General features: G+C 56.8%; 53 protein-coding genes and 3 pseudogenes (2 of these 56 only partly in view). 31 read left to right on the forward strand and 25 right to left on the reverse strand.

Annotated elements, in window-relative coordinates; all coding sequences use genetic code 11:
* The 4 genes from G9X68_RS22640 to G9X68_RS22655 form a co-directional block, all read left to right on the forward strand.
* Positions 1-170: the final stretch of a glycosyltransferase gene (locus tag G9X68_RS22640; protein WP_171604362.1), read on the forward strand. It extends 907 nt beyond the left edge of the window; the window shows 170 of its 1077 coding nt (coding positions 908-1077); its start codon lies beyond the left edge, outside the window; the stop codon is at positions 168-170.
* The gene (locus G9X68_RS22645) at positions 163-1917 is read left to right on the forward strand and encodes an ABC transporter ATP-binding protein (protein WP_171604309.1); all 1755 of its coding nucleotides are present in this window, start codon (positions 163-165) and stop codon (positions 1915-1917) included. Before G9X68_RS22640 ends, G9X68_RS22645 begins: the two co-directional genes overlap by 8 nt.
* Entirely contained in the window at positions 1914-3038 is a 1125-nt protein-coding gene (locus G9X68_RS22650) for a glycosyltransferase (protein WP_171604310.1), read from the forward strand. The genes G9X68_RS22645 and G9X68_RS22650 overlap by 4 nt, the downstream gene beginning before the upstream one ends.
* Before the next feature lie 1292 nt (positions 3039-4330).
* A complete protein-coding gene (locus tag G9X68_RS22655) occupies positions 4331-4537 on the forward strand; it encodes a hypothetical protein (protein WP_003542083.1) in 207 nt (68 codons plus the stop codon).
* A 522-nt stretch (positions 4538-5059) separates the two neighbouring features.
* On the opposite strand, the gene G9X68_RS22660 is transcribed toward G9X68_RS22655, so the two are convergent.
* From G9X68_RS22660 to G9X68_RS22690, 7 genes and pseudogenes are all read right to left on the reverse strand, one after another.
* Positions 5060-5308 carry a hypothetical protein gene (locus G9X68_RS22660; RefSeq protein WP_171604311.1) on the reverse strand — a complete coding sequence of 83 codons (249 nt, stop codon included), beginning with the start codon at positions 5306-5308 and terminating at the stop codon, positions 5060-5062.
* A 103-nt stretch (positions 5309-5411) separates the two neighbouring features.
* Positions 5412-6119 (reverse strand): TfuA-like protein, encoded by a 708-nt coding sequence (locus G9X68_RS22665; protein ID WP_171604312.1) that lies wholly within the window; start codon positions 6117-6119, stop codon positions 5412-5414.
* Positions 6116-7324, reverse strand: a complete 1209-nt coding sequence (locus G9X68_RS22670; RefSeq protein ID WP_171604313.1) for a YcaO-like family protein — start codon at positions 7322-7324, stop codon at positions 6116-6118. The genes G9X68_RS22665 and G9X68_RS22670 overlap by 4 nt, the downstream gene beginning before the upstream one ends.
* 42 nt (positions 7325-7366) lie before the next feature.
* Complete coding sequence (locus G9X68_RS22675; RefSeq protein WP_171604314.1) at positions 7367-7579, reverse strand: hypothetical protein; 213 nt, start codon at positions 7577-7579, stop codon at positions 7367-7369.
* Positions 7580-7599: 20 nt separating this feature from the next.
* Entirely contained in the window at positions 7600-9447 is a 1848-nt protein-coding gene (locus G9X68_RS22680; RefSeq protein WP_171604315.1) for a peptide antibiotic resistance protein, read from the reverse strand.
* Between the two features lie 9 nt (positions 9448-9456).
* On the reverse strand, positions 9457-9882 hold the full coding sequence (locus G9X68_RS22685; RefSeq protein ID WP_171604316.1) for a helix-turn-helix domain-containing protein: 426 nt from the start codon (positions 9880-9882) through the stop codon (positions 9457-9459).
* Positions 9883-10051: 169 nt separating this feature from the next.
* Positions 10052-10288: pseudogene (locus G9X68_RS22690) on the reverse strand (class I SAM-dependent methyltransferase); the annotation flags it as partial.
* A 308-nt stretch (positions 10289-10596) separates the two neighbouring features.
* Between G9X68_RS22690 and G9X68_RS22695 the strand changes: the two are divergent.
* Complete coding sequence (locus G9X68_RS22695; protein ID WP_171604364.1) at positions 10597-11487, forward strand: DUF6030 family protein; 891 nt, start codon at positions 10597-10599, stop codon at positions 11485-11487.
* 30 nt (positions 11488-11517) lie between these two features.
* Here G9X68_RS22695 and G9X68_RS22700 read toward each other — a convergent pair whose 3' ends face one another.
* Positions 11518-11958 (reverse strand): hypothetical protein, encoded by a 441-nt coding sequence (locus G9X68_RS22700; RefSeq protein WP_171604317.1) that lies wholly within the window; start codon positions 11956-11958, stop codon positions 11518-11520.
* 141 nt (positions 11959-12099) lie between these two features.
* Between G9X68_RS22700 and G9X68_RS22705 the strand changes: the two genes are divergently transcribed.
* From G9X68_RS22705 to G9X68_RS22775, 15 genes are all read left to right on the forward strand, one after another.
* Positions 12100-13173: an endo-1,4-beta-xylanase gene (locus G9X68_RS22705; RefSeq protein WP_171604318.1), complete on the forward strand. Its 1074-nt coding sequence runs from the start codon at positions 12100-12102 to the stop codon at positions 13171-13173.
* A 31-nt stretch (positions 13174-13204) separates the two neighbouring features.
* Positions 13205-14356, forward strand: a complete 1152-nt coding sequence (locus G9X68_RS22710) for a glycosyltransferase (protein ID WP_171604319.1) — start codon at positions 13205-13207, stop codon at positions 14354-14356.
* Entirely contained in the window at positions 14356-14871 is a 516-nt protein-coding gene (locus G9X68_RS22715; RefSeq protein WP_171604320.1) for an acyltransferase, read from the forward strand. The genes G9X68_RS22710 and G9X68_RS22715 overlap by 1 nt, the downstream gene beginning before the upstream one ends.
* Positions 14868-15797, forward strand: coding sequence for a glycosyltransferase family 2 protein (locus tag G9X68_RS22720; RefSeq protein WP_171604321.1), 930 nt, complete (start codon positions 14868-14870; stop codon positions 15795-15797). Before G9X68_RS22715 ends, G9X68_RS22720 begins: the two co-directional genes overlap by 4 nt.
* Positions 15798-15864: 67 nt before the next feature.
* Positions 15865-16794: a glycosyltransferase family 2 protein gene (locus tag G9X68_RS22725; RefSeq protein WP_171604322.1), complete on the forward strand. Its 930-nt coding sequence runs from the start codon at positions 15865-15867 to the stop codon at positions 16792-16794.
* A gap of 6 nt (positions 16795-16800) precedes the next feature.
* Complete coding sequence (locus tag G9X68_RS22730) at positions 16801-17691, forward strand: polysaccharide pyruvyl transferase family protein (RefSeq protein WP_171604323.1); 891 nt, start codon at positions 16801-16803, stop codon at positions 17689-17691.
* A 170-nt stretch (positions 17692-17861) separates the two neighbouring features.
* The gene (locus tag G9X68_RS22735) at positions 17862-19364 is read left to right on the forward strand and encodes a lipopolysaccharide biosynthesis protein (protein WP_171604324.1); all 1503 of its coding nucleotides are present in this window, start codon (positions 17862-17864) and stop codon (positions 19362-19364) included.
* A gap of 27 nt (positions 19365-19391) precedes the next feature.
* Entirely contained in the window at positions 19392-20396 is a 1005-nt protein-coding gene (locus G9X68_RS22740) for a polysaccharide pyruvyl transferase family protein (protein ID WP_171604325.1), read from the forward strand.
* A 39-nt stretch (positions 20397-20435) separates the two neighbouring features.
* Positions 20436-21257: a galactosyl transferase gene (locus G9X68_RS22745; protein WP_171604326.1), complete on the forward strand. Its 822-nt coding sequence runs from the start codon at positions 20436-20438 to the stop codon at positions 21255-21257.
* A gap of 105 nt (positions 21258-21362) precedes the next feature.
* Positions 21363-22247 (forward strand): glycosyltransferase family 2 protein, encoded by an 885-nt coding sequence (locus tag G9X68_RS22750; protein ID WP_171604365.1) that lies wholly within the window; start codon positions 21363-21365, stop codon positions 22245-22247.
* Complete coding sequence (locus tag G9X68_RS22755) at positions 22244-23224, forward strand: glycosyltransferase family A protein (RefSeq protein ID WP_171604327.1); 981 nt, start codon at positions 22244-22246, stop codon at positions 23222-23224. The genes G9X68_RS22750 and G9X68_RS22755 overlap by 4 nt, the downstream gene beginning before the upstream one ends.
* 24 nt (positions 23225-23248) lie before the next feature.
* A complete protein-coding gene (locus G9X68_RS22760) occupies positions 23249-24646 on the forward strand; it encodes an O-antigen ligase family protein (RefSeq protein ID WP_171604366.1) in 1398 nt (465 codons plus the stop codon).
* 3 nt (positions 24647-24649) lie between these two features.
* A complete protein-coding gene (locus tag G9X68_RS22765; RefSeq protein WP_171604328.1) occupies positions 24650-25690 on the forward strand; it encodes an acyltransferase family protein in 1041 nt (346 codons plus the stop codon).
* Positions 25691-25845: 155 nt separating this feature from the next.
* The gene (locus G9X68_RS22770; RefSeq protein WP_171604329.1) at positions 25846-26304 is read left to right on the forward strand and encodes a glucuronosyltransferase; all 459 of its coding nucleotides are present in this window, start codon (positions 25846-25848) and stop codon (positions 26302-26304) included.
* Entirely contained in the window at positions 26301-26777 is a 477-nt protein-coding gene (locus G9X68_RS22775; RefSeq protein ID WP_168309368.1) for a glycosyltransferase, read from the forward strand. The genes G9X68_RS22770 and G9X68_RS22775 overlap by 4 nt, the downstream gene beginning before the upstream one ends.
* A gap of 43 nt (positions 26778-26820) precedes the next feature.
* Here G9X68_RS22775 and G9X68_RS22780 read toward each other — a convergent pair whose 3' ends face one another.
* The 4 genes from G9X68_RS22780 to G9X68_RS22795 form a co-directional block, all read right to left on the reverse strand.
* Positions 26821-27516, reverse strand: coding sequence for an SGNH/GDSL hydrolase family protein (locus tag G9X68_RS22780; RefSeq protein WP_171604367.1), 696 nt, complete (start codon positions 27514-27516; stop codon positions 26821-26823).
* Positions 27517-27663: 147 nt separating this feature from the next.
* A complete protein-coding gene (locus G9X68_RS22785; RefSeq protein ID WP_171604330.1) occupies positions 27664-28971 on the reverse strand; it encodes an HlyD family type I secretion periplasmic adaptor subunit in 1308 nt (435 codons plus the stop codon).
* 15 nt (positions 28972-28986) lie between these two features.
* Positions 28987-30753: a type I secretion system permease/ATPase gene (locus G9X68_RS22790; protein WP_171604331.1), complete on the reverse strand. Its 1767-nt coding sequence runs from the start codon at positions 30751-30753 to the stop codon at positions 28987-28989.
* Positions 30754-31231: 478 nt separating this feature from the next.
* Positions 31232-32857 (reverse strand): right-handed parallel beta-helix repeat-containing protein, encoded by a 1626-nt coding sequence (locus G9X68_RS22795; RefSeq protein ID WP_171604332.1) that lies wholly within the window; start codon positions 32855-32857, stop codon positions 31232-31234.
* Positions 32858-33545: 688 nt separating this feature from the next.
* Between G9X68_RS22795 and rapA2 the strand changes: the two genes are divergently transcribed.
* Positions 33546-34250 (forward strand): calcium-binding lectin RapA2, encoded by a 705-nt coding sequence (rapA2, locus tag G9X68_RS22800; protein ID WP_171604333.1) that lies wholly within the window; start codon positions 33546-33548, stop codon positions 34248-34250.
* 205 nt (positions 34251-34455) lie between these two features.
* Here the strand turns inward: rapA2 and G9X68_RS22805 are convergent, their stop codons facing one another.
* The 5 genes from G9X68_RS22805 to G9X68_RS22825 form a co-directional block, all read right to left on the reverse strand.
* Positions 34456-35181, reverse strand: coding sequence for a hypothetical protein (locus tag G9X68_RS22805; protein ID WP_171604334.1), 726 nt, complete (start codon positions 35179-35181; stop codon positions 34456-34458).
* The gene (locus tag G9X68_RS22810) at positions 35181-37457 is read right to left on the reverse strand and encodes a polysaccharide biosynthesis tyrosine autokinase (RefSeq protein ID WP_171604335.1); all 2277 of its coding nucleotides are present in this window, start codon (positions 37455-37457) and stop codon (positions 35181-35183) included. The genes G9X68_RS22805 and G9X68_RS22810 overlap by 1 nt, the downstream gene beginning before the upstream one ends.
* Before the next feature lie 51 nt (positions 37458-37508).
* Complete coding sequence (locus G9X68_RS22815; protein WP_171604336.1) at positions 37509-38222, reverse strand: sugar transporter; 714 nt, start codon at positions 38220-38222, stop codon at positions 37509-37511.
* A gap of 76 nt (positions 38223-38298) precedes the next feature.
* Positions 38299-39510: a polysaccharide biosynthesis/export family protein gene (locus tag G9X68_RS22820; RefSeq protein ID WP_171604337.1), complete on the reverse strand. Its 1212-nt coding sequence runs from the start codon at positions 39508-39510 to the stop codon at positions 38299-38301.
* Between the two features lie 289 nt (positions 39511-39799).
* A complete protein-coding gene (locus G9X68_RS22825; RefSeq protein WP_171604338.1) occupies positions 39800-41224 on the reverse strand; it encodes an O-antigen ligase family protein in 1425 nt (474 codons plus the stop codon).
* 310 nt (positions 41225-41534) lie between these two features.
* Here G9X68_RS22825 and G9X68_RS22830 point away from each other — a divergent pair, with 310 nt between their 5' ends.
* Complete coding sequence (locus tag G9X68_RS22830; protein ID WP_171604339.1) at positions 41535-42137, forward strand: transglutaminase-like cysteine peptidase; 603 nt, start codon at positions 41535-41537, stop codon at positions 42135-42137.
* Positions 42138-42403: 266 nt separating this feature from the next.
* Positions 42404-43732, forward strand: coding sequence for a UDP-glucose dehydrogenase family protein (locus G9X68_RS22835; RefSeq protein ID WP_171604340.1), 1329 nt, complete (start codon positions 42404-42406; stop codon positions 43730-43732).
* A 220-nt stretch (positions 43733-43952) separates the two neighbouring features.
* Here the strand turns inward: G9X68_RS22835 and G9X68_RS22840 are convergent, their stop codons facing one another.
* Both G9X68_RS22840 and G9X68_RS32430 read right to left on the reverse strand, forming a co-directional pair.
* Positions 43953-44744 carry a metallophosphoesterase gene (locus G9X68_RS22840; RefSeq protein WP_171604341.1) on the reverse strand — a complete coding sequence of 264 codons (792 nt, stop codon included), beginning with the start codon at positions 44742-44744 and terminating at the stop codon, positions 43953-43955.
* Between the two features lie 159 nt (positions 44745-44903).
* Positions 44904-45011: pseudogene (locus tag G9X68_RS32430) on the reverse strand (TolC family protein); the annotation flags it as partial.
* Between the two features lie 295 nt (positions 45012-45306).
* On the opposite strand from G9X68_RS32430, the gene G9X68_RS22845 reads away from it, so the two are divergent.
* Positions 45307-45549: a KTSC domain-containing protein gene (locus tag G9X68_RS22845; protein ID WP_003542164.1), complete on the forward strand. Its 243-nt coding sequence runs from the start codon at positions 45307-45309 to the stop codon at positions 45547-45549.
* A gap of 104 nt (positions 45550-45653) precedes the next feature.
* Here the strand turns inward: G9X68_RS22845 and G9X68_RS22850 are convergent, their stop codons facing one another.
* From G9X68_RS22850 to ung, 3 genes are all read right to left on the reverse strand, one after another.
* Positions 45654-46259, reverse strand: a complete 606-nt coding sequence (locus G9X68_RS22850) for an alpha/beta hydrolase (protein ID WP_171604342.1) — start codon at positions 46257-46259, stop codon at positions 45654-45656.
* 11 nt (positions 46260-46270) lie between these two features.
* The gene (locus G9X68_RS22855) at positions 46271-47203 is read right to left on the reverse strand and encodes a VOC family protein (protein WP_171604343.1); all 933 of its coding nucleotides are present in this window, start codon (positions 47201-47203) and stop codon (positions 46271-46273) included.
* 135 nt (positions 47204-47338) lie between these two features.
* Positions 47339-48040: a uracil-DNA glycosylase gene (gene ung, locus G9X68_RS22860; protein WP_171604344.1), complete on the reverse strand. Its 702-nt coding sequence runs from the start codon at positions 48038-48040 to the stop codon at positions 47339-47341.
* A 237-nt stretch (positions 48041-48277) separates the two neighbouring features.
* On the opposite strand from ung, the pseudogene G9X68_RS22865 reads away from it, so the two are divergent.
* The 3 genes and pseudogenes from G9X68_RS22865 to G9X68_RS22875 form a co-directional block, all read left to right on the forward strand.
* A pseudogene (locus tag G9X68_RS22865) lies at positions 48278-49699 on the forward strand (phosphomannomutase); the annotation flags it as partial.
* Between the two features lie 42 nt (positions 49700-49741).
* Entirely contained in the window at positions 49742-51169 is a 1428-nt protein-coding gene (locus G9X68_RS22870) for a mannose-1-phosphate guanylyltransferase/mannose-6-phosphate isomerase (RefSeq protein ID WP_171604368.1), read from the forward strand.
* A gap of 119 nt (positions 51170-51288) precedes the next feature.
* A complete protein-coding gene (locus G9X68_RS22875; RefSeq protein WP_171604369.1) occupies positions 51289-51594 on the forward strand; it encodes a hypothetical protein in 306 nt (101 codons plus the stop codon).
* A gap of 37 nt (positions 51595-51631) precedes the next feature.
* On the opposite strand, the gene G9X68_RS22880 is transcribed toward G9X68_RS22875, so the two are convergent.
* Positions 51632-52588, reverse strand: a complete 957-nt coding sequence (locus G9X68_RS22880) for an endonuclease/exonuclease/phosphatase family protein (RefSeq protein ID WP_171604370.1) — start codon at positions 52586-52588, stop codon at positions 51632-51634.
* A 282-nt stretch (positions 52589-52870) separates the two neighbouring features.
* Here G9X68_RS22880 and G9X68_RS22885 point away from each other — a divergent pair, with 282 nt between their 5' ends.
* Positions 52871-53887, forward strand: coding sequence for an NAD-dependent epimerase/dehydratase family protein (locus tag G9X68_RS22885; protein WP_171604345.1), 1017 nt, complete (start codon positions 52871-52873; stop codon positions 53885-53887).
* A gap of 32 nt (positions 53888-53919) precedes the next feature.
* Here G9X68_RS22885 and G9X68_RS22890 read toward each other — a convergent pair whose 3' ends face one another.
* Both G9X68_RS22890 and G9X68_RS22895 read right to left on the reverse strand, forming a co-directional pair.
* Positions 53920-54228 carry a hypothetical protein gene (locus G9X68_RS22890; RefSeq protein ID WP_206679825.1) on the reverse strand — a complete coding sequence of 103 codons (309 nt, stop codon included), beginning with the start codon at positions 54226-54228 and terminating at the stop codon, positions 53920-53922.
* A gap of 265 nt (positions 54229-54493) precedes the next feature.
* Positions 54494-54646: a hypothetical protein gene (locus G9X68_RS22895; RefSeq protein WP_009988813.1), complete on the reverse strand. Its 153-nt coding sequence runs from the start codon at positions 54644-54646 to the stop codon at positions 54494-54496.
* A gap of 439 nt (positions 54647-55085) precedes the next feature.
* Between G9X68_RS22895 and G9X68_RS22900 the strand changes: the two genes are divergently transcribed.
* The 3 genes in view from G9X68_RS22900 to G9X68_RS22910 are tightly spaced (each overlapping or abutting the next) and all read left to right on the forward strand, a layout consistent with a single transcriptional unit that may run on beyond the window.
* A complete protein-coding gene (locus tag G9X68_RS22900) occupies positions 55086-55787 on the forward strand; it encodes a CerR family C-terminal domain-containing protein (RefSeq protein ID WP_171604347.1) in 702 nt (233 codons plus the stop codon).
* A complete protein-coding gene (gene hlyD, locus G9X68_RS22905) occupies positions 55784-56797 on the forward strand; it encodes a secretion protein HlyD (protein WP_171604348.1) in 1014 nt (337 codons plus the stop codon). The genes G9X68_RS22900 and hlyD overlap by 4 nt, the downstream gene beginning before the upstream one ends.
* Positions 56794-57671, forward strand: partial view of an ATP-binding cassette domain-containing protein gene (locus G9X68_RS22910; protein WP_171604349.1) — the 5' end (the start) only. 880 nt of this gene lie beyond the right edge of the window; only the first 878 of its 1758 coding nucleotides appear in the window; it begins with the start codon at positions 56794-56796; the stop codon falls past the right edge of the window. Before hlyD ends, G9X68_RS22910 begins: the two co-directional genes overlap by 4 nt.

Genomic DNA, 57671 nt, shown 5'->3' on the forward strand with positions numbered 1-57671 from the left:
ACGGCATAAGGGTGGCGAGGCGCGCCCTGGGCAAGCCCCCGGCCCGGCCTAAAATCCGCTTCGCCGCGGCCATCCCGCAAGCCGGAACAGCTTTCCGCGATCGTTTCGCCGGCCTGCCGGCCAGGGAAGCGCCCAGTTCCATCGCTCAGCGGGTGGCCGACAATGAATAGGTTTCGAAAACCTGCATCCGCCAGACCGGCCACCACCTACAATCTGATCGTGACGGCTCGGTTCCGCGAGCTTCGGCAACTCGTGCCGGCGCTGCGGCTCAAGATGACGGTGATGATCATCCTCGGAATTCTCACCGGGCTGTCGGAGATGATCGGGATAACCCTCCTGGTCAGCCTGGTCTTTCTTCTCGGGCAGCAAGGCCCCGTTTCCGGGTCCTCCATTGCGTGGCTTCCAGCCTTTTTCGGCAACATCGACCTCAGTCTTTCGAAGCCGATCCTGGTCGGCATTCTCATCGGCTCCATCCTCCTGCGGATTTTTCTCGGATGCGCCAACTCGCTCATTGCGAGCGCGATCAACCACCGAATTAGCGACAGGATGCGGGAGCGTCTCTACGCCAAGGTTTTGGCCATTCCGTTTCAGCGATTTCAGGACTATGAGCGTAGCGACCTGATCAACGTCATCGCCACCGAATCCTACGCAGTGTCTTCGGCTCATGCCAGCCTGGTGCGGTTGGGGGTCAATTTCGGCACGATCGTGATCTTCGGCATCGGCATGGTGGTGATGGCCTGGCCGATCGCCTTGCTCGGGCTCGCCTTCGGCTTCATTCATAATTTCGCATTGGGTTTCTTTGCCGGCGCCTACCGGCGGCTGGGCGCCTCTGCGGTGGCTGCGGTGGAAGCGTTGACGCAGTTGAGCTGGACAACGCTGCAGACTGCGAAGGCCGTCAAAAGCTTCGGCCTCGAGAAGCGCCACCAGCAACTCTTCGCGGCGCTTTCCAGGGAGGTCGGCCGGACTTGGCGCCGGTCGGACTGGATGGGCGCGACGACCTCGCTTGTGAGCGATATCCTGACCTTCGGGGTCATCCTGACGATCATTCTGTCCTCGGAATTCCTGCCGGTCGATTTCAAGGCGGCGCTCTCGGCCACAATCCTTCTTTACAGGCTTCAGCCGCATATCAAGGGGTTCGACTCCCAGATTCTCAGCCTCTACGAGATGGAAGCGTCGCTGCAAAAGGTCCTGGGGCTGCTTTCAGAGAAGGATGACATCAAGCAGACCTCGCCAGGGGAGAAGGTAAGCCGCCTGGCGGAGGCGATTGTCTTCCGCGATGTCTCCTTCACCTATGAGCACACGAACGCGCCGGCCGTTCATCGCCTCAGCTTCTCGATCCGGGCCGGCGAGACGACGGCTCTGACGGGGCCAAGCGGCTCCGGCAAGACGACAATTCTCAACATGATTCTCGATCTCAACCGACCGACACAAGGCATGATCACGGTCGACGGCAGGGACCTGGCAACCATCGACCACTCCAGCTGGCTGCAACTGCTCTCGGTGTCGGGTCAGGATGTCGAACTAATGGAAGGCACCGTCTTCGACAACATCCGGTTCCGTCGCGATATCTCGGAGGAGGACATCCGCTGGGCCGCCGATGTGGCCTGCGCCACAGAATTCATCGAAAATCTGCCGGATGGCTTCGATGAATGGCTGGGCGACGAGGCGATCCGGCTGTCGGGTGGACAAAGGCAACGCATAGGCTTGGCGCGGGCGCTCGCGGGCCGGCCTCAAATCCTGATTCTGGACGAAGCCACGAGCGCGCTCGATGAAAGTACCGAGATGCAGGTGTTTTCGGCGATGAAAGAAGATCCTGGCAGAACGCTGATCGTCGTTAGCCATCGGCCCGCTGTCGCCAGGCTGATGAAGAATCGGATCGATCTCCGCCCCCCCGCTGCCACGTCGAAGCTCGGGTGAAGGAGATGGATATGTCAACGATGTCCGGGATTCGGGTGGCCGTCGTGATCCCCGCCCACAATGCCAGAGACTACCTTGCCCAGACGCTCCAGTCCGTCATCGACCAAACCCACAAGGCGCTGGAGATCGTCATCGTCGACGACGGCTCGACGGACGACACAACCTCGATCTGTCGCCATTTTGCCGCGAGTGATCCAAGGATCCGGATTGTCTCGACTGAAAACCGTGGCGTCGCCTCGGCCCGCAACACCGGGATTGAAGCATCGAAATCCGACTATATCGCCTTCCTCGATGCCGACGACCTATGGCATCCGACCTATATCGAAAGAATGCTTTCGGCTCTCCATCCCCTGCCGGAGACCTGGGGCGCGGTCTATGCCCTTCACCATTTCATCGATGCCCAGGGATATTGCACGAGATCCGGTTCGTCGCTAAGCGCCCGGGGCAACATTTTCAACCGTCATCTCGTGTTCCGCTTCGTCGGCAATGGCAGCGGCTTCATGGTTCGCCGCGCTGTCATTGACAAGATCGGCGGCTACGATTCAAGCTATGCCATGCAGGGTATTGGAGGATGCGAGGATTTCGATTTTGAACTCCGTACGGCTGAACATTTCAAGATCGAGACGGTGCCGCTTGGCCTGGTGGGTTATCGGATTCACTCCGAATCCATGTCTGCAGATAAATCACGTATGGCTCGATCGCTTCTATCTGTGAACGAGCAGTGTATCGCGCGCAATCCACAGCTTCCGGCTTTTGTCGTCAATTGCGCCCGCGCGTCGGCGCATCTTTATGCATTTTCAAGATTTGCCGCTTTGAAAGATTGGCGCCGCGCCGCGACCTCACTCAAGCACATTTACCGTCATAGCCCAATGCTTGCTTCCGAGCTCATATTCAAATTGATCCTTTCAAAGGCCAACAGAGCCGCACGCAGGGCATTGCCCAAAGCATGGCCGGTCCGGGAACAAAAGCAAAAGAATTTTAGGAAATTCGAAGAGATAGACCCACTTGTCCCATTGCTTGGCGGTTGGTCGGCCCTCAAAACGAAGGCATTGTTCCGGCATTTGTCGGAGATTGATCGGTCCGGCGAATGCTCTGCGGCGACCTTGTCGCACGAGACTTGATGCCTGCCCGCTTCACGTCTGTCGGTGGCGCCGGCGCTGACGGCAGTTTTCGCTCGGCTGCTCAAATATCTAAAGGTTTACCTACCCATCACGTCAATCGGCGTTGCGACTATCTCGCTATTTTGTATTACGACCTTTAATATTCCAGCAGGATGGCAATTAGTAAAAGCGAACAAGATGTGAGAAAAAACAAATAACCCCAATAATAATCTGTGACAATACCAAGTTTTACTGTAATCATACCTGCGCACGTGCATACATTCCTACCGGAGGACCCGTCACCCACCCCGGCGGGTCCTCAACTTTGCTTGATGGCCCGTTGCCACAAATGCAGTCGCTGTTATCGCTGCATCAGCCCAAATAGATCACGCTTCGGATGGCAATAGAAGTTGTTGAGATCGGCTTGATGAGAAAATCCCGCATCACCAGCAAGTGACCGTCATAGCACCCGGCTATTCCTGACAATATTTGTATCTCCGGATGCTTTCGCAACTGCAATGAAACTGCAGCAGCTAGCAAGCATCATGAAGACGATATTATTATCCGCTAGAGCTGCGCAAGTATCGTCATCGCTTTTCGAACAGGCACTTCCCGTGATTATCAATTAGCATAATTTTAGTCGTCTTATAATTGATATTTAAATACAACCTCTGTCTGAAATTCATAATTTTACCTTTTGATAAATTTTTACTTGATACATCGTTTATTAGTCGCGACTTATTCTAACCTTAATTTCGATGAACTCGAATTTACCTTTAGCGAGGGCGCGGAAAATATATCAAAGTTACTTCCGCCTTGGGTTCTCAGCCAACTCGCAACTTACCGCGTCATTGGGGAGGTTGTCACAACCGATGACCCAACGATCCGGGATGGCCATGAATCGAGAAGCTGGCGATGCAATTTCAATGCCGCGGATGACGGCACTGAAGATCGGGGTCCATAAGGTATTGTTAAGGCAAACGATTTCATCGTTCGCCGCAGTCTCAATCAGTTCCTCAACTGGCTGCATCACACTTGTCATTTCAATTCGGCATCTGGTCCTGTACCCGTAACTGAAAAGCCCGCGGCGCAAAAAGTGCGCCGTCTTCGTTGGCGCGCCTCCCAATACGAAACAACTTTCATGTCTGGTGAAAGCGGCCCAGTCCCAGATCAACACCTCGGGGGCCGTAACACGTTCTAACCTGTGTCGAAATGGTCGCACCTCGGCAGTGAATTAACCCTTCATAAAGCATTTGCTTGCTCAACTTATAATTTGTGTCATGGTCACTGTAAGTAGTGAGGGAGCCGACCTGATGAGTGATATAGCATCGCAGATTCCGGAATTTGGTTACGATGAGCGCGTGATGATCTGCCGGAAGCAGATCGAGAAGGCGGTTTATCAGTTCATTGCAAATACAAAGGTCGAGGGATGCGATCCAGCGGAAGTCGCAATGGCCATCGCCGACATCGCCGACGACTACATTCTGCTGCTGGCCCAGAAGCGTAACCTGACCCATTAAGATGAAGGGTCGGCCGCCAATCGGCTGGTCGTGCAGAAGACATTGAGTCGAAATCGCGCCGCCTCCCTGCCCGGAGGCAACGTCAACGGGATCGTTTACCACTCGCTTCGAAGCCGTCCATGGGATGGAATGTCGAATAGCTCCAGAAAAACTCCAACCGCCGAGCCAGGCAACGAGCCGGGCTTCGCTAAAGCGCGTCGCAATCTTTCAGAGTCGCCCCGGCGCTTTAGGTCTTTGTTTTTGCGCATGTCGTTGTCGCAAAACCGCTGCACACTTTTGCTTTAGCCTACAAATTGACGCCAAGCCGAGAGTGAAACGCCGAGAGCATCGGTACACACACCGGGCTTGCGTTTCAGCCGTTGTCTCCCGACGATTGAAACAAACGGCCCCGGTTCGATTGGCGACTGCTCGGTTGCGCGCAAGCGCATGCAATAACCCCGAAAATCGAAGTTGATTTTCGGGGTTATGCGCGGGTTTGAAACCGCTGGAGTGTCCCCGGCGCGTGCGATCGGACGCGCCGTACTAATGACTTCTCACACTCACTTGCGGCACCGGAGAACTCAATTCGCCCAGTTCCCTGGTCAAACCCTCCCCCACTTCCTGCTTCACGGCCTCGAGCGCAAGGTCGAGACAATTCGTCGCGAACTGCAGTTTGACATCCTGAGCGACCTGTCGCGCATAGGCGATCATCCGCGCCAACGCGACGAGCTCTTCCAGACCGTCTTCCGCCCCTTGGTCTGCTTCTATCTTGACAACCGATGTCACGCCCATGCCCCATTTCTCCAATGAATTGAAGGAATGATACGCGTGTGGAGGTGATCCAGCCCGTGAAAAAAGCGTGACACAACCCTCGGTGACAATTGCCGGATTCGATTCACAATGCAGGGCGCGTCCGGAACGGGGTGTCGTGCAGTTTCCAGGGCAGATCCCCGTTCGAGCGAATGTCGCGGACTTCCTGTACGGCTTTCAATAACTCCAAGGCATCGATGCGTTTTTGATCGACGGCGTTCGACAGAAGTGCCGCCAGCAAGTCCGCACGATCCGGCTCGGCCAGCCCTGCACATTGCTCGACGACCGCCCGCCACGTTCGCTTCTTGAAGAATATTGCGCCTGCGGCATCTTCGAGTTGTTGGCGCAACCGACTTTCCAGCAGTCCGCGATCCTCCATCGCATCGAGCGTAGCGCTGACATTGACGAGCGGTACCGTCAGCGGCTTGCTGCCCAGCGCGCTCGGCGCGTGCGTGAGCGCGACGGCGGCATCGTCGACCAGCCGGCCGGTGCGATAGTCTTCGAAAATGCGGCCGATCCCGATCATGCCGAACGGATGGCATTCGGCAGCGCGCAACGCGCCCATGCTTGCCGCCCCGAAAACCGCGACACCCAACGACAGGGCATGGAGAATTTCCTTGTGCCAAACCGGTGCGGCATATTCGAAGCCGCCGTCGATCAGGCCGATGACATTCGCACCTTGCTCCACCGCACGCAGGACATCGCCTTGCGTGGCAGGCGGCAACACGCGTATCCCCTCGCCGGCAAGCGACGCCGCGTCGGGAAGACTGGGACCTGCGAAAATGAGCTTCAAAATCCTATTGCCCTGGCAAGCGCCCGCGTTCCAAACCGCCGGGCGCGCTCCCCCTCCGGATTTTCGAGTTCGGGAATGACAATCTTGACAACACTAAACGGAAGCGTGTCCTGGCTGAGGCGCACGGCGATCACCGAAGCGATCCCCCTGTTTCTGAGCGCGTCGAGCACCTGCTGCAGCAACTGCGCCAGATCCTGTTGCCGATGTCCGACCACCCCGTCACTGCCGATAGTCGCTGCGGGCGGCGCGACAACGGCATCGAAGGCCTGCCGCATCAGCGGCGGCAGGCATCGCGAGAAAGTTGCGGGAGAAATATCGTCTCTGGCTCCGCTGATATAGGTCAGCCGGGATTGCACAGCTTCCGTCACCGCCCGAATGGCCGCGCGGACGGGAGACGGATGAGCCCCGGTACCGCCGGTCACCTCGACGAGGCGAATGTCCCCAAGCCTAGTATCCCCGGCGCCGTGAAGATCCTGGGGGCCTAGAAGGAGATCCCCGGGACCCAGCATGGCGGTGAAACAAGGGATCCCGATGTCGCTGGTGATATCGAAGAGCCTGAGCGCCAATCCCGATGTTTCGATCTTGTCGATCAACCCGGTGAGGGCGCCGTCCTTAAAGCCGCGGGGATCGATGCAGCCAGTATAACGATCGGCTTCGCCGCCGACCTGCCACAACACATGGGCGTCACGCTCGATACGCTCCAGGACGCCGTGAAAGATCGCCTCCTCGACATTATTTCCCGAGGCCAGGCCGTCCGAAGACATCCAGTATCGCGCGTCCCGTGTGCGGTCGAGCACCACCGCTTCAAAGGGGATATAGACCTCTTCGCCGGTGAGGATATTGACGCCGGCAACCCATTCCGTCTCCTCGTCCGGTCCGAGATCGGGTTTATGGACAGCGGTCAGGCAGTTCAGCGTGTCGGTCGTGTGCCCCATCGCCTGCAGACAGGAAGAGGTGCCATGGACGACATCGACGGAGGGTTCGCCGGCGACCGCCCGTTCGAGAGCTTCCATGACGGTGGATACTTTGGCATCGAGATCGGTCAGGCCCTTTCCCTGGGCAATCACGATCGAGCGGGAATTCGGGGCGTATGCGCACCAGACGGGGATTCCGATATCGTCCAGTCCGGTATGTCGCGCAACCCTGGTAATGCCGAACCCGGCCAAAAGAGGCTCGACGCGGGAAAGGGTTTCCCGCGGCGACATGACCCTGTCGGAATATATGGACCGGTGCGTCAGAATGCCGGCTCAGCCGTCGACGTGACCGGAAAGGGCAACCTGCGCCGAGGAAACCGCGACGGCGAGGTCGACGCCCTTCACGAATGTGCCGCCGGCCTTGCGCAAGCCGTTTACAGTCGCCAATTCCCCCGTCGGATTGAGAGGTTTGACCGTACCCGCGTCGAGATCGGCAAGCCAGAGACCCGCTTCACCGGGTATACCTATAATGACAGCTTTCGCCATGTAATGCCCCTCAGCTATTGTTAAAAACCGGCCTTCAGCAGGCCCTCCCGATAAAGCTCTTTTTGCCAATCTTCCTTGAAGGGAACGACGGCGAGCCACTTCTCGACGTCGAAGACCGGGTTGATGCTTTCGGCCCGTTGCCGATGGAACAGCGCCCGTTTTCGATCGCCGATCATTGCGCAACTGGCCGCGGCGATGCGATGGGCCGGCGCCTTGTCTTTCATCGCCTCGACATAGGCGATGGCCTCCTCGTACTGTTCCAGGAAGAAGCTCGCTCCCGCAGCGCACCAGAGATAGGCGTCAGGCGCGATCGGATTGAGCGAAATCGCTCTCTTGATCTTGGCGAGCGCGTCGCCGGGGCGGGATGCATGCACGAGCGTGTCTGCATGGCTGTAGATGACATCGGCAAAATGCGGGCTGAGTTGTTCCGCCAGATCAAGTGCGGCGACACTGGCATCGACATCGCCGAGATAGAGTTTGGCGACCCCAAGCTCGCGATGGCCCGCCGCCGATGCCGGATCCCGCTCGATGGCCCGAAGCGCGTTCTGCTCCGCCAGATGCAGCAGCTCATTGTTTCCCTGCGCCCTCACGAGCCACTCGCTGGTGAAGGTTCTCGCCAGCCCGGTAAATGACGGAGAGAAATCCGCCTTATGCGACAGCGACTGCTTGAAAGCTTTTCGGGCCCGGCGGATATGCGGCAATGTCAACTTGCCCATCAGGCTCGAGCCGACCAGATAGGCGTGATAGGCCTGAGGATTGGCTTCGAAGCCTAAGCGCTCTTCCTCGTTTTCATCCAGCTCGCGGGCCACCGACATGGTCAATTGCTGCGCGATCAGCCGTCTCTGACGCGGCAATATATCGGGCGTCATCACAAAGCGATTGGCCCAGATAATCTCGTCCGTGGGAAAATAAACCAGTTGGGCGAATAATCCCTCTTCGGAAAGCCGTGTATCCAGAAGATAGGCGATCGAGTGACGAGCGACCACGGCAGCCTTCTCGGAGTCGCGGCGGATCTGGCCGGCCGTATGGGGTGCTACGATGGAAATGTTTCTGAGCGCGCAGAGTTCGATGGTGACGTCTTCGATCAAGGCGTTGGCAAGCGCAAGCCCGGCATCGGCATGTTTCGATGTCGGGGGAAGCAGCACCAGCCGAGGTAGGATCAGCGGCGCCTGCGATACGCGTTCGATGTCGGCAGTTGTCTCACCGCCGGCCTCGGAACGGTTCACCTGCACCCTGGCATGGCCGTCGTCGTTCGGCAATCTCCCGCTGAGGGACGAGCCGCCGGATAGCCGGTGCAGCAGGACTCTGACCTGCTCGTCATTCGGATCCCGTTCGAGGATCTGCAGGGCGGCGCCGGAAATGGAGCGCGCAGCGCCGGGCTCTTGCGCATCCGGCAACGCATCCAGCAATGCCTGCCGCAATTGCAGCGCCTGAGCGTCCCGTTGCGCCCTGATCCAGGCGTCTATCAGCTTTGTCGCTGGCTTGATGTTTCCGATGAACCCACGCTGGGTCAGTTCGGCGATCGCGTTCAGCCGCTCCAGCGGCGAACCGCCGGCGCGAAAAATGTCCAGATCGCTGGAAACTGCCTGCATGTTGAGACGAACGGTGGTGGCGGTGAAATCGAAGGGTATTTCGGCGCGTCCGCCGTCTGTCTCGCGGATGCGGGAAAGCAGCTTGCGCAGATTGAGCCGCGCCAGCTCGGGTTCGACGTCATTCCATAGAAACTGAGCCAATTCATAACGGCTGAGTTCATGGCTCGCGCCGGCATAGAGATGGGCCATCATCAACAGGCCCTTGATCGGATAGCGAACCGGGTCGCCATTCGTCTCGATCAACCGCAGATCGCCGAATGTCTGCAGATGAAGCACGATCCGTCCTCAGCTGTTCACAACCGAATCTTGCAACTCACTGTCACTGTCAGGCAATCCCGCGACTGCCAGGCTTTTGGCCAACGCCACCAGCTTTTGCCTGATATTCGGGTCCTCGATGGCGATGAATGCCTTGTTGAGCGCCAGCCCCTCCTTCGAGGACAAAAAGCTGTTCAATTCATTCGTCGCGGCATCGATCGGCCCGGAGCCGCCGTTCTCGAAGAAAAAGCCGACGGGCACGCGAAGAATCTCGGATATGCGCTGAAGACGGCTGGCGCCTATTCTATTCGTTCCCTTTTCGTATTTTTGGATCTGCTGGAAGGTAATGCCCAGAAGTTCGGCCAAGCCGTTCTGGGTCATCCCGAGCGTCTTTCGTCGAACTCTCACGCGGTTGCCAACATAGACGTCAATCGAATTCGGCGATTTAGCCTTCATGTGAATAAGTCTCCCGCTTTATCAGCACGCCCGGCTGTATAATGGAGAGTTTAAGCAAGAATGCAACTAAAAGTAAATATTTCGTAAGGATTTTTTTCAGCAGCGCACACAGTAAAAACAACCTGTGGATTATCGCAGCGGCGCCATTTGGCGCGGGTGGAGCCGCGCTCTATTGCGCACTTCGCAGCGGACGAATGCTATCCGAAATCGTTACCGCTCCGACATCCTCTCTGGGAGGTTTTTGCGCAACGGCGATCATCGACTTGGCGAAAACAGGAATCCTTCCAACATACTCAAAACGAACATTGTCGAATCCGGCATCGAGCAGCAGCGTACTCAGCGTGTTTTTCGACCAGAACTTGATATGCCCATGCTCCTTCAACCGCATGAAATGGTCGTCCATTTTCCTCCCAGTTGGAACGAAAACAACCTTTGGGAATCAGGAGGAAGCGAATGTAAAAATGGTCAATTCATAGGCCAATTAGCGAGTTCATCGCTGTTTGCCACTGCGATTGTCCGTAGTTACATTAGAGATTCCCGATTGAAATAGCGTTACGGCGCCTCCGCCGAAATCTGTAGCGCCCCTTCCCGATGACGAGGCATGAAGATGCCCAATTGCCGACAAGAAGCCAAAGATATTTAACGGATAAATGTATACTGGTGGATTTAGACAGCCCGATCGAAACCCCTTCTCACGCGCCGGAGAAGACAAGCTTGCCCGATAATTCGTCGTCCGCATATGCGAAACAGCCGGTGGGGAAACCGCGGGTTCCCGTGGTCTTCTGGTTGCTGCTGACGATTTCCCTCTCACTGATCATGGGAACAGTGCTGCTTTCCAACAACATGAAACACTTAAAGACGGTCAGCCATTATTTTGGCTTCGATCTCTTTCCCCAGGAGGTCAGACCGCCTCCCCCCAAGGCCCTTCCACGCCCGACACCACCGGCCACCTTCACGCTTCCATTCCATATCATCGAACCGCCGCTTGTACAGACCGCGTCGACTTTCCTGCGAACATGGCGGATATCCGGCGCCGCAATGTGTGCGGCGCTGCGCAATGCCGGCATCGAAACCAGCGATTGGGCGGCGGCGAGTTTCAACGCCGATACATTTGAATGCTTTTTCGAGCAGAGCGGCAAGCGGGAGAAGGATCAGCTCCCGAACTCCATCTTCGTCATCGTTCGCGGCGACGCCGCCGGCACGATCAACAATATGCGCGTGAAAATCATCAATCCCGAGACCGATGAAAATGGCCAGCTCGATCCCGGCATTCTGCGAATTTTCGAAATCATGCTGCGGCAACCGCAATGGCTCGATTTTCATGAGACCCTCAACGCGATCAAGAATCTGAAGGACATCAAGGAAGACGGCTTCGGAGCCAGTATCGGCTTCACCCGCGAGGTACTCAATCCCGGGAATTACAACTTCACGCTCTCGCTGGATGCGACTTCAGGACCTCAGAAAAGAACCAGAAATTATTTTTCCGGCAGAAGATGGCTGCCGTTGCCGGACCCCGCAGTCGAGATCGACAGCGCGCAACCGGAATCAGTCTCCAAGCCGCCCCATACCGAAGCGCCGGCTGAAAGTCAGGAACATCGGCATTAGGTCTTAGGCTTCATGCCACGCACGGACTGATCACGCCATGTGACTTGCATCGTCGTGATGTCTGGCCAGAATCTTGTAGAGCTCTTTCAAACTGTCCGCACTCGGCCGTTCGGTGCTGTCGCCACCCGCCAGACGCCAGACACGTTCGACGTTGAGGTCCTGCGTGACTTGCGCAAGGTCTTCGTTCAGCGAGCGAATGACGATTTCCGATCGGCGCAACCGCCACGACATTCTGACGAGCGCTGCGAACGGGAGGAAAATGATACCGATAATGCCGAGAACAAGGACTGCGAACTGCCAGTCATCGAGAAGAGACAGACCGTTTCGAACGGTCGCCATAAAAAAAACGGCATTTTGAAATGCCATATGAAAATAGCTCATCAGATAGCTGGACCAATCTTCCATCACGAGCGCCCTCCCCGAGCGGTTTATATCTTGGGATATGCTGAAAAGTCTAGCAGGCACTAACAATATCCCCTGCGGGGAAAGTATATTTGAGGTTGCATTACTCTACTGAATTGAACGTGAATCCCGTGATGGATCGGTGCCGACGAGCCCGGCCCTTTCAGATTCCACCCGCGGACATGAAAAAAGCCAACAGTGAGGGATAGAATGAATAGAAGACGTTTCCTCGCCTCGGTTCCGCTCGCGCTGTTGTATATCCGCACGGGCCAGGCCATGGCACAGGTGCCTGCCGCTGCGGGGCTGCGCGTCCTTGCCGATAGGAAGTCGTTCCGATTCGGATCGGCAATCGACCTGCAAAACATCAACGATCCAATCGCTGCCGAGATCTACATCGACAACGTCAATTCAATAACGCCGCGAAACGAACTGAAGTGGAATGCGACGGAAAAGAGACCGGGGGTTTTCAGCTTCGGCAGCGCCGACCGTATGATTGCATTTGCACGCAAAAACAACATGAGGGTTTATGGCCATACGCTGATCTGGTATCGCGTCCCGGGCTGGGTGTCGGATATCACCGACGCAAAGACCATTAAGGCGACCATGAACCGTCATATAAAACAGGTTGTCACTCGCTATAAGAACTCGATCGATGCATGGGATGTGGTGAACGAACCGTTGGAGTATGATGCACCGGATCTGCGGGATTGTGTTTTCCGACGCCTTCTTGGCGACGATTATATCCGTATGAGTTTCGACATGGCGCACCAGGCCAATCCCGGCGCGACGCTGGTCCTCAACGAAACACATCTGGAGAAAAAATCCGTCGTGTTCGAACAGAAGCGCGCACGCATCCTGAAAATCGTCGAGGATCTCGTCGCCAAAAAAACGCCGATCAATGCGGTGGGTCTGCAGGCGCATTTCCGCCCCGGCCTCGACCGGATCGATCCAGAAGGAATGGGGCGCTTCTGCGCGGCGCTGAAAGGCATGGGTGTCGGCGTTTTCATCACCGAACTGGATGCTTCCTGCCACTTCCTGAACCGCGACAAAGGCTTCACGCAGGCCTCCTACGCCGATATTTTCAGCGAGGTGATCACCGTGGCCGCCGAGCATGGCGACTTGAAAGGCGTGTCAGTATGGGGCATGTCGGAAAAATACGGCGAGCGCGATGAGAAAGAGACCGATCCTGATACGGCTTGCACCAAGCGCGTTAATCTCTACGACGAAAATAATGCGCCAAGAAGTGCAGTTGATGGTATCCGGCGGGCAATAGAGGCGATGTGATGCGCAAGACACCGGAGACGCGAACAGATTCATGAAAAAAGCTGTTATTTATGTGGAAAAATTTTTGCCTGCCAGCCAGGCATTTGTTCTCAACCAGGCGGTAGCGTTTCGTTCTTTCGAAGCTGAAATCCTTGCTGGCTCGCGAATTTCTTCGGCCCATACAAAAAAATCCACTGTTCCGGTTCATGACATCCGTCGGTCGCCCGTTGCACGGGCCGGCGAACTGCTTCTGAAAATCCCGCAGATCGGCCTTCCCTTCTTGTTTCCCGCGATCGGCAAAGCCGATCTCGTTCACGCCCATTTTGGCAAGAACGGCTATGTCATCGGTCCCTTGGCGCGGGCCGCCGGCAAGCCGCTCGTCACGACGTTTCACGGCTTCGACGCCACCTATGGCGGCGATCCGAAAAAACCGGGCGGCTTCAATCAGGTGCGCTTTTTCGCCAAGGGCCGCAGCGAGATGGCAGGCTGGAACAGCTGGAACATCGCCGTTTCCGATTTCATCCGAGACCGGCTGCTGGCGCTCGGTTTTCGCGCTGAGCGCGTCTATCGCCATCATATCGGCATCGATCTCGATCTGTTCAAAATGGAGCCTCGCCCTCGAAAAAAGGGGCTGGTGGTTTCCATCGCGCGCTTCGTCGACTATAAGGGCCACCGCTTCATGATCGACGCGCTTTCGCGCGTGGCGGCAGCGGGCACGCCCGTCGAATTCGTCATGGTCGGCCAGGGTCCCTTGAAGGAGGAAATCGAAGCACTGGCGCGTCGTTCCTTGCCAAGCGTCACGATCCATGAAAATCTGTCGCAGACTGAGATAAGGGACCTGCTCGCCAGTGCGGAGCTTTATCTCCATGGAAGCGTGACCCTCGACAATGGTCACGCCGAAGCTTTCGGCCTCGCCAATCTCGAGGCGGAAGCCGTCGGTACTCCGGTCGTCGCATTTCGCTCGGGAGGCGTGGGCGAAGCGATCGAAGAGGGAAAAACTGGTTATCTCGTGGAGGAGCGGGATGTCGCGGGAATGGCGGAGGCGGTCGGAAGGCTGCTCAACGACCAGGCTCTGTGGACAGCCTTTAGCGCGCGGGCACCGCTTCTGGTGGCCGAGCGTTTCGACTTACGTCGCCAAACGGGGATGCTCGAGGACTATTACAGTTCCGTGCTAGACGAATTTTCCAGCCGGGGTCGGACTTGATGGTGCAGACAGGAAAAAAGCCGAAGTGGGGACTGAACGTGTTTCGGCCACTTCGGAACGGAATTGTGAAGGCCAAATGGCTCTATTACACGAAATTCTGGGGAATGGACATTGATCCGACGGCAAGCTTCTCGTTGAGCGTTCGTTTCGACAAGACCAACCCCAAGGGATTGCATATCGGCGCCGAAACCTACGTTGCATTTGAAGCAGCCATTCTCACCCACGATCTCACACGCGGGCTCTATCTTCACACAAGGATAGGCAAACGCTGCTTCATCGGCGCCCGCAGCATCATTCTGCCCGGCATCGAGATCGGCGACGAATGTGTCATCGGCTCCGGCTCGGTGGTGACCAAGAGCGTTCCGCCGCGCTCGCTCGTGGCAGGCAATCCGGCAAAGATAATCCGCAGCGATATTGAAATCATATCGCGTTACGGACGCATGAGAGAGGGCAGCGGACGTCCGCCGGAACATGCGGGTACCCTCATCGACAATTCTCGAAAAGCCGCGCCATGACGAAGATCGACGTCGTGATCGCAACCTATAACGGCGGCAAGCGTCTTCGTAGGACGCTCGAATCGCTGACACGATTGACGCTTCCGAAATCCGACTGGCGTCTGCTCATGGTTCTAAATGCCTGCACAGACAATAGCCGATCGGAAGCCGAGGCGTTCGCCGCGATATTGCCGATGACGATAATAGAAGTGGCGGAGCCGGGGAAATCCCACGCTCTCAATGAAGCCGTGCCGCATTATCAGTCAGATCTCGTTGCCTTCACCGACGATGACGTAACGGTCGATCCCGAATGGCTGTCGGCAATGATCGACGCAGCGGCGGCACATCCCGCCTATGGCGTCTTCACAGGAAAGATCGTCGGCCGCTGGGAGCGGGAGCCGTCGGCAAAACTCCGTCGGTGGGTCCCACTTGGCTCGACCTATGCGGTCAATGAAAACCCGGTCAGCGCGCCCTGTGGACCGGGAGAGGTCTGGGGGCCCAACACCGTGTATCGCCGCGCCGTCTTCGATGCTGGCTTGCGATACAATAAGGACGTCGGCCCCCGACCGGGCAAGCTTTATCCGATGGGGCAGGATACGGAAATGGCCACCCGGGTCTGCCAGGCCGGGTTTAGTGCCTATTATGTTGCGGAAGCGGTGGTCGAACATACCATCAAGGCCGATACGGTCTCGGAAGACTGGGTGGTGCGTCGGGCCGAACGCCTCGCCTATGGCATCTTTGCCATCGGCGATCGGGGGGGCTACCGGCGCCGGTTTCCAAAACCTGTACCACTCGCCGCTGATATTGCACTTAATCGCTTTTTCTGGAGCCTCGTGTACCCGCTCACCTTCATCCTTCCCGAAGGGAAGCAACGCTTCTGGGCGAAGTGGCGATTCTTCTATTTCCGAGGCCTTTGGAGCGGATACAAGCGCTTTTCGAAACAATAGACGGGGTAGCCAGTGCCACCAATTAAACACGTTGGCACGACGGCGATGGAACTTGACGAGGCTAAGAATGACCAAAGTGTCGGTGATCATCCCTTGCTTCAACGCAGAGGATTTCGTGGCGGAGGCAATCGACTCCGCCTTGGGGCAAACCATTGCCGATGTGGAGGTGATCGTCGTCGATGACGCTTCCACGGATGGCTCGCGCGCAATCATTTCGGCAAAAGCCGCCCAAGACAGCCGTGTAGTTCCCGTGTTTCTGGAGAGGAATGTCGGCCCCGCTGCGGCACGAAATATTGCCTGGACAAAATTGACGGGTACATGGGTCACTTTGCTCGATGCCGACGATCTGTATCTTCCGGACAGGCTTGAGCGTCTAGTCTCCTTTGCGGAAGCTCAAAACGCGGATGTCGTTGCCGACAACCTAAGCATTCGGCATTTCGGTGACGACACGCATCTCGCCGCGGCATTTCCTCACGTTGCAAACGGCGAGATCATACGCGTTGATCGGGCATTCTTCTTCAAGAATCTTTGGAACGGGCCGCAGAAATACGGGATGGGTATTCTGAAGCCGATGTTTCGCGCTAAGTTCGTTAGAGAAAATTCCATCGCTTATGACGAACGCTATCGCATAGGCGAGGATATGCTGTTCTATATGAATAGCATTCTAAGTAATGCAAAATATTACATACTTGGCGACTGCTTTTACATCTACAGAAAAAGAGCAGACTCCATCAGCAATGTCGGAGACCATGTTTTCACGACACTTGCCTCGATGTGCGAGGAGATTTTATCAAATGACAAAAGATTAACAACTGAAGACAGAGAACATCTTACAAAGAGAGGTCAAGGATTGCTCGAGTATTTCCACTGGAGGCAGCTTCGAGCACTAAGAAGACGAGGAGATAAGCTTGGATTCATATCATATGTAATTAAACGCCCATCCTCTTTATTTTACATGATGAAAATGAGCGTCGCGTGGCGAATGAAAAGAGGATAGGCCTAGATGTTTCTGTATTATTTCAAAGGTTCAGTCTCAAATTTCGGCGACGAACTCAACGCGTGGCTTTGGCCGCAAATCATGCCTGAAGTAAAATTTGACGAGGATCAGTCCACGATTGTTCTGCCTATTGGCTCGATTATCCAGGATACATTTCCTGCTGCCTCGCGCAAGATTGTACTGGGTTCGGGCTACGGCGGTTATGCTCGCAAACCAGTAGTCGACAAGGCTTGGAGCTTCTATTTCGTGCGCGGACCGCAGACGGCCGAGGTGCTCGGTATCGATCCGAAACTCGCAATAACCGACGCCGCAATATTGCTGCGAGCAAAAGCGGACCTCTTGGATCCTCGCCCGAAAAAACACGCTGTGTCTTTCATGCCTCATTGGGAGTCGGCGCTTTATGGATCTTGGAAAGAAGTCGCGGATGGAGCGGGCATCAACCTTATCGATCCGACTGCTGATGTCGATCATATACTTGACGAGCTGCGAGCAACCGAGGTTTTGATCACCGAAGCAATGCACGGTGCGATTGTGGCGGATACATTGCGCGTTCCATGGATACCGGTTCTTCCAACTGGCCCGGCGCACCGTTTCAAATGGATGGACTGGTGCCGCTCCATGAACGTCGCGTACGAGCCAGACAAGATCGGCGCCTCCACTGCGATGGAGTGGGTAAAGCTAACCAAAATATCGCCGAATCATCTTGCACGCCGCGTGACGCGTCGCGTGGGCTGGACCATCGATCCTTTTATAAGGGCAAGTGCCATCAAACAACTGAAGAGAGTGGCAAAGCTGAGACCGACTTTGAGCGGCGAGGCGATATGCGTAGAGAGGGCGGAGCAGGCCTTCGAGAAGCTGGAACTCTTTCGCAATAATTATGGGATGGGCAAACTTTGACATCTGAAACAAGCGTCCTGTGATGCACAAGCTGGGTTCGAAACGAGGCGAGGCATGATAATTTCCATCACCCTTAACACCTTCTCTTCCAGCAACAAGGACCGGCACCTTGGCTGGGTATGCTGCCCAGTTGGATGGCCGCGCTCCTCGACATACGGAGCTGTCTGGTCATGAAGAGCGTCACTGATAGGCTTATCAAAGGCAGCATATGGCTGAGCTTTTCGCGCGCCATCGTGAACGGACTTTCGGCGCTAAGCACCTTTGTCCTGGCATGGTATCTCGCGCCGTCAGACTTTGGCCTTGTTGCTATCGCGACGACGATCCAAGTGATCCTGAGTTCTGTTACCGACCTTTCTCTCGGCCAAGCGCTCATTCGACACCAAGCTCCCAGCGAGGTTCATTTTAGCGCGGTGTGGACGTTGGGTGTGACGCGAAGCGCCATACTGGGTCTGGTGTTTGCCGCAGGCGCTTATCCGATCGCCGAATTTTATGACGAACCCCGCCTGACGGGCGTTATGTTTGCTTTGAGCTTCAGCCTGTTCATGAGCGGCCTGGCCAATCCGCGTCGTGTCATGCTTCAGCGCGATCTGATCTTCTGGCAGGAGTTTGTTCTCAACGTATCGCAGAAGCTGGTCGGCTTCGTGGTGACTGTGGCAATCGCCGCATTCTACCAGAGTTACTGGGCTCTCGTTCTTGGTACACTCGCCTATCAGGTTACCAATATCATCGTTTCTTATACCGTCCTGCCTTTTCGGCCGCGCATTACGTTCCAGCATGCGCGAGAATTGTTTTCGTTTTCACTTTGGCTGACGGCAGGACAGATCGTCAACACGCTGAACTGGCGAATCGAATATCTGTTGATCGGCAAGATGTTGGGTGCCACGGAGCTTGGCCATTATACAGTCGGCAACACCCTTTCGACGATGCCGACGCGTGAGGCAACGGCGCCGTTGAACCAGACGATTTATCCCGGCTTCTCCAGCGTGCGCAACGATCCCGTCCGACTTGTCGCCGCATACCAACGTGCGCAGGCTCTTTTGGCTGCAGTCGCGCTTCCGGCAGGTATCGGCATGGCAGTCGTCGCTGATCCGCTCATGAGGCTTGCCTTGGGAGAGAAATGGCTTCCCGCCATCTTTATTGTCCAGTCACTCGCCTCGGTCTTTGCTTTGCAGACTCTTGGTTCGCTTGTCCAGGCATTGGGGATGGCAAAGGGCAAAACCAAGTTACTGTTCATCCGCGACTCCCAGATGCTGGTAACGCGCGTACCCATCATTATTGTTGGTCTCTTGCTTGCGGGACTGCCGGGCGTTGTCTACGCGCGAGTGTTGACGGGTTTGATTTCGACGGTGGTGAATATGCTTCTGGTAAAGCGTTTGATTGGCCTGCCTTTCTTCCAACAACTCGCGGCCAACTTCCGCGCGCTTGCAAGCGTCGCATTAATGGCAGCCGGCGTTTGGGGAATGTCGCATGTCCTGGATACCCCCACCGGCAAGCTGGCGCTGGCCCTTCATCTGGCCATACTGGTCGTCACAGGCGCTATTATTTATATCGGATCCAGTTTCGCCCTTTGGGTCTCGATGAAAAAGCCAAATGGCCCTGAAACCGAAGTTCAGCGTATTGTTGCCAAGACACTGTCAAAAGCCAAACGTATCGCCGTAACCAAGTCGGCCTAAGCTAACCAACATAACAAGAGAGGCAGAATGACCAGCCAATCCAGATCGGAGCTGATCGCAAAACTTAATGGTATGATTCATGATTGCCTGAAAGACTATGTCTCACGCGATGAACCACTTGCCATCCTCGACTTTCCTGACATCCGCAATTGTGGCGACTCCGCAATTTGGCTAGGCGAAATGGCGTATCTGAAAGCCCGTTTCGGCAAACGCCCGGACTACGTCTCGAGGATCCGGGACTTCTCTGCCGATGAACTGAAAAGGCGTGTGCCGACAGGCCCCATCTTCGTTCACGGCGGCGGCAATTTCGGCGACATTTGGGTTGCGCATCAGGATTTCCGTGAAGCTATCATGGAGCGTTTCCCGGATCGTCAGATCATCCAGTTCCCGCAATCGATCCACTACAGTTCACCTGCGCGCATCGAGCAATCGGCACGCGCAATCGGGCGTCACAAGAATTTCGTTCTGCTTGTGCGCGATGAAGAATCAAAGGAATTTTCCGAAAAACACTTCGACTGCACCGTTCGGCTGTGCCCCGATATGGCCTTCGCCATTGGCCCCCTTCCCGACCGGGCAACGCAATTCGCTGTTCTCGCCATGTTGCGAGAAGATGCAGAACGGGTTGGCGGCACCGATCGCAAGATCCCTTCCGACATTCCCGTGGAAGACTGGATCACCGAGTCGAAACGCAAGGTTGATATCGCCAAAAAGTTGGGTGCGGCTTCGGCTTATCTCGCACTGAAGCCAAGCGAAGTCGCGTTGCGCAAGTTGGACGCCGCAGCGCATAACCGTTTCGAGCGCGGCATCAGCCAGATTTCGCGCGCCCGCGCCATCGTCACCGACCGTCTGCACGTCCATATCTGCTCGCTGCTGCTTGGCCGGCCGCATGCCGTATTGGATAACAGCTACGGAAAGATTCGCCGCTTCATGAATGCCTTCTCCGGCGGGACCGACCTTTCATACAAAGCAACGTCGCTCGAAGATGGAATCGAGTGGGCGCGTCACCAGGCCGGACAAGGAGCTCGCGGATGACAGAGACGCTGCGCGCTTGCAGGATCAGGAGATAATTCGATGACACTCGTCACCTTCATTATCCCGGTTCGACACCAGGACAACGCCCGCGATTGGAACAGGCTGAAGGCAAATCTGACCCAGACCGTGGCCTCCATTTCCAACCAGACCAATGGGGACTGGCGTGGCATCATCGTAGCAAACGAAGGTGCCGATCTGCCGGACCTGCCGGAGAAATTCTCCGCCGTGCGTGTCACCTTTCCGCCAAACAATCTGCACGAGCTCGGAAAAGGTAGCAAGGAGGATTTCCTTGATGCCTTCCGGGCAGACAAAGGTCGCCGCGTTTTAAGCGGCATGTTGACCGCCAGGGATAGTCGTTTCTTCATGATTGTCGATGACGACGATTTCGTCAGCGCCCGAATCGTTCAATACGCATCCGAAAATCGGGACGCGAATGGATGGACCGTCGATCATGGTTATATCTGGGACGATGGCGGCAGGCTCCTCTTTGGCTATGACGATTTCAGCCATCTTTGCGGCACCTCGCTCATTATTCGTTCCGATCTCTATGAACTACCGAAGCAGTTTGAGGACGCCTCGCTCGAATGGATCAAGTCGATGCTCGGTAGCCATATCCGCATAGCGAACATTCTCGCCCAACGCGGGGCGCCGCTTGCAAAGCTCCCATTTCGTGGAGCAGTATACCGGGTTGCCCATGGTGGATCGCATAGTCGAGCACCAAGCCTTTTGCGACAATATTTTCTCAATCGCAAAGCACTCTCCAAACCGCGACGGTGGTTGAGCAATTTGATCAAGCTGAGAGTACTCGGTAAGGGTCATAGACATGAGTTTTTTGGTAAAACACGGTCGAATCCCGTTTAAGGAACTGATCCGCCCCGAAAAGCGCAAGGAATGCTGATCGGACATAAAGTGGTCGGAGGATTAAATGAGCAAAGTGAAAGCGCAATTGACGCAGGAGGTTGCGCATTGAAACTCTCAGTGCTGATCAACAATTTCAACTATGGTCGCTTTTTGCGCCCATGCATCGACAGCGTTCTGTCGCAGGCCTATCCTGACTTTGAGGTGATCGTGGTCGACGATGGCTCGACGGACGATTCTAGGCAGATCCTTGCCTCCTATGGGGAACAAATCCTCACTGTATTGAAGGAAAACGGTGGTCAGGCATCGAGCTTCAATGCGGGTTTTGCGGCCGCAAGCGGCGATATCCTCTTTCTCCTCGATGCAGATGACACATTTCTGCCCGGCAAACTCGCGCGGATCGCCGAGATTTACGATCGCAACGAGATCGACTGGTGCTTCGACCGGGTGACGACTGAGGAAAGCGACCAGCCTCCTGCAGAGCTGCAAGTGACACTGTTCGACAAGCGGGACACGCTTCGCAGGGGCGGCTTTCCCTCGCTTCCGGTTCCAACATCGGGCTTGAGCTTCCGCCGCAATCTGCTGTCCCAGATACTGCCGATGTCCGTCGCGACAGACGTCGTCCTCAGCGACAATTATATCAAGTTTGCTGCTGCCTTTCTCGGCCGCGGCGCCATAGTCGAAACACCGCTGACTTTTCAGCGCATTCATGAGTCGAACCGGTACACGGGCACAAGCAGGGCAAAGACGTTGCGCCCGCGGATCATGATCGCGACTGGGCTGGAACTGGCACGCCGCTATGACGGCCTGCAGGCACTCGGCAAGAGCCTGGTGGCCGGCGGGATTGCCGAAACGACATCGCTTCTGAAGCTCCCGAGCGAAGCTCGCAACACGGTGGCCGGCGGTCCGTTCGGCGCTGCTGCCGCGACCGAAGTGGCCTTGATGGCGGCGCGCAAGCGTTTGGGAAATATGCTGCGGAGAGGACAGTCATGAATCAGCAAGAGACTTTTCCGCATTCATCCGTCGGCACAGAAGCAGGCGCCGCACCGCTGAAGATCGCCGTCGGTGTGCTGACCTATCGGCGCCTCGACGGGATCGCCAAGCTGCTTGACGTCATGACGCGCCAGGTCAGGCATCCCACTCGCCCCTATCACCTCACCATGGTGATCGTGGATAATGATGCGGCCGGCAGCGCAAGGGCTACGGTAGAGAGCTTTGGCCAGACAGGTGCCTACGACCTGATCTACGTCATCGAACAAAACCAGGGCATACCCTTTGCACGCAATTGCGCACTGGATTCGGCCCCTCCAGGCACTGACCTCTTCTGCTTTCTCGACGATGACGAATGGCCGGTCGACGGCTGGCTGGATGCAATGCTGGAGACACGGGAGAAAAACCGCGCCGATTGCGTCTACGGCCCCGTCCAACCGGTCTATCCCGACAACCCGCCGGAATATTTCATCAAGGCAAGGGTGTTCGAGCGCAAGAAGAACAAGGACGGTCAACGCATTTCTTATGCTGCCTCGAACAACGTCATGTTCGACTATCCCCTGATCCGCTCATGGAATCTGCGTTTTGAAGAGAAGATGCGCTTCACCGGGGGCACGGATTACCTTTTCTTCAATCAGGCCATCCGTCTCGGCATGCAGGTTTTCTGGGCTGACAAGGCGCTTGTCCATGATATCGTTCCCGCCAGCCGTATGACATGGAAGTGGGTGTTGCAGCGGCAATACCGGCTCGGCAACACTTTCGCCGTCAGCGAGGTCCTGCACGGTAACCTCAAGCGCCGGCTCTATCGCGCGGCCTATGGTGCCACGAGAGTGATGCTTGGGCTGGCCATGCTGCCGGCGATCCTGATTTCACCCTATTGGGGCATGCGGGCACTCACGCATGTTCTGCGTGGCGCAGGCATGGTCAACGGGATTCTCGGACACGCATACCAGGAATACAAGCCCAATGCCGCCCTCTGATACCGTTTGCAGGAGCGCCTTCGGATGAGTTATAGCCCTAACTATGTTCGAGACGGAGATATCGGCCCGCGGCCGGGCGTCCGTGCGCGGCCACGTCATGGCATCAAAAAAGAAACGCTCGTCCGCCTGCTCCTGACGGGCATTTTCTACCTCGCCCTGCTGCGGGCAACCGGCATGTGGTATGGTTATCCCTCGAACTTCGACGACGGGGCATCCGTTGATCCGCTGCCGCAGAAGCTGATGCTTTATTCGTTGATCCCGCTGATCGGCTTCTATGGCGTCCTTGAGCCAAACCGCTTCCTCGCCTTTTTCCGCAGCATTTCGCCCCTCGTCGGTATCGTCATCTTTTCGATCGTAGTGTCATTCGTCGGCTCGCTCGATTTCGGCGCTTCTGTTCGGGGTGCCGCGGCCGTCGGCCTGCTGGCCCTTGCCCCACTGCTCTTTCGACTACGCTACGGCAACGAGGAAACCTTACGTCTCCTGGCCAACTTTGCCATTTTCTCCGCCTTCGCAAACATCCTTTACACGGCTGCTTTCCCGCGTTTCGGGATCATGGGCGGTTCGCTGGCGGGGGCGGTGAAGGGACTGTTTTATCACAAAAATACTATGGGGCAGTTCAGCGCGATCTGCTTTATCGTGCTCATTTCTCACCGGCTGCCCTCCCCTCGGCTCCGCTATAGCGGCTTGCTGAAAACCATCGCAATCATCCTGACCCTGCTCCTTATCGTGGTCTCCTTGTCGTCGACGGCGGTCGTGATGGTGGCGATCGGTCTTGCCACGATCGTCGGCCTGAAGATGATGGAGAACATCAGGCACAGCCTGGCCCGTGCTTTCATCGTCTTGTTCCTCTGCCTCCTCATCGGCGTTGCCGGCTCGATCGCCTATCTCGGCGTCGCACAGGCCGTCGCCGAAGCTTTCGGAAAGGACCTGACGCTATCGGGCCGGTCCGATATCTGGGAACAGGTAATCCCACTGATTTATGATCGGCCAATCTTCGGCTATGGCTTCGCCACATTCCGGCAGGCAGACATCGTCGAGGCATATGTCCGTCTCGGCCACACCGTCCGCTCCCTGCACAACACCTACCTCGAAATTTGTCTCAACATCGGTATTCCGGGCTTTCTTTGCTGGATCGCCTTTCTGTTGACGCGAATTTTCAAGAAGATGGCCGCAGTCTACAGAAGCAATCAGCTTCAGACTGTCCAAGCCAAAGAGGTTGCACTGATCCTTCTCGTCATGATCGGTGCGATGACCGAAGCGGGAATGATGCTCGCGCCGGTTGGTCTATGGCCGGTCCTCGTCTCTGTCTTACCGATGAGAACGGAACCTGTTGCCCCCCGGCCACGTCGGCGGCGGTCTCTTTCAAAGGGACCGGCCGGGCGGCGCAGCCTTCGTTATCAACACCCCGTTTTAGGAGAGTAGGCAATGACCAGCGCCCCAATGGCCGTGCCGGAATCGAAAAGAGCCGCGGTCAGCGTTGAACGCGAAAAATTGCTGGATATTGAACGCGGCAAAGGTCTAGGCATCCTGCTGGTCGTCTACGGGCACCTTGTCATGCAGGGCACGCTTGGCGAGCAGGCATGGTATCAGGCTACGAAGTCCGCGATCTACATGTTCCATATGCCGTTTTTTATGTATCTCAGCGGCTTCGTCTTCTTTTTCACAGGGGCGCATACCGCTCTTGATCGAAACTTCGGCCAATTCTTTGCCAAGAGATTCGACCGGTTGCTGATCCCCTTTGCCGTGATGTGTCTGGTCAACGTCTTTGGCAAGCAAATTGCGGAAATGTTCATCCACGTCGATGACGGTGTCAGCGGCTTTTGGCAGGGACCTTGGGCGGTCATTTCAAACAGCCCGAACAACCCGTCCATCTCGATCTGGTATCTTCTGGTCCTCTTCGTCTATTCGGTGCTGACACCTATCCTATGGCGACTGAGCGGCCGTCAGATCGGCATCCTCTTCCTTTTATCTCTGGCGATTTTCTTTATTCCCGCGTCGGAGAAATTTTACGTTGCTCGCATCCTGAGTTATTTTGTATTTTTTGTTATCGGAATGGTAAGCTGCAAATACTCCGGATACGTTCTTGATATATTCTCGAAATATATTGTCGTTTGGCTCATCGTTTTTGCAGCGACGATTTATATTGGCAGGAGTTTTCCCTACTGGCTTCTCCTATGCGGGATTGCGTCGATTCCATTATTCCACGCATTTGTCAGATTGCCGATTTTCGAGAACGACAAGCTTCTTCTTTGGTTTGGGGAGAACTCGATGGTCATCTACCTGTTCAATACGATCTTCATCGGAATAGCCAAGGGTATTTATGTGAAGATATTGCCATATCACGGGCCATGGTTTGCATTGATGATCGTTATATTGATGGCGGCGGGAACGTTATTGCCGATTTTTGCCAAAACGGTGCTCCGAGCAATTCCTATGGCCGGACCGATTTATAAGTATGTCAGATGAAAATTTTGTCCCGAATTGAGAATTTGCACGACCCGCGAGCTTCGACGCGACAGTTATCAGTGGTAGAATTCCGTTGAACTGCCGCGATACAGCCACGGTTTCGGTAGAACGGTTCTGCCCTCTTATCATCGGTCAAACATAGGAGATGCCTGTCTGTGACTGAGAAAAAATTGAAGGTTCTCGCTGCCTCGTCGGGAGGCGGCCACTGGGAACAGATGATGGCCATGCGCGGCGCATTTGAGGGCTGCGATATCGTCTTTGCAACGACCATCCCGGGACTGCTTGCAAAATACGACATTCGGGGCGGACTAGTCCTTCCCGATTGCAGCCGCGACTCGATCACCATGTCGATCCGGTGCTTTTTCACCGCCTTCTCCATCGTCATCAAGCACAGGCCCGACGTCATCATCTCGACCGGTGCCGCACCCGGGCTTTTTTGCCTGCTGGCCGGCAAATTGACGGGCAAGCGGACGATCTGGATCGATAGCGTCGCCAATGTCGAGAAGCTGTCTCTATCGGGTAAACTGGCCGGCCATATTGCGACGCTCTGGCTCACGCAATGGCAACATCTGTCGAGGCCGGATGGCCCCCATTACGCAGGAGCTGTCCTTTGATCCTTGTCACCGTCGGAACGCAGCTGCCGTTTGATCGCCTCGTCAAGGCTGTCGACACCTTCGCAAACGAACTGTCGAAACCGGTTCTGGCGCAGATCGGCAAGGGCACCTACACGCCACAGAATATGAAATGGATCAAGAATATCGAGCCCAAAGACTTTGATAACGTCTTTCGCGATGCAAGTGTCATCGTCTCTCATGCGGGAATTGGCACTGTGCTTACGGCCAAGCGTTTTGGGAAGCCGATCATTCTCGTTCCCCGGCAGGCGGCTCTGGGCGAGCACCGAAACGATCATCAGCTCGCCACGGTGAGCCAACTCGTGGGCCGGCCGGGCATCTATGTCGCACACACCGATGACGATCTCAGGAACTATCTGCTCGAAGAGCTGGATAGCCCATCTCACGAAGATTCGTCGGAGGCCGGTCGAGCCTCACTGGTCACCTACCTGAAAAACTACATTGCGACAGTCTGAGCTCTGAGCGCCATCATAGACTGTCACGCGTACGAGCGAATTTTTATTCTCCGCAATTGTTGCCGGCGATACGTTTGACGAGCTCAGGCGCGATGATTTTGGAGGCTATGTCGGGAAGAGGATGCGCGCCATCAGGAATTGCCGTGGCCAGATCATCCGGCGTCAGACGCTCCCAATTAAGCCGGTGGTCGACAAACTCCAGACCACGTTTTTGTGCCTCCGCCTGATGTGCAGAGATATAGCTGTCGACAAAGGGGCGGATCAGCCCGCGCAATCCTGAAAACGGATTCATGGCCATGACAATGATCCGCCCTTGCGGCAGGCGCTGCCGGAGCTGGTCGAGGATCTCGCCAATATTCTTTCGGCTTTGCGCAAGCGACACGAACCGATGCAATGTCGCATCATTGGCGTAGAGCTCAATCAGGATGATATCCGGCTGCTCGGCAATGACGCGATCAATCTGGGTCAGAGCCCATAGTGACGTTTCGCCGCTTTTTGCCACGCTCTCGACCTTCACCGGCTTCTGCAGGCAGGCTGCAAGCTCTGTCTCGAGAGCGGGCTGCCATCCTCCGCGCGCCGTCAAGGATGTTCCAAAGGCCACTATTTTCAGCGGCGGAAGACTATCGGCATAGCTGTTCCTGACTGCCGGATGCATCACCAGACACGCCAGAAACAGAACCAGTCCATAGGCCGGTCGCCTCTCAGTCGGCACCGCTCGCCAAAACTGCAAACATATCATGAGGAGACCTTGCAGCGGGCTTGAGACAATTTCGTGAAATGGCCGCGCATGGCTGTTCGAGAATGCGAAACCTTCCACCCCATCCTGGCGGATGACAACCGCTGCTTTGAAACGTCGGGGCTCTTAACGACGTGAAACAGCCGCCAATCACTCCTGGCGAAATACGTGCTGCATCTGATCGGTCAGCGGCTTCGTCAGATAGGATATCACGGTCCGATCGCCGATCTTGATGAAGACCTCCGCCGGCATGCCGGGATAGAGCTTTATCGTCTTCAATTTGGCAATGCTTTCGGCTTTCGGCTTGACGCGCAGGGGATAATAGCTGATGCCCGTGCGCTCATCCTTGACGATATCGGGCGCGATCGAGGTAATCTCACCGCTCACATCAGGCGTCGTGCGTTGATCGAAAGCGCTGAAACGCACATCGACGGACTGGCCGACGTGAACCTGGTCGATATCGCGGGTGGCGACTTTCGCCTCGACCGTCAGTTCGTTATTTTCGGGAACGACGAGCATCAACGTCTGACCGGGATCGATGACACCATTGACGGTGTGAACCGAAAGTTCGTGAACTCGCCCGGTCAACGGCGCGGTAATGTCGAGACGGTGCAGCTGATCGACTGCGGTTCCGCGCCGCTCTTCATATTCGGCGATCTGCGCCTCGACGTCGGTCAGGTCCTTTGCGATCTCCGAACGACGATCCTCATCCAGCTGGATTGACTGGCGATCGATCTCGATTGCCTTACCCTCGGCCTCCGCCTTTGCTGCGATTTCCTGGCCGCTGTTGCCCTGGAGATCGGCGCGGGCGCGCTTGAGCGTATTCAAACGCTGAAGCGTGACGAGGCCCTTCTTGTAGAGCGTATCAATGCCCTCAAGCTCCTGTTCGATCAAGCCCAAGGCATCGTTGGTGGCATTGATCTGAACGACCAACCCCTTTACCTGCTCGCCCAGTTGGTCCTTGCGCGATGCCAACTGGCTCTTCATTCCGATAAGCGCCGTCCTGCGACTGTCGAACAACTTCTGCTCGCCATCGAGAAGCTTCTCTGCGGAGGTGCTGGATGTCAGATCCCTGATGTTTTCCTCGACCTCGAACGAATCGGCCCCGATTCGTTCCGCCTTCAGACGGGCGCGGCGCGCATAAAGCTGAGCGAGCGTGCTTTCCACAATCGAGAGATTCGCTCTCGTCGTCGTCCCATCGAGCCGTATCAGTACCTGCCCTGCCGTGACATGGTCGTTTTCGGAAACCAGCAATTCCGACACGATACCACCTGTCAGGTGCTGGACCTTCTTGACATCGCCGTCGACGACGATCACGCCCTCGCCGATGACGGCGCTCGAAAGCTCTGTCGTCGCCGCCCAACCGCCAATGCCGCAAACGAGGGCTATCGACAGCACACCGACAACGGCAACATGCCGATTGAGGGAGCGTTTCGATTCACTGATAACCTTGCTCACAATCTTCCCTCTGACCTATTCGGCCGCATTCATGCCGTCGACCACGACTTTAAGCTGAGCCACGCGCTCGGCGATCGGCGTGCGCGCCGCTTCCGGCCGGCTGACTCTCGCTAGAACTTCCTCTTTGGGACCGAACGCGATCATGCGGCCGTCCTGCATCATCAGCACGAAGTCGCAGACCGCCAGAACGCCGGATCGATGCGCGATGACAACGACAATGCCGCCGCGCGCCCGCACGCTCATGATCGCGGCACTCAGCGCCCGCTCGCCTTCTTCATCGAGATTGGAGTTTGGTTCGTCGAGCACGACGAGGAATGGTTCGCCGTAAAGCGATCGTGCAAGCGCGATACGCTGTCTCTGGCCAGCCGAAAGCGCAGCACCGCCTTCGCCGATTTCGGTTTCGTAACCGTTCGGCAGACGAAGAATGAGATCGTGAACACGCGCCGCCCTCGCCGCGGCAACCACCGCCTCAGGCGACATCTCTTTCGCGAAACGGCAGATATTCTGCGCAACAGTTCCCGAGAAAAGCTCCACATCCTGCGGGAGATAACCAATATGCCGGCCAAGTGCGTCGCCGTCCCACTGGTCGAGTGCTGCGCCATCGAGGCGAATGGATCCTCTGACGGTCGGCCAGATGCCCATCATCGCCCGTGCCAAGGACGATTTACCCGAGGCACTGTAACCAATGACCCCAAGCGCGCTCCCCGCCCGTAAGCCGAAGCTGACATCGGAAATGACCAGGCGCTGACCCGCCGGCGGCCCGCTCGCCAGTCCTTCGACGGTGACTTGCTTGGTAGGAGCCGCGAGCGCAAGGGGGGCTGGAATCTCAGGAATGGTTTTCAGCAGGCTCGAAAGCCGCGCCCAACTCTGCTGAGCAGAAACGAAACCACGCCAATTTCCGATCGCCGCTTCGACAGGCGCCAGGGCGCGCGAGGTCAATATCGAGCCGGCGATGATAATTCCCGAAGAGGCCTGCCCTTGAATGACTAGGATTGCACCGGTTGCGAGCGTGCCCGATTGCAAAGCAATACGGAAAATCTTCGACAAGGTCGCATATCCATTGCCGACATCCGATGCCTGCCGGGTGATCGTCCGGTATTCACTGTTCTTGCGGTCCCAGATTTCGGCCATCGTGCCCGCCATGCCCATGGCGTGAATAACCTCGGAGTTACGGATCGAGGTCTGCGCGAAGGCATTTCGCATATTGGCGGAGTCAGACTGCTTTTTTGAGAGCGTACGCGTTCCCTGATTGGTCATGAACGTCAGGATGGCGAGAACCAGCGATCCACCGATCGCGATATATCCGATCGCCGGATGAAAGAGGAAGCAGATCACGATATAGAACGGCAACCAGGGCAGATCGAACATCGCTGTCGGGCCCATGCCGGACAGGAAGGTTCTGATCTGGTCGAAGTCGCGCAACGGCTGAAGCCCGTCGCCGCCGATTTTGACCTTCAACGGAGCCTTGATCAGCGCCCGGAACACCCGTCCGTTCACCATCTCGTCAAGCGCGCCGGCAACACGCACGAGCATCCTGCTTCGCAGAACCTCGAACGCTCCTTGAAAGGTGTAAAGCATTAACGCAAGTATTGCCAGCACGGCCAGCGACGGTATGCTTTTGCTGGGGATGACCCGGTCATACACCTCAAGCATAAAAAATGAACTTGTAAGGTACAGGATATTGATAAGCGCGCTTGCTATTCCAATGAAAACAAGCCCCCCCTTGCATTTCCTCAATGCTTTGGACGGCTCGCTGACATCAGCTGCTGAACTCTGAAACACGAAGTAATCCCTCTCTTACCGTATCGCACGAAAGCAAATATGCCGCCGCGCACTCCAGCTCCGGGTCCATCACGCCCGATCAATGACATGACTGCCTTGGACCCCGACACCGGCGCCGGACCCGCTTGCAAGCCCACGACCTATTACATGAATCCAACCAAAAAGTGACCAAAAATTCCAATTTATAACGATCGGTTTCTGGGATTCTGACTTGACGCTACGCTAAATATACCAACCTAAGCAAGTGAAAATCGCAATTTGCCCAACAACGGCGCAGATGGATGAACGTATCGCGCGCATATGCGCGACGTTTACTGGGGCGTTAACTATAAATTCAATCTATAGTTCATTTTTCCTATGAACGGCGGAAATATCTTTTTATCCGCATCTCCCCGGCCTTCGACCGCCGACACCCCTTCATCATCAAGCTTTCAAGTGTTGAACAGCGGGGCCGGCGCTCTCTAAATTTGGCGTGATTTCAAACCAGCAGGTGCGACGCTTGGCTGCTATGGAACGCGTCCACATTGATATACACGCCGAGCGAGTCGGTATCGATGTGAGAAGCGCCATCAGAAATCTTATATTGGAAGGATTCACTGACCTTTCCGCTGAGACCGGCGATTTTCACCGCATCGACCGTATAGATGTAATCACCATCGCTCTCCACGTGGATGACGCCGTATTTCCCGGTCAGCGTCAGGCCATGCTTATCCACTGCACTGTCACCGAAGCGACGAAGCAGCACGGTTCCATTGATTGCGCTATCGTTTTCGAGGAGGTTGCCATGATAGGCGCTGCCCGTATCCTTGGAGATTTTCAGGCTGTCATGGGCTGCGACAATCCTGGGAACGGCGACGGTGGGTGCGGTCGGAACCTGCGCTTCGGCCGCGGGTGCCGGAGTGCTTGTCTGCGGCGGTGTTGACGGTTCGACAGGCGGCTCCGCGACCGGTGTGGCAGGCGCCTGCTCATCGCTCGATGACGTATGGCCGTTCGTGCCACCAGAAGCACTCTCGAGCTCGGCCTGCGCTTGTTCGAGTGTCTTATTCTCGCCGATGGAGAACGTGTTTTGGGCGGCAATTGCGGCCGGCATGGTCAGCGTCGACACCAGACTGTCTATGATATTGTCATGGAAAGAGCCTGATGCTGGCCTATCGACCTTCAGCGCCGACGAAGATAGGTCGTCAAAGACATTATCATGGATATTAATATTCTCGCGAATGTAATTGGGATTACCGATGGCGCTCACCAGAACGCCGTATACGCCGCCATGCACATAATTTCCGCTGATGTCGTAGTTCTTTGCATCGCCTTGGTCGCCAAGCCCGATACCGTAGGACCAGCTGTAGCCGCCGTATCCCGAGATGTCATTGTCATGGACGGCGATATTCTTGCCCGCCTGGGCACTCAGCCCAAAACCGCCGCCAACCAGTGTGTTGCCCTCGACCACGGCATTTTCGGCCCGGATCAGCACCAGGACACCCTTGGCGCTATTCGTCTCCGTCTGTTCCAGATGGTTGCCCTTGACCAGAATATTGCTGCTGTCATTGAGCTGGATGGCGTCTGCCGCGCCACCTTGGCTGTTGGTGACGGTATTGTTGATGAGGGTAACGCCGTTCACCCTGTCCATCCAAATGCCATCGGCGCGCACACCGGTCAGCGTACTGTTCTCGATCGTAATGTTCTGGCTGCTTTGGAAGCTGACCGAACCGGGCCTCCCAGAGAGCCCTGTATTTGTCACCTCGACATTACGCACAAGCCAGTTAGACACGTTGCCTGCATATATCGCGTTGGCGCCGGTATCGGCGATCTTTATGTTCTCTATGACGATATTCGAAGCCTTCGAACCGTGGATGCCGTCATTGCTGCTGTGAATAACCGGCACGTCACCGACGCCATAGCTGCCGATCGTGATCGGAGCGCTAATGCTGCCTGAATATTTCAGGTCGAACTGTTCGTTGAACACGCTTCCGGCAGCAAGCAGCACGCTGTCGCCGGGATTTAGTCTCAAGGATTCCACGGCAGACAACGTCGCAAAAGCCGAACTCTCGCTGGTTCCGCTGTTGCGGTCGGATCCTGTCGTCGAATTCACATAGTAGACGGTCATGCGGTGATCTCCCCAGATGTTGGAAAATCTTTAACCGCGGACCTCTCTCTGCCTGCTAAAATGAAACACTAAAATGCGTACTATCTCACGATATTCTTACATCTCGAACATGAATATTTTGAAGTCTCGGGTATTTTTGCATCGCAGCAAAATTGCACTGCACAATCGCGGCATTTTTACCTAGCGTTTGCGCCCGATACCCAGATTATCTTCCAGAGCATGCAATCGATTGAGATGAGCTGAGTTCAGCTGGAAACATTACTTGGTAAACTTATCTGACACCAACGTCACAAAAGTTACCTCGACAAAGAGCAGATACAGGAGTGGAGTAACGGGTCAAAACCGCAATGACGCTCCGATAGCTAAAACTGATTATATCAAAATTTCACCAACCGATACAATCCGCTTGGTATTCTTATAAACTTCTCCTGAATAAAAATTCTTATCTCCTGAAGAAAATCAGGCCTGTATCAAAGTTTTATCATTTTCACTTATCATTAACATAATAATCTCCAAGTGTTTCACCGCCTTATGCACACTGAACATGTGTCATTATTGCACGACACTCCCAAAAATGTTCATATCCTGTTAATTATGCGCTTGACTCTGTGTATTAAGATATCCTTAATCGGGCCGCTCGCTACCGGTCAGAACTGACTGGCGAAGAACAATTCAAGGAGAGACAGTAATGGCTATTCATGCAACCGATGATACTGCAACATTCCTGGAAAGCGACGCTATCTCAGGAAACCTGCTGACCAACGATACGTCCGACGGCAACCTGTTCCTGCGTGCGTTCGACCAGCAGACCGTTGGCGCCAAGCAAGCCGGCCAGGTTACCGAGATCCAGGGCGACTACGGCACCTTCTTCGTCAAGCCGGATGGCAGCTACACCTATGTTCTGAGCGATGCCGCCAAGATCGGCTTCACCAATGGTGAACTGCTTCAGGAGAAGGTCTCTTACAAGATCTCCGATGGTGCCGGTCACACCGACGTCGGCCTGTTCACTCTGAACATTCAGGGCGTAACTCAGGTAAAGCCGACCGCGGTCGACGACAATTACAGCTTCGACGAAGGCAGCGCCATTGGCGGCAACCTACTGGACAACGACATTCCCGGCGACAATGGCAAGCTCTTCCTGCGCCAGTTCGACGCCACAAACGTAAACGGCAGTCCGAGCGCAACGACCGACGTCGCCGGCACGTACGGTACGTTCCATGTCAAGGCGAATGGCGAATTCACCTATGAGCTGACAGCAGATCTGGCTCCGGGCGAGCAGGTCACCGAAACCATTCAGTACTACAAGATCTCCGATGGCGAAGGTCACACCGACGCCGGCGTGCTGACGCTCAATATCACGGGCACGGATTTTATCTCCGGCGCCAGCGTCTGACCGTCAATTGCCCAATCCCAACAAGCAGCGCCCGCCGCGAAAGCTGGCGGGCGTTGCTGTATATAAGGGTAAGCCTCGATTCCGGCTCCTGGCACTGACGACGGCTTGGAGCTCTTCCCGTCCTAGCTGCGGATCGCTCTCGGAACGTCACGAAGAATGTCTACACCTAGCGTTGGTTTCAGCCTCGTTGACCTTTCGAGCCGTCTTAAGAACGCGCAGGTAATGATGACTTGCTGCAACGCTGTCGGAACCGCGCCGTAGCTGCATCTCCGACGCTCGTCCAGGTTCGATCAAAGATTGGGCGAAGTTGTGGGCCAATCTCTCTTATCGTGGCATTGACCCTGCAACGGTCGCCCTGTTTCAGCATTGTCGTCAAATCGCTGTCGAGTGCCCTGCTTGCTGCCAAAAGCGTTGCATCGGTGAAATCGTTCCAGAAATAAAACCGGGTCAGAATCATCGACTCGTCGTAGGGCGCGAGAGCGACCGAACGAGTCATCATTCGCGCTATGGAGAGCGGTTCTTCGGCAATCGTCGACTGAACGGCCGCGAGACGAAGCCAAAAATTGCTGTTTGTCGGCATGCACGAAAGCGCATATTGCAGATATTGGCGCGCACTCGACGCCGCAACGGCCCAGGCGTCATAGTTGACATTGGCGTTCTGCCGATCAAGCTGCGCCAGAACGAGGGTTACCCCCGCAGCCACAATGTCGGATCGGCAGTAGTGTCCACCAATCACGTCGACAGTACGAGACGCATATTTGGTCGCGACCTCGTCCGCGACGGTATCGCCACGCTCGATCCTTTCGGCGACGATTGAGATACTAGCCGTTTTTATCGAAGCGTAGAGCTCTCGACCGGCCAGCACGGCAAAGACCACGGTGACAACAACGAAAACGATCCTGGCGACCGAAACGAGCTGACTGCGGCGCATCAGCTTTCGGTATAGTAACGTGAATAACGCTTATAATAATACTCGCTCGACCCGAATGTCCGGTAAAGTTTCATCTGCGACGGATCGACCTTGGTCAATATAGCGCCAACGCATTTCGCATAGAGCTCCGGCTCGGACAGCAGGGTCGACTGCACGACTTTGCGCGAAGTCTTTCCCCACTCGATAACGAAAACCACCGCATCGAGCTTCGAATTGATAGCACGCGCATCGACAACCGGCGCCAAGGGTGGCAGGTCAACGATAATATAATCGAAGCTTTGACGCGCCGTTTCGAGAAGCTGATCCATGCCGCGTGACGCAAGCAGCTCCGACGAATGCGGGACACGATACCGTGCCACCGTCGGCAAAAATGCGAGCTTTGTTTTTGGATCGAGTAGGATCAGATCCTTGAGCGGACGGCCATCGACAATCGCCTCGAGCAAGCCGGCCTCGGCATGGCGGCCGATCGCCCGGGTTGAACCGGGATTTCGCATGTCGCCGTCGATAAGCAGGCAACGCGCACCCTGCATTGCGAGAAGCTTGGCAAAATTGATGGACGTCGTCGACTTCCCCTCGCCGGGCAAGCTCGACACGACGCCGATGACCTTGCAGCGCTGATCGGCCGCACTGAGGTCGATGGCAATCTTAGCGCTTCGAAGCGTCTCGGCAAATGCCGATAGCGGATGCTCCTCGACATAGGTCGTGGTCTTCCCGCCTCTGGCGATGCTTCGCGGATTGCCGGGATCAACGAGCGTCGGATCGTCGACGTTATTTTCAATCAGCGGCATGACACCGAGAGATTCGACATCCAGCATGTCCCTGACATCGTCACCGGTGCGGAAGAACCGATCCCGAAATTCGCGGAAAGCCGCAATGCCGCTTCCGAATGCACATCCTAGGAACATCGCAAAAGCAATGACGAGGCTTCTCTTCGGAGCGCTCGGCTTCTTCGGGGTCTCCGCGGTCGTGATGATACGCGCCGCGGTAATCGGAAAGCTCTGCTGTTGAATTGCTTCCTGGTAGCGTGTCAAAAAGCTCTGATAGAGATTCTTATACGTATCGCGCGTCCGCTCAAGCTCGCGAAGCTGCACCTGTGTCTCGCCGGCCGTTGCGGCCACTCCTGTTGCTTGCGCAACACTGTCACGCAGGGATTTCTCGCGCGATTGGGCAACCTGCAGCTCGCTTTGATAGCTCTCCGAAATACGGTTCAACTCATCGAACATGAGCCGTTCATATTCCGCCATTTCCGCTCGAAGCCGGACTGCCTGCACATGGTCCGGACCAAGCCGCGCCTCAATCTCGGCTTCGAGCTTCGAAGCTTCTAGATATTTCTTGCGAAGGTCGTTCGAAATGGAGCTGTCGAGCACATCGGTGACGATCGCATCGGTCTGCTTGGCCTCGATGATCGACTTGATGCGGGCATATTTTGCCTCGGACTGCGCCGTCGCAGCCTGGGCATTGATCAACTGGCTATTCAACTCGGAAAGCTGCTGCTCGCTGAGTAGCGTACCCGAACCCGACTCGACAAGTCCGTGCTCGCTGCGGAATTTCTGCACCGCAAGGTCGGTATCCAACGCCTGCTGCCGGAGTTCTTCGATACGCTCCTGCAGCCACACACCGGCCCGGCGTGTGGCCTCATATTTCGAATTGAGCTTATCGACCAGATAAACGTCGGCGATAGCGGCCGCGATTTCACGGGCCAGATCCGGCGACTGCGAGGTATAACTAACATCGAGAACGTAGGATTTACCAACCCGTTCGACATCAATGTTGCCTGCGACGGTCTCGGCAGCGTTTCGCCGCTTCATTTCCGGATCCGGTGCGACGGCTGCATCATCAGCAAACCAGGATCTGAAATTCACGAAAGATTTCAGCGTCGCGACGGAAAAAAGCGAGCTCTTCGGTGCCGTGAATACCGGATCGTCAACGAGTTTCAGTTTGTCGACGACAGCGTAGGCGATCGTGTCGGACTTCAAGAGCTCGACCTGGCTGAGGACCGTACCTTCATCATCGTCCAGCTGGCCGAAAGCCGCCAGCTGGTTGATCACCTGATTGTCGCTGCGATCGATCAGCACGCTCGTGTCAGCGGTATAGACCGGCACAGATGTCAGAACATAGACGACGCCGAGAATGGCGAAGGCGAAAGCGCACGCCGCAACGATCCGCCACTGTCGGCGGGCAATCGCGATGAGCTTGTCGAAATCGATGAAGTCAGCTTCGTTTCCGGTATCGCGGGAAGGGTCGATACGTGGCGTAAGTTTATCTGGCGATAGCAATTTCGATCTCCAACAAAGGCGTCAACCGCTAAGATCTACGGGCAATTCCAGCTATTGTATGACCGGGACACTCTGACTCGTCGACTCCGCCGTGTCGGTAGACGACTGCCCTCCCGCTCCGGTGCTGAGGATCGTCGTCGTTGAAGTCGACGATGAATCATCTGAGCCGGCATTCGAAACCGTCAGCGTACCCGCAGTTGTCGCAGCGCCGTCGAACGGCGTACCGTCGTCCGCTCCAGGCCCGGTTTGTCCAACTTGCCCGTCATTGCCGATGCCGGATGCGGCGGCGGCAGCGCTTGCACCCGGACCGAGAGCCGCGGTCCCGCCTTCGGCAAGGACTTTTGCAAAGGCTGCTAGCAGCGGCGCAAGATTCGGATCGGCACTCGCCGCATCGGCAACGGCTTTTTCGATCGCCAGCTTGAATTGCGGATCCGATACCTGACAACTGTTTGCCGCCCGCGCCAGACCGGAGCCGATAGCCGCCATCTGTACGGCACTGGCCTTCCTGGCCTGCTCGATCACTGGCGACAGCGCATCATTGCTGCTTCCAACCAGCGCGCGAACGCGCGATGACAAAACCAACGGATCGGACATGTCGAGCAGAACGGCGGGGCTAGCCGTAAATCCGCCGACATCGACTGGAGTCAGATTTGCAGGACCCAAGCAAGCTGCCGCAAAAGCGCTTGAATTCACGCCGGCAAACATCGCGATGACAATTCCGCTATACGCAAGCTTACGATAAACACCCGACCTTGCCATAACCATAGTCCTTCATCAAATCCGCTATATAGGCCCGCCGGCATTGATCATCCGCGATCGATGCCGGCCCGCCTTATTGCAATCAATTTCCAAGATCCTGTACCGCGTTACGGGTATCATTCGCATCGTCGGCCACTCCGGAAACAGTGGATGATACCGAGTTCACGATGTCAAGGAACTTGACTAGTTCAACAGAGTCCGAATTGGAAATATAGATAATATCCTTGTCTTCCATCTTGAATTGCTGAACAGCAAACAGGGTTGCCGGGTCGCGCATATTCGCACGAATGATCACCGGAACCATTTCACCCGCAAATCTCGTCGTATCCACGTGCATCGCTTGAACCGTTTTCTTCGGGACAAGACGATAGAGCAGGACCTGAGCCGGATCGGCGCGGTCGTCGCGCAGTCCGCCCGCCTTGGCGATTGCCTCTCCAAGGGTCAGATCAGACTCTTCGAAATCGAAGCGACCGCTGACGCCTGCGGCGCCGAGCGCAAGATATGTGCGACGCTCATGATCGATCGAGATCGTATCGTCCGGCGCAACATAGATATTTTCGGCCGGGTTCTTCAACAGCGTAGTGTAGGCAACGGTTGCCGTCTTGCCACGGCGCTGCATTGTCACATTCGTTTCGATATTGTTGGTGGTCAAACCGCCCGCGGCGGAAATCACATCGAGAACACGCTCACCGGCCGGGCTGATCTGGACGCGCTGAGGATTGTTGACATCGCCGAGCACGGCGACCTGACTGGAGCGGCTTGTCGTTGTCGTAATAACAACCTGCGGTTCGATCGCGCGGCTCGCCAGGCGATCCTCCACGTCCTGCTCCACGGTCTCCTTCAGGCGACCGGCAGCCGGAACCCGGCCTGCATAGGGAATTGTGATCGTCCCGTTTCTATCGATGGTCTGCTCTGGCAGCGAGATGTAATTGCCGGGTCGGCTACCTGCATCGGACGGAATGAAGAGGCCGCCCGACTGAGCTTCGAAGATCGCGACCTGGACGACGTCGCCGTAACCGAGCGGAATTTCAGGCGCCCCGCCTCGACCACCACCAAACCCTTTGAAGGAGGTCGGCTGGGGAGCGGTAAAATACGACAGGACGTTCTTGCTGAGATCAACCAGGGCGTAGTCGATACCGACGCGACGCTCCTTCGTTGTCACTTTCACCGCCGCATCTCGATCAACGTCTTTGTGATCGGGACCAGATCTTGGCAACGACGTGCAGCTTGCCAATATAGTCGTTAGCGCTACAACAATGGCGACGCGTGTACTACCGATACGAGAACAACCCATAGAATACCCTGCGTTTACGCCCCTGAAGCTACTGCCCCGCAACCTGACAAAATACAAGACAATCCCCGATCAATAACACTGAAAGCCGATTAACATTCCCCTAACTGTGGCAGGCTGGCAACGCCGAGCCCCTTAGGAAGCGAAAAACGACTTCGGTCCGACTTTTCTTGCGTCGCAACAATCCGAAGGCTGGACCCGCTATAAAATTTCTAGGGTTTCAGAGTCAACCGTTCGCACCTGCACAATCGATCTTTTCCGAAAATCTTATTAAAATCCATCCTTTTAAACTTTACGTGGTTAACGGCCGCTCATATGCCATGTCCGCCTCTCCGTTGCTACGCCCGAGGCATATCGCGACAACCGCACTCAGGAAGGCGGAGTAAAACACCGCAAACCCCGGTATCTGCAGCGAAAAATCGACCGCCGCATGAAGGGCGACCAAAACGGTCGCCGCCAGGCCAAGAAGAACATAGTGCCTGAGACGCCGTCTTTGAGCGAACCCGCGCCGGAACACTCTGGCAAGCACCGAGAAGGCAAGGACCGTTGCAATCGGGAACAATATTCCGAGGCCCAGAAATCCTTCGAGATAGAAATTATGCGCGCGGTCGAAGACTCCGAAAATTCCGCAACCCGGATCGCGGTAGGCGGAAAACACGGTCCGGAAGGTTCCGAGCCCCGTTCCCGTCAACCAACGATCCGAAATAGCACGCCATATGCCGGGCAGAATGCAGAACCGATCATCATCCTCGAGTCGCCGCTCTTGCGCGCGCAAAATCGCCTGGCCCGCAAACACCGTCAACAGCAGTACGACGAAACCAATCGCCGCGAGCAGTTTCAGCATCGAACGCCATCTTGGCGCCGGTCTCAGATAACGCCTCGAGCCGTTCCAATTGATGACAAGCCATGGAAAATAGATGAGAGCGGCAACAAAGGTCGCAAATATCCCGGCGCGCGAGCGGCTCAGCATCAGCGCGGTGAAGCATGCGCATAAAAGCAGGATATAGATCCACGATCTCAAGAGAAGCGCGTTTCGGCCCGGCTCGCCGGGCGGATAGTTCGAATAGGCTCGGGTGATGTCCCTGACCAGGGTCAGCATCAGCAGCGTTCCGAGCCCAAGAAAGGTCGCGGCGGTATTGCGGTTGACGAAGACCGCGGTCAGGCTGTCGAGGTAGGCGCGTTTCTCCACGACGATCAGGATGTTGGGAGACAGCAAAAACTGCAGCAGGCCGAAAACAGCGATGATGCCTGCCGTAAGTCCGAGCCCGGTGAGCACTTTCCGCGCGCGCTGATCGGTATCGCATAAGAGGAGCCCGGTCAGAAACGTGACGAAAGGCAGGGCGACCCAGAGGATCGATGCGAGCGTGTCGGCCGGTTCGACGGAGATCGCCGCGTAGTTGACGCCCGCTAGGTCACGCGCGGCATCCCAAGCGGGATTTGCCAGCCACCGCGAAGGCAGCTCGATCGTCTGAATAAACGTCCATCCTGTCAAAACGATCAATAGAAACAGGGCGATGCCGAACACCCATCTGCTCTGTCTCGGCTCTCCGAACAGCAATCCCGAGATAATGGCGAGAGCAAACATTCCGATCGCCGCGAAGGCGAAAGCCAAGGGTGTAACACTCCCGAACGGTATGAGCGTCAATATAACGAGGCCGATGAAGGCGAAAAGCAAAACCTCTCGCAAGACCCGCCTATTGATGAGGTTGGAGAACATGTGAATTCATCTACCAGAATAGGCGGCGACCAAAGCCAATTACAACCGAAGAGATTATTTTACTCGTACTAACATAAGTTGAACATCAAGCACTTGCGTGCTAAAGTGTAACAGAATTCCACATCGTTTAAAATTGTCGCGAAAGGTTTAAGCCAATCGAGACAAGGCCCGGCTATGCTCCCTCCAAGCAGCAGAGACGGGACAGATATTCTGCGCCCAATACTTGGCAGATCATCAGATCGCCATGCCATTGACCGAGAAAAAAGGCAAGCCTGATCTCAATCGGTTGCCCTGAACGGGGATTTAACAGATGAAGAAAACGTTCGTTACACTTCTGGCGCTGGCCTTTACAGCAGGCAATGCCTGCTCGGCATTTGCCGCCGGTCCCGCAGGTTTCGCCCGCGGCCTGAACGGTAGTTCGGCGGTCAGCTATATCTCCGAAAAAGGCAAGATCATCCCACCCTTCGCCCAGGTATTGTTCTGCGCCCAGAACCCGGCCGAATGCCGTGACAACAATGGGCTCTCGGTCGTTGCGCTCACCGACGAGCAGATGCTCCAGCTGAAAAACGTGAACAGCACGGTCAATCGTACAATGATCGGCCGGAACGACTCCCGCAGCGAACTGAATGGCGACGTCTGGAAGGTGAATGTGCGCAGCGGCGACTGCGAAGATTTCGCATTGACCAAGCGCAGCCGGCTGATAGCGATGGGCTGGTCGTCGCGCGCTTTGCGGATCGCGACCGCATATACGCCCTCCGGTGAAGGACATGCGGTCCTCGTCGTCAGGACCGACAAGGGCGATCTCGTCCTCGACAACAGGAAAAGCAGCATCAAGAACTGGCGCGATACCGATCTGCGCTGGGACAAGATTCAATCGGGAACAGACCCTTATGTCTGGTACCGGCTATCGTAGCCGAGGCTGCGACATAGACTGATTGATCCTGTTTCCGGATTGAAGTCGAGCCTGCTCTGACGAGCCGCTCGACTTGTCATATCGCCCACACAAATCTATGTTTTGGCTATCGACGGGGCAGCGCGCGGCAAGCTGCGGTGCCCGCAGTTCGATTTCCGATGTGGGTACCAGGCGATCTTCGGTATTGTCTTTTCGCCCAGATTAACTATGACGAACGTCATGCTGCGACGCAGCATGACGTTCTACTCTAATGATTTGAGGGAAATATGCGCATCACGATGATTGGATCAGGCTATGTCGGCCTCGTTTCAGGCGTTTGCTTTGCGGATTTCGGCCACGACGTCATCTGCGTCGACAAGGATCTGAGTAAGATCGAAGCCCTTCGCGAAGGCCGCATTCCGATCTACGAGCCGGGTCTGGAGCAATTGGTCGCGGAAAATACCAGCACCGGCCGGCTGTCGTTTTCGACGGATGTCGGCGAAAGTGTCCGCAGCGCCGATGTCGTATTCATCGCAGTCGGCACGCCGTCCCGGCGCGGCGACGGCCACGCAGACCTTTCCTATGTCTACGCCGCCGCACGCGAGATTGCCACCTATGTGGAAGGCTTCACCGTTATCGTCACCAAGTCGACGGTGCCGGTCGGCACGGGAGACGAGGTCGAGCGCATCATGCGCGAAACCAATCCTGCGGCGGATGTCGCCGTCGTTTCCAATCCGGAATTCCTGCGTGAAGGTGCGGCGATCGAAGACTTCAAGCGTCCCGACCGTATCGTCGTCGGCCTGAACGACGACCGGGCGCGTGAAACCATGACCGAAGTCTACCGCCCGCTTTATCTCAACCAGGCGCCCTTGGTCTTCACCACCCGCCGCACCTCCGAATTGATCAAATACGCGGCCAATGCCTTCCTCGCGATGAAGATCACCTTCATCAACGAGATCGCCGATCTCTGCGAACGGGTCGACGCTAACGTCCAGGACGTTTCGCGCGGAATCGGTCTCGACGGGCGTATCGGCTCCAAGTTCCTGCATGCCGGCCCGGGTTACGGTGGTTCGTGCTTCCCCAAGGATACGCTTGCCCTTGCCAAGACGGCGCAGGATTACGACGCGCCGATGCGTCTCATCGAGACGACGATCTCGATCAACGATAACCGCAAGCGGGCGATGGGACGCAAAGTCATTTCGGCCGTCGGCGGAGACATTCGCGGCAAGAAGATCGCGATCCTCGGCCTGACCTTCAAGCCGAACACCGACGATATGCGCGACAGCCCGGCGATCGCAGTCATCCAGACCCTGCAGGACAACGGCGCGCAAGTGGTCGGCTACGACCCCGAGGGCATGGAAAACGCCCGCAAGGTGATCGACAACATCGAATATGCGAGCGGTCCCTACGAAGCGGCCGCCGGTGCGGATGCGCTTGTCATCGTCACCGAATGGAACCAGTTCCGCGCGCTCGATTTCAATCGCCTGAAGCTGTCGATGCGCGCTCCGATCCTGGTCGATCTGCGCAATATCTACCGCAGCGACGAAGTCCGCAAACACGGCTTTACCTATACCGGCATCGGCACCAACCTTTATCAGGAAGCGACCGGCACCTGAGATAGGCCCCTGAACTTTATTGTCCTGACGCCGCGGAGCGCAAATCCCGCGGCGTTTGGTTTTGAGGATGACGCCGAAAAGTGTAGGCGTTTTCGGCCGACATCATGCTTGCCGATCTAAAGCAAGTCGCGCAAAAGTGTGCAGCGGTTTTGCGATAAAGACATGCGGAAAACCAAAGACCTAAAGCGTGGCAAGCGAATCTGAAAGATCGAGACGCGCTTTAGAGGATTCCGACCCGCGTCCCCTTTATCGTCAGCACGGTCAGCCGGCCCGTCGCCGAAACCGCAGTGTCGATGCCGATGCGTTGCGGACCGAATGTCGGGATTCGCGCCGGGGTGTGGCCGTGGATCACGAGGACAGGAAGCTGCGGCCCTTCATCCAGGAAGGGCTGACGGATCCACATAAGGTCGCTGTCTTTCTGCCTCTTGAGGTCGATGCCCGGCTTGATGCCCGCATGAACAAAGAGGATTCTTCCCATCCGCAGCATGACCGGCAGCGATTCCAGAAATTGGATATGCCGTTTGGGTATCATGTTGCGAATGATACGGGCAATCGTTTCGCTTCCGGCCGCCGACTGCAGCAGACGCTCGATATCGATACCGTATGAGTGCAGCGTCTCCGTCCCGGCAAAGCCGAGCCATTCAAGAATGCGCGCCGGTTTACGATAGAGCTTCACTAGCTCCGCGTCATGATTGCCGCACAGGACGAAACGTTGAAACCCCGGCGGCGGGGTCTTGCTCAGGAACTCCAGCACCGCGCTCGAATCAGGCCCGCGATCGACATAATCGCCGAGCATGACGATGAGCTTCGGCCCCGGAATGCGCGCAGCATCCTCCTCGATGCGGCGATGTGCCTCGACGAGTTCCTTATAACATCCGTGAACATCGCTCATCGCGTAGACCGCAGCGAATTCGCCTTCGGCAAACGTCAGCCGGGCGCGTCTTTTACGGTTGCCGGACAGTATCGGTATCTGTTGTCGCCATGGCGCTAGATAGTTAAACATGGAACCCATTTATGAGACCCGACCGAACGCGGGTTGTCCGAATCTATCCATCTCTTATCCATCGCTGCAACGGCATGAGGCTCAGTGTTCATAAGAATTTGGCCTGATCGCGGCCCCACCGAAGTTGTACCCGAACCTGCCACATTCAGAGTGACATATTCCTTCGCCGAATGACGGCGAGATCGAACCACTGAGAGCGATGCTCGGATAAAGCTGCGACTCGGCAACGCCGATATTGGCCGTTGCAGCGGCGAGGTCGCGCTCCGCCTTGCGGATGTAATCATTCATACTTGGGAGGGTGCTGCGGTTAATAATACGCTATAGTTTGCTATATGACGGTTAATCCGGCGTTAAACCGGCGATTATTGCGTTTCTCGCGACGTTATCGGCTAATATTCCCCAAATGGAGGAGTCACAGGTATCGGATTTCCACAGGCGAGACCTTCGAAAAAGCTGTAAAAATCAACTATAACGAGAGCCATCAGGAAAAAATGAACGTTAAAGAAGATGATGCTTGACGCCCCCGCGGCGCAGCATAATGATGGCGCGTTGCGAGTGTGAATGACATTTTTTGATCAGGAATCTCAGATCCAAAATTGCGGGGTGCAAAGTGGAAACTGCGGTTGATTCGAAACTTATCGAGGCGATCACCTACGACGAAGACAGCCGGCATCTACGGGTCTATCTGACCAACGGTCAGAGGCGAGAATATGAAGGAGTTCCCAAGGGCGTCGTCGTCGGGTTGACGATGGCGGAATCACCGGGAAATTTCTACATGAAGGCAATCAGGGGCAAATATCCTCCTCGCCCCTAATGTCCTATCGATCACGACGATAGGATCCTTGTTCCAACAAAGATGCGGGACCGGCATTCGCCGGTCCCGCAAACCAGTCTCCCGCCGACCGGCAGTGCACGCCGTCAGTAACCGCCGAGAAAATCGCGGACCGCATTGATCTCGAGCGGCGCAATCTCGTGACCGCCGGGATGCCAGACCACCCTGATCTCCGCCCCTCGGTTTTTCAGATGTTCGGACAACGCCTCGGTCATCGAGACGGGCGCGATAGGATCCCGTTGCCCGGCCGTCATCAGCACCTTTCTTCCCGCCAGCGTCGACTGGGCTGCGGGTTGAAACGGAATGAGCGGGTGCATCAGAACCGCGGCATCGAAGATACCCTTCTCGATCAGGACATTGGCAAGAATATTTGCGCCGTTCGAAAAACCCAGGCCGAGAATATCGGAAGCTTGGTACTCGTCAGCGAATGCCTTGACGTAGGCGGCCATCTTCTCCGTCGCGCGTGAGAGATCGGGCATGTCGTAGACCCCCTCTCCGGTGCGGCGAAAGAACCGCGCCGCGCCGTGTTCGGAAACATCGCCGCGCGGCGAGAGAATCGTCGCTTCGGGCAGCAGGCGCCGGCCGAAGTCGAAAAACTGGTTCTCGTCGCCACCGGTGCCGTGCAGCACCAGCAGGATGGGTTTATCAGGTGCACCGGCATGCAGCCGGTGCACATATCCGGTTTCGGTCATGTTGCCTCTCCTCACACTTCGAGCGGCTGCAGATGCTGCTCGAGCAGCGCGCGAAGGTGGGCGTGCTGCTGCGGCAGTTTCAGGGCTTCGCCAAGATGGGCCGTATCCTCGTCGCGGTCGAAGCCGGGCTCATTGGTCGCGACCTCGAACAGCACGCCGCCCGGCGTGCGGAAATAGATCGCCCAGAAATAATCGCGGTCGATCACCGGCGTGACCTGATAGCCGGTGTCCATCAACGCCTTGCGCACTTCGAGCTGCTTCTCGCGGTTCTCGACGGCGAAGGCGACGTGGTGGACGGAGCCTGCGCCGGGAAGCGCACGGGCAATGTTCGGCATGGTCTCGAGATCGATGAGATGCGCGCCGTTGCCGTCAGGCTTGATCAGCCGCTTGACGCCGTCCCTTTCCTCGCCGACCTCATAGCCCATGAACTTCAGGAGTTCGGCGGTGGCGCCTTCGTCCCTCAGCCGCATGGCGACGGAGTGGAAGCCGCGAATGGCATGATCCTCGTTGATGCCGCCATGTGTCCAGGGCTGGCGGGCGTCATCCTTGACCTCGACGAGCGCGAAGCCGTCGCCATCGGGGCCGGAGAAGTTCAGCCGTTTTTCGCCGAAACTTTCCTCGGCCTTAAGGCCGCCGACATCAAGCGCGGCAAAGCGATCGCTCCAGAAGCCGAGCGAGCCTTGCGGGACGGAAAACACCGTCGTGCCGACTTCGCCGGTACCGGGACGGCCCTGCGCCATCTTCGGGAACGGAAAATAAGTCATGACCGTGCCGGGCGCACCGGTCTCGTCACCATAATAGAGGTGATAGACATCCGGCGCGTCGAAATTCACCGTCTTCTTGACGCGTCGCAGGCCGAGCGCATTGGTGAAAAACTGGTTGTTGGTGCGGGCATCCTGCGCCATCGACGTGACGTGGTGCAGACCCTTGATCTGATCGAGCATGTCAAACCCCTTTCATACCCGCCGTTGCGGGCTTTCGATGAGGCTAAGATGCGCGCTGAAACTCCCGTAGAACAGACCCGTAGACCAAAACGCATTGTCTTCTTTTAGTGAACGAACGCCAAAGTCCGTTCACACCTACGCCCCATGGGGATCGGCCGGCAATTGCCAGTCGATCGGCGCACGTCCGCGCGACTGTAGAAAGGCATTCGCCTTCGAAAAATGCCCGCAGCCAAAAAACCCGTTATGGGCCGAAAGCGGTGAGGGATGCGGCGCCCGGAGCACGAGATGCCGCGTCGTATCGACAAAGGCGGCCTTGCGTTGGGCATAGGAACCCCACAGCATGAAGACCACGGATTCGCATTCATCGTTGACCTTGCGGATGACGGCGTCGGTGAAGCGTTCCCACCCCTTGCCCTGATGAGCAGCCGCCTGCCCCTCCTCGACGGTCAGCACGCTGTTCAGCAGGAGTACGCCCTGCTTTGCCCAATGTTCGAGAAAACCGTGACGTGCCGGCGCTATGCCAAGATCCGTCTCCATCTCCTTGTAGATATTGACCAGCGAGGGAGGTATGCGCACGCCCGGCCGGACACTGAAACACAGCCCATGGGCTTGCCCGACTCCATGATACGGGTCCTGGCCGAGGATGACGGCCTTGACGTTGGAGATCGGCGTCAAATCGAGGGCGCGGAAATATTCGCTGCCCTTGGGGAAAATCCGCTTGCCGACCTGCTTCTGCGCAACGAGGAAGGATTTGAGCTGTTGCATGTAGGGGCTTGAAAACTCCCCCTCCAGCACGGCCTTCCAGCTCTCCTCGAGACTGACGGATGTATCGCTCATCTAGGAAAATCCTTCGCATATGACGAAACAACGGACACACGGTTCTAACAAAATCGATCTCCGCTGCAATGCCTGCCGGCGCGGCAATGGGGCCACACATTCAGAATTCGGTGGGAGAAGATTGCGAAGCTGTCCGAGGCACCGTCGTCCGTATTTAACTATATGATAGCTTCGGTATTTACGCCGGCAGGCGGCCTGAGTAGAACTTTGATCGTGAAATCGGAGCCATGTCTTCCCATGAAATTCGGCACGAGCGGCCTTCGCGGACTTTCAGTGGATCTAAAGGGACATGCCTCCGCCCTTTATGCCACGGCATTCGGCAAATATCTGCTCGGAACTGGTAGGGCCAAAGCTGGCGATGCCATTCTGATCGGCCGCGATTTTCGCGATTCCAGCCCTGAAATCTCGGGAAATTGCGCCGATGCACTCGCTGCGCTCGGCTTCCGGATATTCGACTGCGGCAATGTACCGACACCTGCACTCGCCCTCTATGGCCTTGAAAGAAACGCCGGCTGCCTGATGATCACGGGCTCGCATATTCCGGCGGACCGCAACGGTATCAAGTTCTATCGGCCGGATGGCGAGATCGACAAATCGGACGAGGCGGCGATTACCGCATTGGCCGCCGAGATCGAACGAAACGGCGAAACGGTCATACAAGCACCGGCCGAGACGGAAGACCACGAGGCCGCTTGCCGGCAGCTCTTTTTTGAACGCAATACAGCTCTGCTTCCGCAAGGTGCGCTTTCCGGCCTGAGGATCGGCGTCTACCAGCACAGCACCGTCGCTCGCGATTTGCTGGTTGACGTTCTTGCCCATTACGGCGCCGAGATCACCGCTCTCGGACGTTCGGAGAGCTTTATTCCCGTCGACACCGAAGCCGTTTCCGACGAGACGATCACGCTGATGAAGCGCTGGGTGTCCGAGCACAAGTTCGATGCGATCGTCTCGACCGATGGCGACGGCGACCGGCCGCTGGTCGCAGACGAAACCGGCGCGCCGCTGCGCGGTGACCTTCTCGGCCTTGTGGCAGCCAATTTCTTGCGAGCCGGCACGGTGGTGACACCGGTTACCTCCAATTCGGGCATCGAGGCCGCGGGCTCTTTCACCGTCAGGCGCACCCGCGTCGGCTCGCCCTTCGTCATCGCTGGCATGGAAGAGGCCGTAGCAGCCGGCGAAGATCATGTCATGGGCTTTGAAGCCAATGGCGGGCTGCTGACTGCAACCCCTTTCGATATCAACGGCAGAGCCGTGCGCGCCCTGCCGACGCGCGATTGTTTTATCCCGATGCTCGCGATCCTGTCGCTCGCTGCCATTCGCAGGCAGCCGCTTTCTGCGGCTGCCGCCTCCTATCACCTGCCCTTTGCCGCCGCCGATCGCCTTGAGAATTTTCCGCTGGAGACGAGTGCAGCGTTGATGGAGCATCTGCGCGCTTCGGAAGAAAATCTCTCGGCTTTCCTGCAGCCGATCGGCGAGGTAGCGACAAAATCCGACATCGACGGACTTCGCGTGACGCTAAGGGATGGCGGCATCATTCATTTCCGCCCGTCCGGCAATGCGCCGGAAATGCGCTGCTACACGGAGGCCGGCAGCGAAGCTGCAGCCCGGGACCTGCTGAATACAGGGCTCGATCGAATAAGGGACTGGGCAGGCGCCCGGCAATATGCGACGAACAAGCCGTTTATTTCAAGGAACCCGCCTATGACGCAGAAAATCGTTCCCGTGATCATGGCCGGCGGCAAAGGCACGCGGCTCTGGCCGCTTTCTCGTGCCACCGCACCGAAACAATTCATCCAGTTCGTCGGCGACAAGACGCTATTTCAGGAAACTCTCGAGCGCGTTTCCGATCCCGAACTATATGAAGCCCCGATCGTCGTCACCAATGAGGAATTCCGCTTCCTGGTCGCCGAACAGGCTCGCGAGCGCGCCATCCCGCTCGCAGCGGTCCTGCTCGAACCGGTCGCCCGCAATACAGCCGCAGCGGTGGCCGCGGCCGCAACGCTTGCCGCCGACCTCTTCGGCAAGCACACCATCATCCAGATGCTCGCCTCGGATCACGAGATCCTTGCCGACAAGAGCTATTTCGATTGCATCCGCATCGCCCGCGATGCCGCTGCCGACGGCAAGCTCGTAACCTTCGGCATCACCCCCACGGAGCCGGCGACGGGTTACGGCTATATCGAGATCGGCGATGCCCTCGAAAACGGTGCGCACAAGGTCAAGCGCTTTGTCGAAAAGCCGGCACTCGATAAGGCCGAGCAGATGCTCGCCGACGGCGGCTTTTACTGGAACTCCGGCATCTTCATGTTCCCGGTGGCGGAACTCATCGCCGAACTGCAGGAATATGCGCCCGATGTGCTGAAGGCGGCCAGCAAGGCCGTTTCGAAGGCAAGCCGTGACCTCGACTTCACCCGCCTCGACGCCGACCATTTCGCCAAGAGCCCGGACATCTCCATCGATTACGCGATCATGGAAAAGACCTCCAAGGCCGCCGTCGTCCCCTCGCCGTTCAAATGGTCGGACATGGGAAGCTGGGATGCAGTTTGGAAATCAGGCGCCCGCGACGACAACGGCAATGTCGCCGCCGCAAACACCACTGTCGTCAATACCCGCAACTCGCTCGTCATGACCCATGGCGTGCATCTTGCCGTCCAGGGCATGGAGGATGTCGCCGTCATCGCCAGCGAAGACGCCGTCTATGTCGGACCGCTCAAAGACAGCCAGAATGTCGGACAATTGGTCAAGATGCTGGCCTCTACGTCCGCCACGGCGAAATTCGCCGAAACCCATCCGACATCTTATCGCCCGTGGGGTGGCTATACCTCCATCTTCAACGGCGATCGCTTCCAGGTGAAGCGCATCTTCGTCACGCCGGGCAAGAAGCTTTCGCTGCAAAAACACCACCATCGCTCCGAACACTGGATCGTCGTCAAGGGAACGGCTGAGGTGACGGTCGGCGAGAACGTGCGTATGCTGCGTGAGAACGAAAGCGTCTACATTCCGCTGGGCGAAGTCCACCGCCTCGCCAACCCCGGAAAGATTCTTCTCGAGCTCATCGAGGTTCAGACGGGCTCCTATCTCGGCGAGGACGACATCATCCGTATCGTCGATGAGTTTGGAAGAACGTAAAATCGCAGCCGGAGCGATGGTCGGGCCTTTTCCGGCGCGACCATCCTCGCTGTTGAATTTCCTCTTGGGGTTCTCGTAGAATGGATGTACCGACAGACATGACCGGAGATATCCCCCTGATGCGTACCTTGCCCGTCCTCGCCGGATTTCTTGCAATCATGGCGCCGGGAATGGCGTTTGCCGAAACGGCAAGCATGCGAACCGCAAACGAGTCGGAAATTCGCCAGCACCTGCCCGGTACGTCCGAACTGAAAGAAGCCAAGAACGGCTACGAATATCGCGACGGCAATAAGAATGGCTACAAGATAACCAATGGCCAAGTGTGCGTCCTGTTCCCCAGCAAGAAGACCGATTGCGTCAACGTGAAGACCGACGGCAAGAGGTTTCAGATGATCGACAAAAAAGGCGGCCGAACCAGATTCTGATCTGCGGCCCCGGCAAGATTTCCTTCCCCAGGCAAAGTCATTTTGCCGGAGACGTTTCGCCGTCCTTGTCGAGAACGAAGTCGGCGACCAGGCCCGAATGGTTCGAGCCGAGATTGTCATCGAGACGTTTCAGCGATGTCAGATGAAGCGGCGCGCGCGCAAATATGTGGTCGATGGCGATCCCGAGCGCGCCGGCGCCGATCGGCCATGTTGCCGGTTCTGGCGTGATCGTTTTCAGCTTCTGCTCACGCAGGAAAGCTTGGATGCTCGGGGCGATCGCCGAAGAGTTGAAATCACCTGACAGCACCAGAGGGCCATCGATCGAGCCAAGCGCTTTGGCGAGATCTTCCAATTCAGCCATCTGGAAATCGTCGAAGTATGGTTTGGTCAGGTGCGCCGAAACCAGATTGATGGTCTCGCCTCCGAAGTCGACGCTTGCTATAACGAGCCTGTTTTTTCGCAGGCTGCCCATATTTGCGACCTGCCGGCGGACGAACGGGCGTTTGGACAGCACCAGCGTATCGCATGTATCCTTCCCGCTATCGCAGCCGATATGGTAGGGATAGGCCTTGAATAATCGCTGCAGGTGAAACGTTAGCGGCTTGGCTTCGAGCAGATTGACGACGTCGGCATTCGACGCGATCACCATGTCGGTGATTTCAGTCGAGTTTTTCCAGTTGTCGATCGCGATGTTGAACGACATCAGACGAAAAAGCGGCGGCCTGTCGGTGCCTCTGTCGCCCTCCGAGAACTCGCACAGCATGATGACGCCGTGAGCGATGAGAAAAAGCGAGGCAATCAGAAGGATAAAGCCGTAAATCTGTCTTTTGATAGCCAGAACGACGAGACTGGCAGCGACGAACACGACGCCGAGGTGAATTTGAAAGCTGTAGACGAAGGACAGAAGCCAGAAGTTCGTGACATAGCGTAACGACACGACAGCGATGGCAACGGTCAGAAACGCGCAGAGAATCCAATAAATTATATCTCTCATCGATCCTGACCTGCTTGCAGACGACCGGCCGGCCATAACATGCAAGCCACCATGTTGCAATGCAGCATAGCGGCCGGGAATTGCGGCTGACCGACAGACAATATCGATAGTCTCGCCCTTATCCGGGCAAGGCAGCGGCGGACAGGCCGCCGACAGTGGAGAGGGTGCTGTGGCCTTCTCGTTCAAAGACCTATCGACTCGGCCTCTTTTTATCTTGTAAGTGGGGTCACTTGATACGGAATCGGCTCTTTGCCGTCGGCAGGAAGTCGAGAAAAGGTGGGAATGCGCTACTTCATTACAGGGACTGCCGGCTTTATCGGTTTTCATCTGGCCAGGCGCCTGCTGCAAGAGGGGCATGACGTCACAGGCTTCGATGGCCTCACTCCCTATTACAACGTCAAGCTCAAGGAGATGCGCCATGCGGCACTCTCCCAGTTTCCGGCCTTCAAACCCGTCATATCAATGCTCGAGGACCGGCCAGCGCTGGAAGCGGCTGTTCTGGCGGCCAAGCCCGACATCCTGATACACCTCGCCGCACAGGCCGGCGTGCGCTACAGTCTGGAAAATCCCGAGGCCTATCTCCGTTCGAACGTCGAAGGCTCGTGGAATATCATGGAAATCGCGCGTCGCGTCGAAATCCGCCATCTGATGCTGGCCTCGACATCATCGATCTATGGCGCCAATGCGACCGTCCCCTTTCGCGAGACCGACCGCGCCGACGAGCCGCTGACCATCTATGCGGCGACGAAGAAATCGATGGAACTAATGGCGCATAGTTATGCCCATCTTCACAAGATTCCGACCACGGCTTTTCGTTTTTTCACCGTCTATGGCCCGTGGGGCCGACCCGACATGGCGCTGTTCAAATTCACCAAGAACATGCTTGAAGGCCAGCCGATCGAGATCTACGGCGAAGGCAACATGAGCCGTGACTTCACCTATATCGATGATCTTGTTGAAGCGATCGTCAGACTGTCGGCAATCGGCCCGAGCGAGGAAAACCGTCTCGAAAACACGGCTGTCGAAACGCTTTCGCGCCAGGCGCCCTTCCGTGTCGTCAATATTGGCGGAGGCCAGCCGGTCAGCCTGATGGATTTCGTCGAAACGGTGGAAAAGGCGCTCGGCCGTCCTGCCATCCGCAAGATGCTGGCGATGCAGAAGGGTGATGTGCCGCGTACCTTCGCGGCCCCCGATCTGCTCGTCGCGCTGACGGGTTACAAGCCGGATACGACCCTGGAGGTCGGCGTCAAGGCCTTCGTCGAGTGGTATCTCGATGTGCGCGGCGAGCTCGACGCCTAGCTTATTTGCTGAACTGTTTCCAGTCGATTCTGTCAGTGAAGAAACGTCACCGCGTTCACGACGTTGACCGCCTTTGAAAACACATAGTCGACGACAACCGTCAGGTTCTGCGAATAGGTCTTGAGCCGGTAGCCCTCCACCGTAGCGGGGCTGCGCAGGACGAAAGGAACGCCTGGGCGCACGAAACCGGCGCGGGTCGTCAACGGCACTTGGGGCGCATGACCGATGGCGGAGGTGTACATCAGGTCGCGGGCAAGGCTGGCGGGGCCGATGGCGAATGCCGGCTCGGCGGCGGCAGTGATGGTCAGGGTCAAGGCGATGGCGGCAAGAGTTCTGTGCATGTTGAAGTCCCCGTTTGCGGATCGACGGGCTTTCGGTTTGCCCGGCTCCAAACGATCGATGCGTCTGTCCACGCTTCGGTCGCTTTCATGAGACCACTCTACACATCAGTATTTTCAGGGCTTTTAAGCAGATCGGTCAAATTTTACGAAATTTGATTTTCTGTCCGGAAGGCTCGAGAGCGCATAGGAAAAATACATCGCCGGCCCGATGTTAAGAACGCGACATCGGCGAATTGTACCGCTGACCTGGACGCTGCATCGCAGTCTATAGAATGCGATCCAGCTTCTTGTTGATGTGCAGGTTCGGCATCAACCCCGCGCTTTGCGCGGCATGATAGGATTCTCGTGCCGCATCGAACGAGATCGACCACATGATGGCGCTGAGCAGCAGCGCGATAATATAAATCTGAATACGCATCGAACCGGCGATACGGAAAGAGCAAGGCAGTTTTGTGTCAAAACATAGCCGCAGGGATCACGAAAAAGTGGCGGACTTTTTGTTTTGCGGCCGGTCGGCAGCAGACATATTAGTGTCGTGAAAATTAGCGATATTGTATCGCTACCTGTTAGCAGCCGACCCCGAGGCTTGGTTCCTCTTCCCACCCCGAGAACCCTGAGAGACCCGTTCCCACGGGTCTCTTTGCCTTCTTCCGGACGCTTTTCAGAACAGCTGAGATCGCCTGATCCCATCGATGCTGAAACCCTCAACGGCACATCTCGATCCCCAAATAGACCACGCTTCCCGCAGTGAGCGAGGTCACGTTCTTGCCCTTGCAGCGAAGGCACCAAAACAATGATAGGACCCTCCTAATATATCAATCGATTGACTTATTTACATGGCGGCGTTATAAACTGTTATGACCCAAGAACACGACAACCAGCCACCGGCCTCCGCCCGTGCCGAGATCGCGCGTCAGAAGATGCTGTCCGCCGCCCTCGATGTCTTCGGCCGTTATGGCTTCGACGGTGCTTCGACACGCCAACTCACGGAAGCCGCTGGCGTCAACCTGCAGGCAATCCCCTATTATTTCGGCAGTAAGGAAGGTCTCTATATCGCCACCGCCGAATATCTGATGATGCGGATCAATACCCATGTCGGTGACATGAGGGCGCGCGTCGGCGCGCATCTACAGGCACTCGACGCTGCGGGCAAACCGCTTGGTGAAGCGGAGGCTCGCCATTTCCTGACCGAGATTTTGCAGACCATGGTGACACTGTTCGTCGGCAAGGAATCCGAATCCTGGGCGCGCTTCCTGATCCGCGAGCAGATGGAGCCGACCGAAGCCTTCACACGGGTCTATCAAGGCCTCATGCGGCCGATGATCGAGATGGGCCGGCGGCTGATCGGCGCTATCCTCGATGAGGATCCCGCCTCGGAACATGTGCGCCTGCGCACCTTCACCCTTCTCGGCAGCATCCTCGTCTTTCGTGTCGCCCATGCAGCCGTGCTCGCCCAGATGGAGTGGGACGGCGTCGGCCCGCAACAGGTGGAAACCGTGCGCGGCCTTGCCGCAGAGCTGGTCGATGCCATCGGCGCATCGAGAGGAAGTGCAGCATGAAACGCGTCCTTCCCCTCGTCATCCTTCTTCTCGTTGCGGCGGGTGCTGCTGCCTGGTGGTACGGCCTGCACGAAAAGCTAGGCTGGTGGCCCGAGGCCCGCCGCGAGTTCGTCCTTTACGGCAATGTCGATATCCGCCAGGTATCGCTCGGTTTCCGTGTCAGCGGTCGTCTCGCCGAACTCCATGCTGACGAAGGCGACGTCGTCAAAACTGGAACGGTTCTGGCAAAGCTCGATGCAGCACCCTATGAATTCGCGGTCCGCTCGGGTGAAGCCAATGTCGCAGCCCTTCAGGCAACGCTCGACAAGCTGAAGGCCGGTCCACGGCCGACCGAGATCGCCCAGGCACGCGCCGCCTATGACGAAAGTGTCGCCGATCTCCGCAATGCCAATCTCGCCTATGACCGCGCCCGCCAGTTGCGCCCGCAGGGCACGATTTCCGAGGCAAGCCTTGATCAGGCGACCGCTGCAAGGGCCATGGCCGCCGCACGCTCCGACTCCGCCAACGAGGCGTTGAAACTGCTGCTGGAAGGTTCTCGTGTCGAGGATATCGACGCTGCCGACGCCCAGCTGAAGGCGGCTCAGGCAACGCTCGCCTCGGCCCGCACCTCGCTGGAGGATACCCAATTGCGCGCGCCAAACGACGGCGTGATCCTCTCCCGTGTGCGGGAGAACGGCGCCATCGTTTCCCCCGCCGACACCGTCTTCGTGTTGTCGCTGACAGAACCCGTCTGGGTGCGCACCTATGTCGCCGAACCCGATCTCGGCCGCATCCATCCCGGCATGAAGGTTGCGGTCACCTCCGATACCGCGCCCGACAAACCCTATGAAGGCACGATCGGCTTCATCTCGCCGGTTGCCGAATTCACTCCGAAATCGGTGGAAACGCCGGAACTGAGGACTGACCTCGTCTACCGCCTCAGGATCGTCATTGATAAGCCCGGCCTGGATCTGCGCCAGGGCATGCCGGTCACCGTGCGATTTCCGACGCCGACGGCAGGCGGACAATGACCGCCGCCGAAACCGGCCCCCAGACAGGTTGGGACGACAAGCCGCTCGTCCGGATCGACGGCGTCACCAAGCACTTCGGCGATGCGCCAGCCGCCCTTGACGCCGTCTCCGGCGTGATCGGCGGCGGCGCAATCACCGGTCTCGTCGGCCCTGACGGCGCCGGCAAGACGACGCTGATCCGCCTGATGACCGGCCTGATGCTGCCCGACACGGGAACGATGGAGGTTCTCGGCTCCGACACGCGCAAGAATGCCGCCGGCATCCAGGCGGCGATCGGCTACATGCCGCAGCGCTTCGGTCTCTATGAAGACCTTTCGGTGCAGGAAAATCTCGATCTCTATGCCGATCTGCGCGGCCTGCCGAAGAGCGAACGCACAAGCGCCTTCGACGAGCTGCTCACCTTTACCGATCTCAAGCGTTTCACCGGCAGGCTCGCCGGAAAGCTCTCCGGCGGCATGAAGCAAAAGCTTGGCCTCGCCTGCGCGCTTCTGAAGAAGCCGCGGCTGCTGCTGCTCGACGAGCCTGGCGTCGGCGTCGATCCGATCTCACGCCGCGACCTCTGGAAGATGGTCGAGAACCTGACGAAGGAAGGTATCGGCGTCCTCTGGTCGACCGCCTATCTCGACGAGGCTGAAGCCTGCGACCATGTGCTGCTCTTGAACCAGGGAAAGCTGCTGTTTTCGGGAAAACCGGCCGACATGACCGGCCGCGTCAGCGACCGAGTTTTTCGCGTCTCGGGCATGACAGGGCGCCGCCGGCAGGTGCTTGCCGGGCTTCTGCAGGCCGATGGCGTCATCGACGGCGTGATCCAGGGCGAAGCGATCCGCCTCGTCGCCGCCAAGGACAAGAAACCGGATATCGGCTCGGCCGGCGA

It is taken from the genome of Rhizobium changzhiense (assembly GCF_013087625.1).
GTDB lineage: Bacteria > Pseudomonadota > Alphaproteobacteria > Rhizobiales > Rhizobiaceae > Rhizobium > Rhizobium sophorae.

Coding starts and splice junctions, on each gene's coding strand:
- G9X68_RS22645 (WP_171604309.1), top strand. CDS start 163: ATGAATAGGTTTCGAAAACCTGCATCCGCCAGACCGGCCACCACCTAC.
- G9X68_RS22655 (WP_003542083.1), top strand. CDS start 4,331: ATGAGTGATATAGCATCGCAGATTCCGGAATTTGGTTACGATGAGCGC.
- G9X68_RS22660 (WP_171604311.1), bottom strand. CDS start 5,308: ATGGGCGTGACATCGGTTGTCAAGATAGAAGCAGACCAAGGGGCGGAA.
- G9X68_RS22670 (WP_171604313.1), bottom strand. CDS start 7,324: ATGTCGCCGCGGGAAACCCTTTCCCGCGTCGAGCCTCTTTTGGCCGGG.
- G9X68_RS22675 (WP_171604314.1), bottom strand. CDS start 7,579: ATGGCGAAAGCTGTCATTATAGGTATACCCGGTGAAGCGGGTCTCTGG.
- G9X68_RS22685 (WP_171604316.1), bottom strand. CDS start 9,882: ATGAAGGCTAAATCGCCGAATTCGATTGACGTCTATGTTGGCAACCGC.
- G9X68_RS22705 (WP_171604318.1), top strand. CDS start 12,100: ATGAATAGAAGACGTTTCCTCGCCTCGGTTCCGCTCGCGCTGTTGTAT.
- G9X68_RS22710 (WP_171604319.1), top strand. CDS start 13,205: ATGAAAAAAGCTGTTATTTATGTGGAAAAATTTTTGCCTGCCAGCCAG.
- G9X68_RS22715 (WP_171604320.1), top strand. CDS start 14,356: ATGGTGCAGACAGGAAAAAAGCCGAAGTGGGGACTGAACGTGTTTCGG.
- G9X68_RS22720 (WP_171604321.1), top strand. CDS start 14,868: ATGACGAAGATCGACGTCGTGATCGCAACCTATAACGGCGGCAAGCGT.
- G9X68_RS22725 (WP_171604322.1), top strand. CDS start 15,865: ATGACCAAAGTGTCGGTGATCATCCCTTGCTTCAACGCAGAGGATTTC.
- G9X68_RS22730 (WP_171604323.1), top strand. CDS start 16,801: ATGTTTCTGTATTATTTCAAAGGTTCAGTCTCAAATTTCGGCGACGAA.
- G9X68_RS22735 (WP_171604324.1), top strand. CDS start 17,862: ATGAAGAGCGTCACTGATAGGCTTATCAAAGGCAGCATATGGCTGAGC.
- G9X68_RS22740 (WP_171604325.1), top strand. CDS start 19,392: ATGACCAGCCAATCCAGATCGGAGCTGATCGCAAAACTTAATGGTATG.
- G9X68_RS22745 (WP_171604326.1), top strand. CDS start 20,436: ATGACACTCGTCACCTTCATTATCCCGGTTCGACACCAGGACAACGCC.
- G9X68_RS22755 (WP_171604327.1), top strand. CDS start 22,244: ATGAATCAGCAAGAGACTTTTCCGCATTCATCCGTCGGCACAGAAGCA.
- G9X68_RS22760 (WP_171604366.1), top strand. CDS start 23,249: ATGAGTTATAGCCCTAACTATGTTCGAGACGGAGATATCGGCCCGCGG.
- G9X68_RS22765 (WP_171604328.1), top strand. CDS start 24,650: ATGACCAGCGCCCCAATGGCCGTGCCGGAATCGAAAAGAGCCGCGGTC.
- G9X68_RS22780 (WP_171604367.1), bottom strand. CDS start 27,516: ATGATATGTTTGCAGTTTTGGCGAGCGGTGCCGACTGAGAGGCGACCG.
- G9X68_RS22795 (WP_171604332.1), bottom strand. CDS start 32,857: ATGACCGTCTACTATGTGAATTCGACGACAGGATCCGACCGCAACAGC.
- rapA2 (WP_171604333.1), top strand. CDS start 33,546: ATGGCTATTCATGCAACCGATGATACTGCAACATTCCTGGAAAGCGAC.
- G9X68_RS22805 (WP_171604334.1), bottom strand. CDS start 35,181: ATGCGCCGCAGTCAGCTCGTTTCGGTCGCCAGGATCGTTTTCGTTGTT.
- G9X68_RS22815 (WP_171604336.1), bottom strand. CDS start 38,222: ATGGTTATGGCAAGGTCGGGTGTTTATCGTAAGCTTGCGTATAGCGGA.
- G9X68_RS22820 (WP_171604337.1), bottom strand. CDS start 39,510: ATGGGTTGTTCTCGTATCGGTAGTACACGCGTCGCCATTGTTGTAGCG.
- G9X68_RS22825 (WP_171604338.1), bottom strand. CDS start 41,224: ATGTTCTCCAACCTCATCAATAGGCGGGTCTTGCGAGAGGTTTTGCTT.
- G9X68_RS22830 (WP_171604339.1), top strand. CDS start 41,535: ATGAAGAAAACGTTCGTTACACTTCTGGCGCTGGCCTTTACAGCAGGC.
- G9X68_RS22835 (WP_171604340.1), top strand. CDS start 42,404: ATGCGCATCACGATGATTGGATCAGGCTATGTCGGCCTCGTTTCAGGC.
- G9X68_RS22840 (WP_171604341.1), bottom strand. CDS start 44,744: ATGGGTTCCATGTTTAACTATCTAGCGCCATGGCGACAACAGATACCG.
- G9X68_RS22850 (WP_171604342.1), bottom strand. CDS start 46,259: ATGACCGAAACCGGATATGTGCACCGGCTGCATGCCGGTGCACCTGAT.
- G9X68_RS22855 (WP_171604343.1), bottom strand. CDS start 47,203: ATGCTCGATCAGATCAAGGGTCTGCACCACGTCACGTCGATGGCGCAG.
- ung (WP_171604344.1), bottom strand. CDS start 48,040: ATGAGCGATACATCCGTCAGTCTCGAGGAGAGCTGGAAGGCCGTGCTG.
- G9X68_RS22870 (WP_171604368.1), top strand. CDS start 49,742: ATGACGCAGAAAATCGTTCCCGTGATCATGGCCGGCGGCAAAGGCACG.
- G9X68_RS22875 (WP_171604369.1), top strand. CDS start 51,289: ATGCGTACCTTGCCCGTCCTCGCCGGATTTCTTGCAATCATGGCGCCG.
- G9X68_RS22880 (WP_171604370.1), bottom strand. CDS start 52,588: ATGAGAGATATAATTTATTGGATTCTCTGCGCGTTTCTGACCGTTGCC.
- G9X68_RS22885 (WP_171604345.1), top strand. CDS start 52,871: ATGCGCTACTTCATTACAGGGACTGCCGGCTTTATCGGTTTTCATCTG.
- G9X68_RS22890 (WP_206679825.1), bottom strand. CDS start 54,228: ATGCACAGAACTCTTGCCGCCATCGCCTTGACCCTGACCATCACTGCC.
- G9X68_RS22895 (WP_009988813.1), bottom strand. CDS start 54,646: ATGCGTATTCAGATTTATATTATCGCGCTGCTGCTCAGCGCCATCATG.
- G9X68_RS22900 (WP_171604347.1), top strand. CDS start 55,086: ATGACCCAAGAACACGACAACCAGCCACCGGCCTCCGCCCGTGCCGAG.
- hlyD (WP_171604348.1), top strand. CDS start 55,784: ATGAAACGCGTCCTTCCCCTCGTCATCCTTCTTCTCGTTGCGGCGGGT.